Source organism: Mucilaginibacter calamicampi (genome assembly GCF_042676765.1).
GTDB classification, from domain to species: Bacteria; Bacteroidota; Bacteroidia; order Sphingobacteriales; family Sphingobacteriaceae; genus Mucilaginibacter; species Mucilaginibacter calamicampi.
On the sequence record NZ_JBHTHU010000001.1, the window covers coordinates 748,877 to 805,915 of the forward strand.

General features: G+C 43.4%; 61 protein-coding genes (2 of these 61 only partly in view). 47 read left to right on the forward strand and 14 right to left on the reverse strand.

The genetic code is table 11. The features are described 5' to 3' along the window. Together ACFQZS_RS03405 and ACFQZS_RS03410 are read right to left on the reverse strand one after the other, a co-directional pair. Nucleotides 1–483: the beginning of a tetratricopeptide repeat-containing sensor histidine kinase gene (locus ACFQZS_RS03405; RefSeq protein ID WP_377097304.1), read on the reverse strand. The gene continues 1,299 nt to the left of window position 1, outside the view; 483 of the gene's 1,782 nt are visible here — the first part of the coding sequence; the start codon lies at nt 481–483; the stop codon falls past the left edge of the window. Nucleotides 484–617: 134 nt separating this feature from the next. After that, complete coding sequence (locus ACFQZS_RS03410; protein ID WP_377097306.1) at nt 618–905, reverse strand: hypothetical protein; 288 nt, start codon at nt 903–905, stop codon at nt 618–620. Between the two features lie 238 nt (nt 906–1,143). Between ACFQZS_RS03410 and ACFQZS_RS03415 the strand changes: the two genes are divergently transcribed. Further along, a complete protein-coding gene (locus ACFQZS_RS03415; RefSeq protein ID WP_377097307.1) occupies nt 1,144–2,106 on the forward strand; it encodes a hypothetical protein in 963 nt (320 codons plus the stop codon). A gap of 176 nt (nt 2,107–2,282) precedes the next feature. After that, nucleotides 2,283–3,107 carry a DUF2779 domain-containing protein gene (locus ACFQZS_RS03420; protein ID WP_377097550.1) on the forward strand — a complete coding sequence of 275 codons (825 nt, stop codon included), beginning with the start codon at nt 2,283–2,285 and terminating at the stop codon, nt 3,105–3,107. Between the two features lie 314 nt (nt 3,108–3,421). Here ACFQZS_RS03420 and ACFQZS_RS03425 read toward each other — a convergent pair whose 3' ends face one another. Beyond that, the gene (locus ACFQZS_RS03425) at nt 3,422–3,898 is read right to left on the reverse strand and encodes a hypothetical protein (protein WP_377097309.1); all 477 of its coding nucleotides are present in this window, start codon (nt 3,896–3,898) and stop codon (nt 3,422–3,424) included. 342 nt (nt 3,899–4,240) lie between these two features. Between ACFQZS_RS03425 and ACFQZS_RS03430 the strand changes: the two genes are divergently transcribed. Beyond that, nucleotides 4,241–4,681 (forward strand): HNH endonuclease domain-containing protein, encoded by a 441-nt coding sequence (locus ACFQZS_RS03430; protein WP_377097311.1) that lies wholly within the window; start codon nt 4,241–4,243, stop codon nt 4,679–4,681. 230 nt (nt 4,682–4,911) lie between these two features. Here the strand turns inward: ACFQZS_RS03430 and ACFQZS_RS03435 are convergent, their stop codons facing one another. After that, nucleotides 4,912–6,435: a PAS domain S-box protein gene (locus tag ACFQZS_RS03435; RefSeq protein WP_377097313.1), complete on the reverse strand. Its 1,524-nt coding sequence runs from the start codon at nt 6,433–6,435 to the stop codon at nt 4,912–4,914. Between the two features lie 238 nt (nt 6,436–6,673). On the opposite strand from ACFQZS_RS03435, the gene ACFQZS_RS03440 reads away from it, so the two are divergent. The 4 genes from ACFQZS_RS03440 (at nt 6,674) to ACFQZS_RS03455 (ending at nt 9,745) form a co-directional block, all read left to right on the forward strand. Continuing rightward, on the forward strand, nt 6,674–6,862 hold the full coding sequence (locus tag ACFQZS_RS03440; RefSeq protein WP_377097315.1) for a hypothetical protein: 189 nt from the start codon (nt 6,674–6,676) through the stop codon (nt 6,860–6,862). A 182-nt stretch (nt 6,863–7,044) separates the two neighbouring features. Then, nucleotides 7,045–8,016 (forward strand): AraC family transcriptional regulator, encoded by a 972-nt coding sequence (locus ACFQZS_RS03445; RefSeq protein ID WP_377097317.1) that lies wholly within the window; start codon nt 7,045–7,047, stop codon nt 8,014–8,016. Between the two features lie 35 nt (nt 8,017–8,051). After that, on the forward strand, nt 8,052–9,236 hold the full coding sequence (locus tag ACFQZS_RS03450) for a DUF4932 domain-containing protein (protein WP_377097318.1): 1,185 nt from the start codon (nt 8,052–8,054) through the stop codon (nt 9,234–9,236). Nucleotides 9,237–9,475: 239 nt separating this feature from the next. Further along, nucleotides 9,476–9,745, forward strand: a complete 270-nt coding sequence (locus ACFQZS_RS03455; protein WP_377097319.1) for a hypothetical protein — start codon at nt 9,476–9,478, stop codon at nt 9,743–9,745. A gap of 228 nt (nt 9,746–9,973) precedes the next feature. Here the strand turns inward: ACFQZS_RS03455 and ACFQZS_RS03460 are convergent, their stop codons facing one another. Then, a complete protein-coding gene (locus ACFQZS_RS03460) occupies nt 9,974–11,074 on the reverse strand; it encodes a redoxin domain-containing protein (RefSeq protein WP_377097320.1) in 1,101 nt (366 codons plus the stop codon). 165 nt (nt 11,075–11,239) lie between these two features. Between ACFQZS_RS03460 and ACFQZS_RS03465 the strand changes: the two genes are divergently transcribed. The 3 genes from ACFQZS_RS03465 (at nt 11,240) to ACFQZS_RS03475 (ending at nt 13,223) form a co-directional block, all read left to right on the forward strand. Continuing rightward, nucleotides 11,240–12,310, forward strand: a complete 1,071-nt coding sequence (locus ACFQZS_RS03465) for a sensor histidine kinase (protein ID WP_377097322.1) — start codon at nt 11,240–11,242, stop codon at nt 12,308–12,310. After that, complete coding sequence (locus ACFQZS_RS03470) at nt 12,307–12,978, forward strand: LytR/AlgR family response regulator transcription factor (protein ID WP_377097324.1); 672 nt, start codon at nt 12,307–12,309, stop codon at nt 12,976–12,978. Before ACFQZS_RS03465 ends, ACFQZS_RS03470 begins: the two co-directional genes overlap by 4 nt. Nucleotides 12,979–13,097: 119 nt before the next feature. Then, entirely contained in the window at nt 13,098–13,223 is a 126-nt protein-coding gene (locus ACFQZS_RS03475; RefSeq protein WP_377097325.1) for a hypothetical protein, read from the forward strand. Nucleotides 13,224–13,632: 409 nt separating this feature from the next. On the opposite strand, the gene ACFQZS_RS03480 is transcribed toward ACFQZS_RS03475, so the two are convergent. After that, the gene (locus ACFQZS_RS03480; protein WP_377097327.1) at nt 13,633–14,544 is read right to left on the reverse strand and encodes a hypothetical protein; all 912 of its coding nucleotides are present in this window, start codon (nt 14,542–14,544) and stop codon (nt 13,633–13,635) included. A 328-nt stretch (nt 14,545–14,872) separates the two neighbouring features. Here ACFQZS_RS03480 and ACFQZS_RS03485 point away from each other — a divergent pair, with 328 nt between their 5' ends. The 18 genes from ACFQZS_RS03485 (at nt 14,873) to ACFQZS_RS03570 (ending at nt 32,411) form a co-directional block, all read left to right on the forward strand. Beyond that, on the forward strand, nt 14,873–15,031 hold the full coding sequence (locus tag ACFQZS_RS03485; RefSeq protein ID WP_377097329.1) for a hypothetical protein: 159 nt from the start codon (nt 14,873–14,875) through the stop codon (nt 15,029–15,031). Between the two features lie 72 nt (nt 15,032–15,103). Then, a complete protein-coding gene (locus tag ACFQZS_RS03490; RefSeq protein ID WP_377097331.1) occupies nt 15,104–16,759 on the forward strand; it encodes a tetratricopeptide repeat-containing sensor histidine kinase in 1,656 nt (551 codons plus the stop codon). 10 nt (nt 16,760–16,769) lie between these two features. Next, nucleotides 16,770–17,435 (forward strand): response regulator, encoded by a 666-nt coding sequence (locus ACFQZS_RS03495; RefSeq protein ID WP_377097333.1) that lies wholly within the window; start codon nt 16,770–16,772, stop codon nt 17,433–17,435. A 108-nt stretch (nt 17,436–17,543) separates the two neighbouring features. Next, nucleotides 17,544–17,807 (forward strand): hypothetical protein, encoded by a 264-nt coding sequence (locus tag ACFQZS_RS03500; protein ID WP_377097334.1) that lies wholly within the window; start codon nt 17,544–17,546, stop codon nt 17,805–17,807. Then, nucleotides 17,779–18,063, forward strand: coding sequence for a membrane protein insertion efficiency factor YidD (gene yidD / locus ACFQZS_RS03505; protein ID WP_377097336.1), 285 nt, complete (start codon nt 17,779–17,781; stop codon nt 18,061–18,063). The genes ACFQZS_RS03500 and yidD overlap by 29 nt, the downstream gene beginning before the upstream one ends. A gap of 276 nt (nt 18,064–18,339) precedes the next feature. After that, the gene (locus ACFQZS_RS03510) at nt 18,340–19,110 is read left to right on the forward strand and encodes a TerC family protein (protein ID WP_377097338.1); all 771 of its coding nucleotides are present in this window, start codon (nt 18,340–18,342) and stop codon (nt 19,108–19,110) included. 305 nt (nt 19,111–19,415) lie between these two features. Continuing rightward, nucleotides 19,416–20,594, forward strand: coding sequence for a hypothetical protein (locus ACFQZS_RS03515; protein ID WP_377097340.1), 1,179 nt, complete (start codon nt 19,416–19,418; stop codon nt 20,592–20,594). 5 nt (nt 20,595–20,599) lie between these two features. Continuing rightward, on the forward strand, nt 20,600–20,938 hold the full coding sequence (locus ACFQZS_RS03520) for a hypothetical protein (RefSeq protein WP_377097341.1): 339 nt from the start codon (nt 20,600–20,602) through the stop codon (nt 20,936–20,938). Nucleotides 20,939–20,949: 11 nt separating this feature from the next. After that, nucleotides 20,950–22,590: a hypothetical protein gene (locus tag ACFQZS_RS03525; protein ID WP_377097342.1), complete on the forward strand. Its 1,641-nt coding sequence runs from the start codon at nt 20,950–20,952 to the stop codon at nt 22,588–22,590. 14 nt (nt 22,591–22,604) lie between these two features. Beyond that, nucleotides 22,605–26,468, forward strand: coding sequence for a hypothetical protein (locus ACFQZS_RS03530; protein ID WP_377097344.1), 3,864 nt, complete (start codon nt 22,605–22,607; stop codon nt 26,466–26,468). Nucleotides 26,469–26,551: 83 nt separating this feature from the next. Continuing rightward, nucleotides 26,552–27,700, forward strand: a complete 1,149-nt coding sequence (locus ACFQZS_RS03535; RefSeq protein WP_377097346.1) for a hypothetical protein — start codon at nt 26,552–26,554, stop codon at nt 27,698–27,700. 13 nt (nt 27,701–27,713) lie between these two features. Then, a complete protein-coding gene (locus ACFQZS_RS03540; protein ID WP_377097348.1) occupies nt 27,714–28,280 on the forward strand; it encodes a TerD family protein in 567 nt (188 codons plus the stop codon). Nucleotides 28,281–28,294: 14 nt separating this feature from the next. After that, on the forward strand, nt 28,295–28,948 hold the full coding sequence (locus tag ACFQZS_RS03545) for a TerD family protein (protein ID WP_377097350.1): 654 nt from the start codon (nt 28,295–28,297) through the stop codon (nt 28,946–28,948). Nucleotides 28,949–28,959: 11 nt separating this feature from the next. Beyond that, nucleotides 28,960–29,574, forward strand: coding sequence for an OmpA family protein (locus tag ACFQZS_RS03550; RefSeq protein WP_377097352.1), 615 nt, complete (start codon nt 28,960–28,962; stop codon nt 29,572–29,574). A 25-nt stretch (nt 29,575–29,599) separates the two neighbouring features. Then, nucleotides 29,600–29,878, forward strand: a complete 279-nt coding sequence (locus ACFQZS_RS03555; RefSeq protein ID WP_377097354.1) for a DUF3892 domain-containing protein — start codon at nt 29,600–29,602, stop codon at nt 29,876–29,878. A 24-nt stretch (nt 29,879–29,902) separates the two neighbouring features. After that, entirely contained in the window at nt 29,903–30,973 is a 1,071-nt protein-coding gene (locus tag ACFQZS_RS03560) for a type I restriction endonuclease (RefSeq protein WP_377097356.1), read from the forward strand. A gap of 99 nt (nt 30,974–31,072) precedes the next feature. Continuing rightward, the gene (locus tag ACFQZS_RS03565) at nt 31,073–31,597 is read left to right on the forward strand and encodes a hypothetical protein (protein ID WP_377097358.1); all 525 of its coding nucleotides are present in this window, start codon (nt 31,073–31,075) and stop codon (nt 31,595–31,597) included. Between the two features lies 1 nt (nt 31,598). Beyond that, on the forward strand, nt 31,599–32,411 hold the full coding sequence (locus tag ACFQZS_RS03570) for a hypothetical protein (RefSeq protein WP_377097360.1): 813 nt from the start codon (nt 31,599–31,601) through the stop codon (nt 32,409–32,411). 114 nt (nt 32,412–32,525) lie between these two features. Here the strand turns inward: ACFQZS_RS03570 and ACFQZS_RS03575 are convergent, their stop codons facing one another. The 4 genes from ACFQZS_RS03575 to ACFQZS_RS03590 are packed head-to-tail and all read right to left on the reverse strand — an operon-like array spanning nt 32,526 to nt 34,945. Beyond that, on the reverse strand, nt 32,526–33,077 hold the full coding sequence (locus tag ACFQZS_RS03575; RefSeq protein ID WP_377097362.1) for a PIN domain-containing protein: 552 nt from the start codon (nt 33,075–33,077) through the stop codon (nt 32,526–32,528). Further along, nucleotides 33,064–33,405 (reverse strand): STAS-like domain-containing protein, encoded by a 342-nt coding sequence (locus ACFQZS_RS03580; protein WP_377097364.1) that lies wholly within the window; start codon nt 33,403–33,405, stop codon nt 33,064–33,066. The genes ACFQZS_RS03575 and ACFQZS_RS03580 overlap by 14 nt, the downstream gene beginning before the upstream one ends. Before the next feature lie 18 nt (nt 33,406–33,423). Then, nucleotides 33,424–34,314: a hypothetical protein gene (locus ACFQZS_RS03585; RefSeq protein WP_377097366.1), complete on the reverse strand. Its 891-nt coding sequence runs from the start codon at nt 34,312–34,314 to the stop codon at nt 33,424–33,426. Between the two features lie 40 nt (nt 34,315–34,354). Further along, nucleotides 34,355–34,945: an RNA polymerase sigma-70 factor gene (locus ACFQZS_RS03590; RefSeq protein WP_377097368.1), complete on the reverse strand. Its 591-nt coding sequence runs from the start codon at nt 34,943–34,945 to the stop codon at nt 34,355–34,357. Between the two features lie 387 nt (nt 34,946–35,332). Between ACFQZS_RS03590 and ACFQZS_RS03595 the strand changes: the two genes are divergently transcribed. The 12 genes from ACFQZS_RS03595 to ACFQZS_RS03650 all read left to right on the forward strand — a co-directional run bounded on the left by ACFQZS_RS03595 (nt 35,333) and on the right by ACFQZS_RS03650 (nt 45,532). Then, nucleotides 35,333–35,548: a helix-turn-helix domain-containing protein gene (locus tag ACFQZS_RS03595; RefSeq protein WP_377097370.1), complete on the forward strand. Its 216-nt coding sequence runs from the start codon at nt 35,333–35,335 to the stop codon at nt 35,546–35,548. Nucleotides 35,549–36,038: 490 nt separating this feature from the next. Beyond that, complete coding sequence (locus ACFQZS_RS03600; protein WP_377097372.1) at nt 36,039–36,236, forward strand: helix-turn-helix transcriptional regulator; 198 nt, start codon at nt 36,039–36,041, stop codon at nt 36,234–36,236. Nucleotides 36,237–36,256: 20 nt separating this feature from the next. Next, the gene (locus ACFQZS_RS03605) at nt 36,257–37,894 is read left to right on the forward strand and encodes a class I SAM-dependent DNA methyltransferase (protein WP_377097375.1); all 1,638 of its coding nucleotides are present in this window, start codon (nt 36,257–36,259) and stop codon (nt 37,892–37,894) included. Continuing rightward, nucleotides 37,875–39,341, forward strand: coding sequence for a restriction endonuclease subunit S (locus tag ACFQZS_RS03610; RefSeq protein WP_377097377.1), 1,467 nt, complete (start codon nt 37,875–37,877; stop codon nt 39,339–39,341). Before ACFQZS_RS03605 ends, ACFQZS_RS03610 begins: the two co-directional genes overlap by 20 nt. Next, on the forward strand, nt 39,338–41,038 hold the full coding sequence (locus tag ACFQZS_RS03615; RefSeq protein ID WP_377097379.1) for a restriction system-associated AAA family ATPase: 1,701 nt from the start codon (nt 39,338–39,340) through the stop codon (nt 41,036–41,038). The genes ACFQZS_RS03610 and ACFQZS_RS03615 overlap by 4 nt, the downstream gene beginning before the upstream one ends. Before the next feature lie 65 nt (nt 41,039–41,103). Then, nucleotides 41,104–42,072, forward strand: a complete 969-nt coding sequence (locus ACFQZS_RS03620; RefSeq protein WP_377097381.1) for a hypothetical protein — start codon at nt 41,104–41,106, stop codon at nt 42,070–42,072. 395 nt (nt 42,073–42,467) lie between these two features. After that, nucleotides 42,468–42,749, forward strand: coding sequence for an RNA polymerase sigma factor (locus ACFQZS_RS03625; RefSeq protein WP_377097383.1), 282 nt, complete (start codon nt 42,468–42,470; stop codon nt 42,747–42,749). A gap of 32 nt (nt 42,750–42,781) precedes the next feature. Continuing rightward, entirely contained in the window at nt 42,782–43,051 is a 270-nt protein-coding gene (locus ACFQZS_RS03630; RefSeq protein ID WP_377097385.1) for a sigma-70 family RNA polymerase sigma factor, read from the forward strand. Nucleotides 43,052–43,261: 210 nt separating this feature from the next. Beyond that, nucleotides 43,262–43,621, forward strand: a complete 360-nt coding sequence (locus ACFQZS_RS03635) for a helix-turn-helix domain-containing protein (protein WP_377097387.1) — start codon at nt 43,262–43,264, stop codon at nt 43,619–43,621. Beyond that, nucleotides 43,608–44,351, forward strand: coding sequence for an ImmA/IrrE family metallo-endopeptidase (locus ACFQZS_RS03640; protein WP_377097389.1), 744 nt, complete (start codon nt 43,608–43,610; stop codon nt 44,349–44,351). Before ACFQZS_RS03635 ends, ACFQZS_RS03640 begins: the two co-directional genes overlap by 14 nt. Then, complete coding sequence (locus ACFQZS_RS03645) at nt 44,344–44,883, forward strand: hypothetical protein (RefSeq protein WP_377097391.1); 540 nt, start codon at nt 44,344–44,346, stop codon at nt 44,881–44,883. The genes ACFQZS_RS03640 and ACFQZS_RS03645 overlap by 8 nt, the downstream gene beginning before the upstream one ends. A 181-nt stretch (nt 44,884–45,064) precedes the next feature. Next, complete coding sequence (locus ACFQZS_RS03650; protein WP_377097393.1) at nt 45,065–45,532, forward strand: RNA polymerase sigma-70 factor; 468 nt, start codon at nt 45,065–45,067, stop codon at nt 45,530–45,532. Here ACFQZS_RS03650 and ACFQZS_RS03655 read toward each other — a convergent pair. Together ACFQZS_RS03655 and ACFQZS_RS03660 are read right to left on the reverse strand one after the other, a co-directional pair. Then, entirely contained in the window at nt 45,491–46,687 is a 1,197-nt protein-coding gene (locus tag ACFQZS_RS03655) for an alpha/beta hydrolase-fold protein (protein ID WP_377097395.1), read from the reverse strand. The genes ACFQZS_RS03650 and ACFQZS_RS03655 overlap by 42 nt on opposite strands. 14 nt (nt 46,688–46,701) lie before the next feature. Beyond that, nucleotides 46,702–47,040: a hypothetical protein gene (locus ACFQZS_RS03660; protein ID WP_377097397.1), complete on the reverse strand. Its 339-nt coding sequence runs from the start codon at nt 47,038–47,040 to the stop codon at nt 46,702–46,704. 100 nt (nt 47,041–47,140) lie between these two features. On the opposite strand from ACFQZS_RS03660, the gene ACFQZS_RS03665 reads away from it, so the two are divergent. The 7 genes from ACFQZS_RS03665 to ACFQZS_RS03695 all read left to right on the forward strand — a co-directional run bounded on the left by ACFQZS_RS03665 (nt 47,141) and on the right by ACFQZS_RS03695 (nt 56,541). Then, entirely contained in the window at nt 47,141–47,683 is a 543-nt protein-coding gene (locus tag ACFQZS_RS03665) for an RNA polymerase sigma factor (RefSeq protein WP_377097399.1), read from the forward strand. Between the two features lie 4 nt (nt 47,684–47,687). Then, on the forward strand, nt 47,688–48,095 hold the full coding sequence (locus ACFQZS_RS03670) for a hypothetical protein (RefSeq protein ID WP_377097401.1): 408 nt from the start codon (nt 47,688–47,690) through the stop codon (nt 48,093–48,095). Between the two features lie 1,000 nt (nt 48,096–49,095). After that, nucleotides 49,096–49,230 (forward strand): DoxX family membrane protein, encoded by a 135-nt coding sequence (locus ACFQZS_RS03675; RefSeq protein WP_377097551.1) that lies wholly within the window; start codon nt 49,096–49,098, stop codon nt 49,228–49,230. A 274-nt stretch (nt 49,231–49,504) separates the two neighbouring features. Beyond that, a complete protein-coding gene (locus ACFQZS_RS03680) occupies nt 49,505–50,572 on the forward strand; it encodes a FecR family protein (RefSeq protein ID WP_377097402.1) in 1,068 nt (355 codons plus the stop codon). Between the two features lie 137 nt (nt 50,573–50,709). Continuing rightward, entirely contained in the window at nt 50,710–53,859 is a 3,150-nt protein-coding gene (locus tag ACFQZS_RS03685; protein ID WP_377097404.1) for a SusC/RagA family TonB-linked outer membrane protein, read from the forward strand. Nucleotides 53,860–53,870: 11 nt separating this feature from the next. After that, the gene (locus tag ACFQZS_RS03690; protein WP_377097406.1) at nt 53,871–55,232 is read left to right on the forward strand and encodes a RagB/SusD family nutrient uptake outer membrane protein; all 1,362 of its coding nucleotides are present in this window, start codon (nt 53,871–53,873) and stop codon (nt 55,230–55,232) included. Further along, nucleotides 55,219–56,541, forward strand: coding sequence for a TlpA family protein disulfide reductase (locus ACFQZS_RS03695; protein WP_377097408.1), 1,323 nt, complete (start codon nt 55,219–55,221; stop codon nt 56,539–56,541). The genes ACFQZS_RS03690 and ACFQZS_RS03695 overlap by 14 nt, the downstream gene beginning before the upstream one ends. 35 nt (nt 56,542–56,576) lie before the next feature. On the opposite strand, the gene ACFQZS_RS03700 is transcribed toward ACFQZS_RS03695, so the two are convergent. Continuing rightward, a complete protein-coding gene (locus ACFQZS_RS03700) occupies nt 56,577–56,852 on the reverse strand; it encodes a hypothetical protein (RefSeq protein WP_377097409.1) in 276 nt (91 codons plus the stop codon). A gap of 56 nt (nt 56,853–56,908) precedes the next feature. Further along, nucleotides 56,909–57,039: the end of a MauE/DoxX family redox-associated membrane protein gene (locus tag ACFQZS_RS03705; protein ID WP_377097411.1), read on the reverse strand. The gene runs 292 nt beyond the window's last position; 131 of the gene's 423 nt are visible here — the last part of the coding sequence; the start codon falls outside the window, past its right edge; it ends in the stop codon at nt 56,909–56,911.

Genomic DNA, 57,039 nt, shown 5'->3' on the forward strand with positions numbered 1-57,039 from the left:
CTGTTCATAAATAACACCCCTATTGTTGTAGCAGTCGGCTAATAGCGCCTGGTCTTTAATTGCTATTGCTATGTCCTGTGCTTTATCATAATAGGATAGGGCCTGTGTAAAATTTTTTTGTTCCTCGTAGAGGGCGCCTATATTTTTCAGGATCTTCCCGGTGCGTTGTTTGTCGCCGGTTATCTCCGTCATTTTTATAGCCAGCTGATAATTTTTTAATGCCTCAACACTTTCGCCCAACTGCGAATAAGCTTTGCCCAAACTATTATAGAGAACTATTTTGATAATGTTTTCTTTATTTTTTTGTGCTATGGAAAGGCGGTTTTGCAATACAGAAATAGCTTGCCGGTAATCGGCTTTTCTATACAGCGAATCAGATATTAGTATAGCCGGATCTTCTGTAAAAGAAAAAAAAGAAAAGCAAAAGAATAAAAACAGGTATAAGCATGATTTCTGCGGCAATGCATCATACGGTGTATTCATCAATTAAAATTGTATTGGTTTATAGCAGGGCGCTTGTGCAATATAGCAATTATAATGGCAAGGACCTGGGTAGGGTGAGACTTTTTTCGCGGCTTATTTTTGGCGGTGGGTGGGTGCTGATGGGTAGATCCTATTTACGGCGCTTGTAGATAAATTGTGTTATTCCAGTAGGCGTGTTTGCTATCAATGCGGATTGCCGGCGCATAGGGACTGTTGCGCTTCCATTGTTTGACCCGGTATTGCTTGGGTAAGTGCTTTCCGTTGCGGATTTTTTGATAGCCGCAGCGGTTAATGATGAGATCGTTTTGGAGGATGAGGGTATCATCGGCGATAGAGCACGGGCCTTCGGTGTGATTGATATAGGTGCGAGGGGTGGGCTGGCAGGCGGTGAAGAGCAAGAGTACAATGATGAGCTTTTTCATGTTGCAAAATTGGCCGGTAAAAAATGCTGTTCTCCACGCTGTAGCTACAGGGTGTGTTTTTTTGTTGTCGGGGCGAAGAGGCGCTGATATTTTGTGGCTTTCCTCTTGATATCATTCGTGCGCGGATATTTCACTTTCGGTCGAAATCAGTGGGTGCGTGAAGATTTACGGATTGGATTTGAATTGTTATCTGTTTATTTATTAATAACTTAGGTAAAACCAAATCAAACACAATTGTATGCCCTATCTCACCAAATCACGTTTTCAGACCGGCATGGAATGCCCAACGAAATTGTATTATCAAAGCAACGCCGAGAAATACACGAATACGAAAACAGAAGATCAATTCTTGGAAGCACTTGCGCTGGGCGGTTTTCAGGTAGGTGCTCTGGCCAGGGCTTACCATCCGGAGGGGGTATTGATTGCCGAAGAATCTAATGAAGGAGCGGTCAACAAGACAAATGAATTGTTGGCGCAGGAGAACTGCACTTTATTCGAAGCCGCCATTCTTGCCGGAGATTTTCTGGTTAAAATAGATATCCTGGTCAAAAAAGGCGACAATATTCAGCTGATCGAGGTCAAAGCGAAATCTTTTAATTCGGATGAGGATTCCTTCAGCACAAACAAGGGGCAGATCAGGTCAGCGTGGAAGCCTTACCTGACGGACGTCGCCTTTCAGGTAATGGTATTGCAAACGGCATTTCCGCAGTTCCATGTTTCCGCTTATCTGATGCTGGCGGATAAAACCAAAAAAGCGACGGTCGACGGACTAAACCAGCAATTTAAGATCAGTAAGACAGAAGGGCGGGTCACCATTGTACAAAAACATGCGTTGACACCGGATGATCTGGGTGACCGGGTTTTGATCAAGGTGCCGGTGAGTGCTGAAGTTGAAATTTTGCTCAATGAAGCATTTGAATTGGGCGGCACAGTTTACACGCTCAGCTCGTATGCGGAATCGTTAGCAACTGATTTAAAGAGCGGAAAGAAGCGTTTCACCAGTATCGGCAAGCATTGTCTGCAATGCGAGTTTCAAACGGACGGGGATCATTTATCCTCCGGCTTTATCGAATGTTGGAGCGGGCAGACAGGTCTGTCGGCCGAACAGTTGATGCAGCCTTTGCTTTTTGAGTTATGGAGAGGTAGCCTGGGTTCAAAGGACATTCTGACGCCGCTCTTTAACCGTAAGATTATTTTCTAAAAGATTTCCGGGAAGAAGATTTCGCCCCGAAACAGGCGAAAGCTTGCGCGGGCTTCTCTGCTGCGGAGCGGCGACTGCAGCAAATTCAATCATCCGCGTCGGGCTGCCTGGAACCGATTTATCACAAGGAATTTCTGACAGAAGCTTTTAATTCGTTTAAGTACCCGCTGCATTTCATTGATTTTGAAACGACAGCTTTGGCGATCCCGATGTTCGCGGGGCGAAGACCTTACGAGCAGGTCGCCTTTCAGTTTTCGCATCACCAAGTGGAAGCCAATGGAAGTATCAGCCATCAGGATCAGTGGCTGAACACATCTGTAGGAGCGTTCCCGAACTTTGACTTCGTCAGGGCTTTAAAGGCTGCTTTGGAAAAAGATGAAGGCACGATCTTTCGGTACCACAATCATGAAAATAATGTGCTGAATGATACTTATGCACAATTGTTGGAAAGCAATGAACCGGACAAAAATGAATTATGTGAATTCATTCGCTCGATTACGCATAGCAGTAGCGATGGGCACGTGGGCGTGCGTGATATGGTGGATCTTTACCAACTGGTGCTGGGTGGCTTTTACCACCCGCTGATGAAGGGTTCGAATTCGATCAAATCGGTTTTACCTGCTATTATAGCCTGTTCTGATTTTCTACAGGCTAAATATGTCGATGTTTGTTACGGTACTGAATTGATGCCGAGCCTCAATTTTGCGGCTCACGCCTGGCTTTTAAAGGATAAATCGGGCAACTGGATCAGTCCTTATAAAAGGTTGCCGCCTGTTTTCGGGGAATTAAGTCCGGAACAACTGGATGCGTTGTGTGTAGAGAATGGGGAGGAATTAAAGGATGGTGGGGCGGCGATGATGGCTTATGCGAAGATGCAATTTGTGGATATGGGGGATGAAGAGCGGGCTTTTTATTATAATGCTTTATTGAAGTATTGTGAATTGGATACGCTGGCGATGGTGATGATCTATGAGGGGTGGAAGGATCATTTGTTTGATTAGATGAGAGGGGTGGGTTAGTTTTTTTTGGCGGTGGGGTGGGCTCTGATGGGTGTAGTTTAGATAAGTGGGATTGGAACCGTNTCTGATGGGTGTAGTTTAGATAAGTGGGATTGGAACCGTGATCTGCTGCATCTCATGCAGAGGGCGTGCATTTTTTTTGCTAAATAGGCGTTCAGCTCATTTCCGGTTACCGGCGGTACGGAGTGTTTTTATTAAGCCTTTAGCGGGTCACGGTGTTTGGTCTGCACCTGTTGGTAGGTGGGGTATTTCCGTCGGAGGGTTAAGGAAAGCAGCAATAGGTATCCACCAAGTAATTAAAATCTCGTAACCGGATATTTCTTACTCCGGTACAATCCTACAGTTATTAACCCGATCCATAGCAAAAAGGATAGAAAGGTTATTTTTTGAACCGTTGGTAAATACATTTTAAGATCATCACCATAATATAAGATATTGTTTAACGCGATCAATATTACGTTGAAAATACCCATTGTAAAAAGCTTTCGCCATTTTAACATGTAAACGCCGATAAATGTGCCTATTACGGCTACCAACGCGAACGCTCCTGCAATATTTATAATACTGTCGTGTAGATCAGTAAAAATGAACATTCCGGTTAGCATTGATATTATCCCTGAAAGCTGCATCCCTCTCCTCCATTTTTTACGAAAACCCACTTGTCCGGGAAATACATACCAAAAAAAAGCCAAGGTTAAACAAAGCACAAACATCGCCACCATAGCAATGGGTCTTGCTGTATTAAGCTGGCCGTTCATTGCGTTTTCATTCAATAAATTGCACCAGTAGTTTTGCGTCCAGCTGAACCCTTTTTCATGTAAATTGAGTTGGTTACCCCCTGGATATAAAAATGTGGCAATTAAGTAAAGTGCTAAATAAACAAATATGCCGAACAACGGTATTAGCATCCAAACACTGTGTGTTTTTCTAATAGGGTGTAGCATACATTTTTGCTCCATGTGACGAAGATTAGATTTTTAGTCAAATATAGAAACAACAATGAGGCATCCTACTATCAAATTAGTTATTAAAATTCGTTAGTATTTCAGCGATCTTAATTGGATAATGATCTTTCGGGCATTCAAAGTCCTGTACGCTTTCGGTGACCGGTGTGGATGAAGTTCTTAAGTCCGATCACCGCGCGCGATCTTGCCGAATCGAAGGCTTTGTATCAATCCATTTTACAAACCGATGGTCAGGTGCGCTTTGTCAGGAGCGGCGACACGATCTCCCGCTACGATATTGACCACATTATTCCGTTCACGATCTGGAAGAACAATGACCTCTGGAACCTGCTTCCGGCGCGAACTGACTTGAATAACCGGAAACGGGATAAGATCCCTAGCCCGGCGCTTATTGACAGGCAGAGTGGCCTGATCACGCATTACTGGGAGCTGATCCATAGGCATAGCGGTCAGCGTTTCCGGAAGGAGATGCAATCGGCGCTGTTGGGTTATGATACGTCAGGTGATTGGCAGGCTGCGGCGATGCGAGCTTTAATGCGGAGCTGTGAGGAGCTGATCGGGACGAGGGGTTTTGAGGGTTGGGATAATTGATTGTTGGTGGATTTCTTTAAGGTAGGGTGAGATGTTTTCGTGGTTTGTTTTTGACGGGGAGGGGGACGCTGATGGGGACATCTTATTTACGGAATTTGTCCTGGTATTGTGCTGTCCTTTACGGATTTTTTGAAAGGCGGTGCGGTTGATGATGAGTTCTTTTTATGTAGGGGAGGAAGAGGTCGCTGGGAAAGCTATTCCTATAATCAGGAAAACAGAACGGGTCGCTATCAGTTACTTTCGATATCGCCGGTCTTTGAAGTAATTTCTCGAATAATCGCATCCAGCCGTTTCGCTTCAAGAGAAAACATCGGGATAAGCTCGTCTTTCGCCTCGTAACCTTGCTCGTAAAGTTCAGCCAGGCCAAGGATATTGGCAACGGGCACGCGCATCTGATGTGATTGCAGCCACGCGATCTCGCGGAGCTTATCATTCTGCTTTTCAATTTGCTCCACATGTTCGCGATGCTGGGTGATGTCCCTTAAAAAACAGGTTACACCGGTTGCTTCGTGCTGCTCGTTCAGTATCGGGTTAAAACTTAACTCCTCGAAACGCTTCCGCCCATCGATCTCACGTTCGCGAACGATCAAAAACGCCTCGCCCTGTAAAGCGCGACGGTAATTGGCCTGGTAAGGAAGCAATATCTCGTCGTCAAAGTCGGCGTTGGTTACGGTCTCCTGCGTTTTGCCGGTCAGTTGCTCCACCCGTTCCCAAAAAGCGCCGTTTCCTGCAATAATGTTCAGATCACGGTCAACCGACCAGATCAGGTCGCGCGTGTTATTGATGATCGCCCGCAGGCTCTGCCCATCCCTAAGGATCTTTTCCCGCATCAGTTTTTCTTCTGTAATATCGCGGAAATAAATGGCCAGGCCGTTTTTGATGGGATAGGCGCTTGCCGATACCCACATGCCGTTAAAGGTATTGAACTCCTCGAAATGTACACTCACCTGCTCGCGTAAGGCCCGGTCATACTCCCTGAAATAGCGGAGCTGCTTGCCATAAGGAAACAGGTCCCAAACGTTTTTACCCAGCAGCTGTGCGCGGTCGCGGTGCTGCACCTGTTCATATTTTTTATTGATATAGGTGAAGTTCCAGTCGTTGTCAACGGTATAAAACGCATCGGTCATACTTTCCAGCACATTCTCCAATTCGGCGGTCTTTTCGGCCAGCGCCGTTTCGGTCCGCACTTTAAGATCGACATCGATAACCGCGCTTTGTTTTACCGGAACTCCTTCAAATAGGGTATGATGCGAAAACACGCGGACATAAAAAGTCTCGCCGTTTTTTTTGCGGTGCAGCCAGCGGCCGGCATCGGCGTAGCTCTCCGGAACCTGACCCACGGCAGCCAAGAAAGCCGGCACTTCTTCGGGCGGGCGGATATCGGTGATCTTTAACTGTAAAAATTCTTCGCGGCTGTAACCATACTGGCAGGTAGCGGCAATATTGACGGCGAGAAAGCGAAAGTTCCGACTGTCGAAAATGATCATGGGGACCGGTATCTCGTCGAATAAGCGGCGGTATTCATCGCGGCTCTTACGCACCTCCCGGGCGTAACGCCTTATCTTTTGGTAAAGCAGCCAACCGCCCAACAACAAAATGGTAAAGTCCATCAGGTACCGGAAAAGATTTCTGTGCTCAGGCTCCAGCTCAAGGGACACCCGACCGATCAGCGGATGGGCAACGAACGCCCAGCCGGACGCAGCCGCCAGGATGATAAGCGGGACTTTAAAACTTGAAAGGCGATCGTTAAGCACTACCCTTTTACGTAGACTTACCCCTTTAAGTTGTAATTATTTATTAACTAATGCGCAACAAACTGTGGCCGATGACCAGCGGTAGCAACACTGACCCTTCAGGCTAAGAAATCAGTGCACAATACATATGGCCCGATCCATACATGGCACGCCGCTGACCTGATTTTTCAATGTTGCGGTATCCAAGGCTGCTGAACAGCGCTTTCAAACTTTTAAAACTGATCGGATAAGGCACCCAGTGATTGGATCGGTCCTTATCGTATTCAATAATGACAAAGCAGGGGTTACCGGCGAACACGGGTGGATCTTATTACGGTATTTGCAGATAAATGGTGTTGTTCCAACAGGTGTGTCTGCCATTGACGCGGATGACGGGCGCATCGATACCGTCGTGCTTCCATTGTTTGACCTGATATTGTTTGGGTAAGCGCTGTCCGTTGCGGATTTTTGAAAGCCGCTGCGGTTAATGATGAGATCGTTTTGGAGGATGAGGGTATCATCGGCGATGGAGTAGGGGCCTTCGGTGTGATTTCCATTCTCATGATTGCCTTTTTATGACGGAGAGAAGGCGCTGATAATATTCGGTAGGCATGCCGCGGAGTCAATCAGATGATAACGCACGAATTAAGCCACAAACGGATGTGGACAAATACGTTACTATATCAGCTTCCGGGGCAAAAGCTCGATGGGCGCAGGGAAGAGGACGAGTGTATTAGAAGTGCATCCGGAGACGCTGTTATTTGTATTTTTGCAAATGATCGTAATCTTTTCTTATTTTGGAATTCGCTTAGGCAGCATTTTGTGGGTTCATCATTTAAATACTTCAAGTACGATTTTTTTGACGGGATTGAAATGTTTGTTTCGGAGGATGAAACAGCTTATTTCCCTTTTCATCTGCACGATTATTTTTGTCTGTCATTGATCACCAGAGGAACCGAGTTGCTTCAGACCCAAAACGCTAAATATTATGCAACAGCGGGCATGCTAAGTATAACACAAGCTAATGAAGCACATCGCAACTGTTCTTTGAATGATTCAGGTTACAGTTATCAAACAATATACATTCATCCGGAACTTTTGCGCTATTATAATAATGGCAGCGAAGTTGGCGGTTTGCAAAGGGTGATAGAAGACAGGAAAATTGCTGATCTGTTTACCTTGCTTACCGACCAGCAACCGCATGCCTTTAAAATAGTGGAACAAATCATAAAAAAATTGCTGTTTTATCGCCGGGCATACGCCCAGCAAAAGGTGCATTCATTTGATCTTATGGATGAACTGATCGCATCAATTGGTCTCAACCGCTTGAGTTTAGATCAGATGGCTGATTATTTTTGTATGAGTAAGTATCATTTCATTCGGAGATTCAAAGAGGCCAATGGAATTACGCCACAGGTTTACGTTGCCTTGCAAAGGCTGCGAAACGCCAAGAAAATGTTATTGCAGGGAGAGGAAATAAAAACAGCAGCATTTTTAAATGGGTTTTATGATGCTACACACCTGAATGCGGCATTTAAAAGATACTTCGGCGTCGGTGCGCTGGCAATAAAAAATAGCAATATTATACATTCCGGTGAATAGTTTAAGCTATAGCTTTACCTGGTAATGTATTGCTCATGAAAAGACTCACCTTAATTATTTTGTTGTGGAGTGCCCAGCATTCCTTCGCGCAACACACGGTCCAATTGTCAAAAAAGGTTTCTGTGGCCATTAACACTAATCTGGAAACTTATTTTTTTGCGGAAAAGCTCGCCGTGGAGCATATGAACGATTTTGTATTTGATCACAAAGGCTGGGATTATGCGCATCAACCCATCGTTCATTATGCCTTCCTCCGATTTAAACCCTATATCAATACACCGGTCATTGTAAGGATAGCAGCACTGCTTAGGGAGGTAAAAAACGCCTATCAGGATAACTCACCTGTCATGAATTACCTGTTGAATCAAAAGGAATTTCCCGCCGAAGGACCGTTATATAAGGAACTTCCGATTGACCCGGCACACCCCTTCATAAAAGCGATACTGGCCGAACTCACAGATAGTTTGCGCAGCTTTTATCAAATGGCCAAGGTCGGCGCTTTTATTCAAGAGAATACATTTTTTTACCAAGGTGCATTAAGAGAAGTAGAGAAAGATATCGATGCAGCTTCGTTTCCTGCTTTGGAGAAATGGTACGGCAAGACCTTCCCCGCCTACCAAATTTATTTAGCACCAGGTATGCCCATTCCAAAAGGCGAAGACAATTACCGCGCATTTGCGCCGAGCATCATGTCCGCCAAAGGCGTTATACCTGCGATGGTCATGAGTTCGGATCAAATGTTACCGCTCGAAGCCAGTCTTTCTTCTTATAAGGGTTTTGGCTTCGACAACCCTGGCGTTACGCACTTTTTAACCAGACATGAAATGGGACACTCCTTTGTCAATCCTTTGATTGAAGCTTATACTGCACAGTTGAGATCTGACTCCGTATTGTTCACCCCGGAACTTAGGGAAATTCTTGCTCCACATTACATTCACGACTGGTATGTATGTGTAATAGAGCATATGGTTCGCCTGGGAGAGATACGCACAGCTATATCTATGACGAATTTGCAGGAAGCAGAACGTTTACGCCGGATGCATATCTATGACGAAAAATGTGTGCTGATTCCTTTGCTGGAAAACGAGATCAAGAAATATGACGAGAACAGGAGGCGTTACCCCAGTTTTGAAAGCTACCTGCCTGTCCTCATTGCTTATTTAAATTCGTTGACACCGGCTGTAATTAACGATCAGATTGAACGGTATGGTAAAAAATAGCTGTTTTTACAGTTTATTGTAATTCCCAGGCTCAATATATTCTTCTTTTCATTTCCGCTTACTAATCGATTGGCAGGTTTGGTACTACGCCTCCTATCTTTTTTACGGTATTTGCAGATAATTGGTATGTTCCAGTAGGCGTGTCTGCCATCTATGCGGATGACCGGCGCATCTGCACTATCCCGGTTTCATTGTTTGACCTGGTATTGTTTGGGTAAACGCTGACCGTAGCGGATTTTTTGAAAGCCGCAGCGGTTAATGATGAGTTCGTTGTGAAGGATCAGGGTATCATCGGCGATGAAGTAGCGGCATTCGGTGTGATTGATATAGGTACGAAGGGTTGGGGGACAGGCGGTAAGAGTATGACAATGGTTTTGTGTTTTATGGGCGTAGAGTGGGACGCTGAGGAACGAAAAGTATTTATATCATTAAGTCATCTGAAGTTACGGCGCGGTAGAATCTTAAACTTCCTCAGAAAGTTCGAACTAAAGCCGGACTTCCGAAAATAGGCTTTAGCTTAATATTATTTAGCCCACATAGTAACTACCCCTCTGTAGCCAGGTGTGTCTTTTTGTTTTTTGACCGGGAGGAAGGCGGTGTTAAATGCCGCAGATAGCGAGATAGGATTTGATATCGAGATAACACCATTTGCTGAATGCTTCGGCGCAGAAGATCGAACAGAGGGGGTTTCCGCTTTTGCAAAAAGCGGAAACCTGAGTTTAAATGCATATAGTGATTTAAGGAAATAACTCTTTTAACTTATCTTCCAGTGCTTTCCCTCTAACGTTCTTGGCAATAATTACACCATTCGTATTTATTAGATAATTGGTTGGATAAGCATTTACGCCATAAATCAATGCCGCTTTATTATTGTCACCCCGCAAGTCTGATACATTTTCCCACAGCAAACCATCTTTCTTAACAGCATCCAACCATGCTTTTTTACTATTGTCTGCCGAAACCCCTAATATGTTAAACCCTTTGGGCTGATATTGCTTGTAGAGTTCAACTAAATGCGGATTTTCCTCCCTGCATGGGCCGCACCAGGCTGCCCAAAAATCCAGCAGAATATATTTGCCCCTGATTTCTGATAGCTTTACTTTCTTGCCTAACGTATTCAGTTGCTCAAAATCCTGAAACTTATCGCCAACTTGTACATTTTTATTCAGGTGAATGTATTCGCTTATTTCTTTACCATAACTGGTTTTCTTCATAGCTGCATTCAAATTTTTATAAAGCGATTCGGTTTTTTCTTTACCCCAGGTAGCTGAGTAGACATTCAGCAGATGAGCAGCAAATAACGATTTGGGGTGCTGTTTAACATAATTGATATTAATTTGCTGTTCCTCATCGCGCAATGCAGACAGTTGTTTTAATAAACTTTCACGCTCTGTTGCAGCTGGGTTTTTTGATAGAATTTTATTAAGGCTGTCCTGCTTAAACAAAAGCTGTTCAGAAGCTGTTTCTAACTCATTATTCTCGTCTTGTGTGGAAGAGCCCTTAATTATAGCCTTTCTAAATTCGCCAGCTTTCAGCACCATGCTCATGGATTTATTCTCAACCCAAAATAAAACGTAGTTTTCGTATTTGGCGGTAAATAAGCATACCTGCCTGGCTGGCTCATTGATTTGGCCACTCATCGTAAATTTTCCATTTATAACTATGGTAGAATCAATGATCTTTTGAGGCTGGGTATTCGTCAGGTAAATTTTAGTGCTGTCTTTCAGTCCGGTAACTTGTCCGTTAATTGTAAATCCGGCTTTTTGTGCTGATGCATTAAGCTGAAAAAAAAACGCCAGTATTATGGCGACATTTAGGCTGGTTTTTATTGTTTTCATACACCAAAGCTAAAACGCTTCACGTTTTGAATTTTATGATTTAGACTGATTGCCGATTTAATTAGACAAAGCTGGTTTAAACTATTTTAGTCTAAAAAACAAGCTGTTTTGTCTAAAACTCTACATGTTAAAAAGCGCCTGCTACAAAATATATTACCTTGCAGTATGTTTGGTCTGATAAAGAATATCAAATGGAAATACTTTCGTATTGAGTTGTGTTTCTTTATTTTTTTGTCGTACATCATTTCGTTTATAAGTGATCTTGAATACAGTTATCATGTGGAGCACAATGTTGCCAACTTCACTAAACATTTTGAGTATCGTATAGCATTTGGCACATTTGAGATTGCAGCTTACAGCCTTTTCTATTGGGGATTTCTAAAACGTGCTGTATTTAATAAAAAAATAGTACACGTTATACTGGGTATGGCAGTTTTTCTCTTTTTGCAGCATTTAATGCAGTCATACCTCGCCAATTGGGTGGTGAGTAAAATGCCAATCTTTTCATCAGAGTTAAGAACTTATACTGCGAATGCACTGAAAAGCGCAAATATGTCATATTCCATTAATTATCCTTTGATGGTCGTAGCATTTCCGTTAATAGGCTTTACTTTTCTTATCCGTTCGTTACAGCAGGATGAACAAATGAGGGCACTAAAAGAGCAGCAGCTAATGTCGGAGCTTAATTATTTGAAAGCGCAATTGCACCCGCATTTTTTTTTTAACACGATGAATAATATTTATTCGCTGGCGTTAAAGCAATCAAAAGATACAGCACAGGTGGTAGCTAAATTGGCTGATATGATGCGGTATATTTTGTATGAGGCAGATCAAGCCAAAGTTTCTTTAAAAAAAGAAATAGATTTTTTGAGCAACTATGTGGAGGTCGAGCGGATAAGACATGAGCAAAATATCATACAATTTGATATACAAGGCATTAACGAAGTGGCAACGATAGAGCCGCTATTGTTGCTCCCGTTCATTGAAAATGCTTTTAAACATGGACTGGAACAAGAAACAGGAAAGGGCTTCGTGACCATAATACTTTGCGTAATGGAGGACGACATCACGCTGGAGGTTAGCAACAGTAAGGCGACGCTATTGAATCCATCCACCGGAATTGGATTGCAGAATGTTTCAAAGCGATTAGAGCTACTGTATCCCAACGGGCATGTTCTTCAAGTAGACGAAAGAGCAGAGACTTATAATGTTACCCTAACGCTTCAACTGACATGATACGATGTATAATTGTTGATGATGAGCCCTTGGCGCAGGAAGTGATTGAAAATTACATCTGCCGTTTTGCGGATTTGGAATGCGCAGGGATTTGTAAAAATGCTTTAGATGCGTTCACTTTACTGCATCAGGAGCAAATTGATCTGATGTTTCTGGATATTAAGATGCCGGGCATCAATGGACTTGATTTTTTTCGCTCTTTAAAGAATCCTCCGGCAGTAATTTTCACAACAGCATTTGCCAGCCACGCTGTTGAAGGTTTTGAACTGGACGCTGTAGATTATCTGTTAAAGCCAATAACGTTTGAGCGATTTCAAAAAAGCATCAATAAGTTTTTAAAGATTCAGACCATTGAACAGCAGCAAAGCAGAAACTACTGTTATTTTAAGATATCCGGCAGGTTGGTAAAGATGTTGTACGCTGATATATTATATGCGCATTCGGTGAAAGACTATATCCAGCTTTGCACTCCTAATAAAAACTACCTTACGCACATGACGATGAAATATCTCTGCGACTTACTGCCGGCAGATACTTTTATCCGTGTGCATAGGTCTTACCTCGTTAATAAAAATCATATCAACACTGTAGAAACGTCGGCAATAAAAATTGGGGGGGACGCTATACCTGTTGGAAATAATTACAAGAGTAATTTGGATGACCTATAAATTGTGTTATTCCAGTAGGCGTGTCTGCCATCTATGCGGATAACCGGCGCATCGGGACTATTGCGCCTCCATTGTTTGACCTGATATTGTTTGGGTAAGCGCTGTCCTTTGCGGATTTTTTGAAAGCCGCTGCGGTTAATGATGAGTTCGTTTTGGATAATGAGGGTATCATCGGCGATGGAATAGGGGCCTTCGGTGTGATTGATGTAGATGCGAGGGGCTGGCTGGCAGGCGGTGAAGAATAAGCATAAGACCATGAGTTTTTTCATCCTGCAAAATTGGGCCGAGCGAAGTTTGTTTTCTCCACCTTAGAGCTACAGGGGTGTTTTTTTTGCGGCGAGAAAGGCGCTGGTTTTTTGTATCCTATTCTTTTTTCGCCACAAACCAGGAAGCCACAAATGCTGTAAACGTCCCGAAGAGCCCGACACCGGCGGTCATCAGTACCGTCGTCGTCATTTTTTACAGACACCACAGGTCTTGCCATTTTTTGCGCAATGTTTACAGTATTTGCAATTCTTACAGGCTTTACAAGGATTCGCGCCGACGCATGTCGCAGAAGCTGGTTTTTTAGCAGGTTTTGGTTCTGAAGCAGTGGCGAGTGTTATGACAGCCAGCAAAAGTAGAAAGGGTAGTTTTTTCATGATAAGTTGGGTGTTAATTATAAATCCATTTAGGAGACAGATACTTATCCCACATATACCGGCTAAGGGGTCTTAACCTTCTTTCAATATGCACAGGGTGGAAGCCGCTGTCGGTATACAGCTCCAGGCCTTTGCCTGTTTTAAAATACCACACTTTCCCGATCGAATTCGGACTGACGGTGTCGTTTTCTCTGATCAGTTTAAAATGATTGACCTTTAAGGTGTCTAAAGCCAGCACCAGCCTTCCGCTGGATTTTTGATTGCAGGGAATAGGTTCGTAGTGATCTTCCGACCAGTACATACAGGCTCCGCTTAGTTGGGACGTAAGGGAATGAGCGGCCGTGGGTTGGTTAATTGTCCATAGTATATAGGTTCCTCCTATAACTATGACCAAAGCGATGACCAGGATCATGACGCTTCCAACTCTCTTTTTATTAGCGGTTTTCGGTACTTGTGTGACCGAATTCTCCGGTCTGTCTGTTGTCGCAATCAACGGTAATGCTTTGGCTTGATCAGGGACTTCCTTTGGTTCTTCCCTTTTGATTTCAGCACGTTTTTGTACTGATATTGACTCTGGCGGACGAAATTGATAAGGCCGCGGTTCATAATCGATCAGCCAGGCCAAAAGCTCCACGTTTTTATCTTCAGTGCTATCTGTTTTTCCTTTTAAATAACTAACCAGCGGCCTGAACTTGTCCGCGTCGAATTTCCTGATAAGCTGCATGTAATCAACCTCACTGCTTTTAGGGCCAAAAAATGCCTTTAATGTTTTTTCATCCTTCTTTAAAAACCGGTCGTGAAGCACGGCCAGGCATTCATCCCTTAGTTTGCCTGGTGTTGGGTGCAACAGAATAAGAGAGAGTTCATTTGCCTCTCTTTTTTTGTGATAGGTCAGCAGCACTTGTGCTTGATAATCAGGGAACATTCTTCAAAAAATAAAAGTAAAGCTAAAGGAATTTTTGGAATCTGCAAGGTGTAACCGGAATCTTTCCGGAACGATCGGAATTACCGGAATCGCTTGCAAATAAGCGGTTTAGTCCGCTATACATTTGCTTTCGAAATCAGTTAACGGGTTTCACAAAGGCAAAGAAAGCGGAGGCTGCTATCCGGCTTGGGAAGCGGCGACGCTGCTTCCGCGATCGATGCCATTCCTTCCCAAAAAATGTAAGAAGCGCTTCTTACGCGATTTGCAGAGCTGCTGCCCGGGCGGTCCGGGTAGCCTGCAGTTTAGTAATTCTTAATTTTTTGAAATCATGTTTTATCTGTTTTTTGCATTATTTATGGCATTTGCATCGCCATCCCATCATACTAAAAAGAATTGCCAGGATACTACCGTAACGACACAAGGTGATACCGGGAGCGACGACGGTGATGATACCGGCGGTGACGGCGGGCACACGCCACCGGATTAACAATAAAATTGTTGATGGTAAGGCAGGTTTATCCTGCCTTACTTTTTGCTATCTTTATGCCAAAACCTGGGCTTGAACAAGTTATTATATTTTTTACTGATAGCGATCAACGTGTTGTGTTCCTGTCGCAAGAAAGAGACACCTCCCGTCATTACTAAAGATCCCGATTATATAAAAGCGAAATCATTCCTTCACCGGCAAAATGATTCTGCGTTTTATTATTTTAACCGGGTTGTGAACAGGGTAATGGACAGCCTGCAGGTGGCCAATGCCTACAATTATATGGCCACGATGCAATCCGATGTCGGCGATTATTATGGCAGCCAGGAAAGTCTGTCAGCCTCCCTGAAATTTTTAAACGCTGAAAATGTAAAGCACCGCCGAAGCCTTGCATCCAATTACAACGAACTCGGTTTGACCAGTATTAACCTTCGGAATTATGATGCGGCCGTTGGTTTCTTTGACAAGGCGATCTTTTTTACCGCTGACAGTAATTTCAAATTAATTTATTTAAATAATAAAGCGCTGGCTTATCAGAAGCAAAAGGATTATGCGAGAGCGCTGGAAATTTACCATGCTATCATCAGGAAAACGACCGATAAGGAGACCTTTGCCAGGATATTGACCAATATGGCCACCACGAAATGGCTGAACGATCTGTCCTATAATGCGGCTCCGGAATTGTTAAGTGCATTGGAAATCCGCCGGCAGGAACAAGACCGCTGGGGCCAGAATTCGAGTTATGCCCATCTGTCGGATTATTACACCACCATCAGGCCGGATTCCGCTTATTACTTCGCATTGAAAATGTTCGATGTGGCGCATGGGCTTGGTAGTCCCGACGACCGGCTGGAGGCCCTGGAGAAACTGATCAGGGTAGGACCGTTACAGGAAACCAGGCAGTTTTTCAAGACCTATCATCAGTTAAGCGATAGTTTGCTTACTGCACGGAATGCTGCCAAAAATCAGTTTGCATTTATCCGCTATGAAGTGGAGAAGAACAAGGCAGATAACCTGACGTTACAACAGGATAATACGGAAAAAAAATATCAACTCTTAAAGCAACAGGTATTGCTCTATTTCGCATTGATCGTTATTATCATCGGAGCGTTTTGGTATTGGAAAAGGAAAAAGCGGCTGGAACAGGAAAAACAAGAGGCTATACGGGAAAGCCGGTTAAGAACATCAAAAAAAGTGCATGATGTGGTTGCCAACGGACTGTATAGGATCATGTCCGAGCTTGATCACGACAGTGACCTGAATAAAACAGCATTAGCCGATAAGATCGAAGACCTTTATGAAAAATCGCGCGATATCTCTTATGAGAAAGTGCCATTTTCCGCCGGTCTTTTTCATGACAGCGTAACAGAATTGATTTCCTCATTTGCCAATGACAGCATCAAGGTTGTACTTGTTGGTAATGACGTAGCTTTATGGGAAAAGATGAGTCCGACAGCACTATTCGATGTCGAGCACATTTTACAGGAATTGATGGTCAACATGAGGAAACACAGCCGGGCGACCAGGGTGGCTATCCGCTTCGAACGGCAGGATGATAAAATCATTATTTATTATACCGACAATGGCGTTGGTATGAAAGACGGAGTTTCCTATAAAAATGGCCTGACGAATACGGGAAACCGTATTAATAGTTTGCAGGGGACAATTACATTTGACACCAATATACAGCAGGGGCTAAAAATTCACCTAACCTTTCCTGTTGCTTAAATGGATAAAGATGTTCAAAAGCGTACTTATAGCTGAAGATCACGAAAGCGCCAGCATTTCGGTGCGAAAAACCCTGGCGGATCTTGGCGTAGCCCATGCCGATTATGTTTATTATTGCGACCAGGCTTTACAGCGTATCCGCAAAAACGCGCAGAGCCATCAACCCATCGAATTGCTGATCACGGACCTGTATTTTGAAGAGGATCATAACCAGCAGCAGATCAACGGTGGGGTGCAACTGATTAAAACAGCTAAACAGGCACAGCCCAATCTGAAAGTGCTGGTTTTTTCCGCGGAGCCTAAGGCAGCCGTGATCGATATGCTTTTTAATGAACTGGGCATCAACGGTTATGTACGTAAAGCGAGGCACGACGCGCAGGAACTCAAACTGGCCATCGAAAATATTTATCGAAATAGACAGCATTTTCCCGCGCACCTGAGACAGGCCGTCAAACAAAAGAATGCTTACCAGTTCACAGATTTTGATATCACCATTATTTCCCTTTTATCTAATGGTATGCTCCAGAAGGATATCCCTTCCTATCTGCAAAAGAACAATATTAAACCCTCTGGTTTAAGCAGCCTGGAGAAACGCCTTAACCACATTAAGGAAACACTGGAATTCTCCAAGAATGAGCAACTCGTGGCCTTTTGCAAGGACATGGGTATCATTTAAATTCCCTTATAAAAAAGTTTCTTGCTTTACGGTTTCCCGTAAATATCCCTCCTTGCGGTACAATACTTTTGAATGGTAATCAATTAAACTATTTAAACCACAATCGCAATGGAATATAAAGTAGTACCCTTCGTGGCAACACTGGACCAAAAAAAAGAGACCAGCAGCACCGTTGCCCTTCAATTGGAAAATTTGATCAAACAGTACACCGATAAAGGCTGGATGTATATCCGACTGGAAAGTGTTTCGACCTACGTACAACCTGACGCAGGCTGTTTCGGAATAGGCGCGAAACCGGGAGGTATGACAGCTTATCAAATGGTGGTTTTTAGTAAGAACGGCCATGAAACAGGCGCTGCTGCTGCTCATTAGATTTTATTGGCGGATTGTGCCGGCAGGTGAAAGAAGGCCATGTATTTTCCGGACCAGTTGCTCTCTGCATGTTTTCCAGGTGACACAGGCGGAGGGGTGGTTAAATGGAATAAGGGCGTTCAGCTTTCGCCTCCGGAATTGCAGGGCTGGCTTTGAGATTTTTCATCATCCGGTCAACGATAGTAAGCAAATGATATTGCCTAACGGACAGTTAATCGGGGCAGAAGATATCGCTGAAAGATTTTTGGAGAATTGATGATGAAGGCAGCCGTGCTATTACCGTTTTTATTCGCTAGCATGAGTTGCAAGGATACGACCGTGTATGTCTGTGACAGCTCTAACGCCAAAAAGTATCATTACAGCGCAACCTGCCGCGGTTTGAGCAATTGTACCTACCGCGTAGTTAAAAAAACCATGAAGGAAGCAAAAAAGCAAGGAAGGACATTGTGCAGATGGGAAGATTAAATCAACAAAGGAATTTTATGCCATTTAGAATTACATGTATTAAAATATAACTCTGAACCTTATCACAATGGATATTTTACACACGCTTTTAGGAGACGACATTCAGGCTGGTCTGCTCATTATTCTTAACCTCATCGTAATCGAAAGCCTACTTTCGGTAGACAATGCCGCCGTATTGGCGACCATGGTGATGGACCTGCCAAAGGAACAACGGAGCCGCGCCTTGAAATATGGTATCATCGGAGCGTACGTAATGCGGGGTATTTGCCTGTTGTGTGCAGCCTGGTTAGTGCAAATATGGTGGCTGAAGCCCTTGGGAGGACTTTATCTGCTGTACCTGGCTTTCGATTATTTCAAAGGGAAAGGGGCTGTCGGTGATGATGAAGGAGAAACGGTCAATAAAGAAAAAAGTTGGTTATACAGAGCGACGGTGGGTTCGATCGGGACATTCTGGGCGACAGTCGCCCTTGTGGAGGTCATGGACCTGGCATTTTCCATTGATAACGTTTTTGCCGCGGTCGCATTTACCGACCATATCTATCTGATCTATATCGGGGTTTTTATCGGAATTCTTGCGATGCGTTTCGTAGCGCAGGCATTCGTCAGGTTGATCGAACGTTTCCCTTTTCTGGAAACTGTTGCCTTCCTCGTGATCGCGGTATTGGGTTTAAAGCTTTTCGCTTCACTATACGCGCACTTCTATCCTGCATCCGCAATGACCACCATCCTTAATAGTCACAAGGCCGACATTTTTGTATCAGTCTTTACCGTAACCGTTTTCGTGCTACCGGTGCTGAGTTCACTTCTTTTCAATTTTCCTAAACGCAAACTTGTATGAATAAAATTTACGCTTTTATCTTAATTTGCCTCATTACCTCTTGCAACGGTGACGGCGATGATCCCTTAGCCGGTGTCGATCTATACGGCCCAACAATGCCGGCAAACCTGACGGCGTACAATGACCTGAAGACCCATTCGGGTCATATGAAGCCAGGTGCCCCTGCTATGTATGTTGATTTTTCAGCAGGGATGTACACCGCCTTCGGAGCGCCTATCATTAAAGACTTGATGTCACAATGCTTCAATACCGTGTTGGCGCGCAAATTTTCGGTCTTTAGATTGGCAGAAGGACAAGTCCAACCCTTGCAAGTCAGTAATGGCACGGAACTGGGTCAGATCGTCAATGATCCGCAAAATTATCGTGATGTTCGGGCACCGATACAAGCCGCGGTGGAAAAGATCGTGGCAGAAAAAAGCGATGCCTTGCTGATCACTGACTTCGAGGAATGGCAGAACAATGCCGAAGTTACCGGCACCGCCTATCTGAAGATTGCGTTCTCCAAATGGTTAAACGATAGTAACTCCATTTCATTTTTTATTGCAGACTATAAGGAGGGAAAAGTAGACAAGCATGTTTACTTCACTGTTTTTACTTATGGAAGGTCAATCGGTACCAGTCTGATAGACAAACTCCGGCCGAAATTAGTGACGCTGCCAAAGCTTGATATGGCCACCGACGCTTATTTGCTGAGCACCGACTACCCAGGTGCGAAAACGGGAGGCCTCTTCCGTGATACGAATGGTAAAGATGAGCAAAGTCAAAATGTGCTTGACCTTCGCCCCGAGTACCTTAACGGACTTGAACAGCATAAACCATTTGAATACTATCCGCTGGGATTGAACTGGGCGACCATAGATGAAACCAGAAAAGACTATGTGCAGCAAGGACAGTTCCATGACCTTTTCCGGAAATTATATATCGATCTGAGTAATACAGACAGTTACCGCTACGACAAACTGGAAGTAAAAGCCTATGATATTACGCACGATTTTGAGCACTATGCCAGGTCAAAGGAAGTGAAAAAGCACAAACCCGCCATTGTTAAAGGTGCGAATGGTGAAGACAAGATTTCCGACAAGGAAACGGATCTTATTTCATTGACCTGTTATAACGCGGATGGGTCTGTAAAACCCCCGTTTCAATACGAAGCGACCGAACCAAAATCGTTGGATGACGCTTTCGTCCTTAATCAGAACTTGTTGACCAATACCACCCGTACCGACTCTAAAAAGGGAGAAATAGGCATTGCATTCTCACAACAATTCGCGCCGGATAAGGTATCAGGCAGTCTGACCAAAATCGTCCTTACCCTCCGCGAAGCATCGGTCAATACGGCTAACCCGGTACTGGATAAATTCAGGTGGATCAATAAAAACGGGGTACCTAATACCGGCCTTTATGACTCTATAAAAAGCACCCTCGAGGAAGTGAAACCCCGGGACAAAACGATATACACTTACTATATAAAAACTACTGAATAAACACCATGGAATCAATTACCGCTTACGTTATTTCGGCTATCACGGCGCTGGTACTCTTAATTGTCGCTACCATAATCGCCACTGTTATCAATTACGAAGGCGGCAGCCGCCCAAAAGACGCGTCAAAAAGGCGCCGCTGGTTTTGGACCATAGCTGCCTTGAATCCCGCCGTTATTTTTTTGCTGGGTTATTATGTTTTTAAGCCCACGGCCAATATCATGGTCGTCAACCGCTACGTCCATGCCCTGAGCATCGGCACAGCAGTAGGGTTCGTGCTATACATCCTGCTGGGGTTCGTATTGAGTAAAATTTATAAAAATGGCAAAGTAGGCCATTGGTTTTAACCACTAAAATGATGGATAAATTATTTGTAATCGCCGTTGGCGGTACAGGCATGCGCTGCTTGGAATCGTTTGTGCATCTCTGTGCCATCGGCATGTTCGACAGCCGGGAGATCGAGGTGCTAACCCTCGACACCGACCAGACCAATGGGAACAAAGGAAAGGTGGAAGAATTGATCCGTTTATATAACCGGGTCAAATCCTCGGACACCAATGAAGGGGGCACACCGAATGTCAACACCTTTTTCTCTACCAAACTGAATCTGTACCGGTTTTTTACCAATTATTCTGGCAAAGGCAGGGAGAACTATAAAAACCTTTCCAAACTGTCCACCGGGTCAGCAGAGCAGCAGCGCGACAATAAATTGCTTTCAGATCTGTTCCTGGATACCCGGTCCGTACAGGAATTTAATCTCGCCCATGGTTACCGCTCGCAAACGCATTTGGGCTCCTTACTCATGTATCATGGCATTGCCGAAGCAGCCAAAAATATCGCCAAAGGCGTGTACGTATTGCCACAGGAAAAGGAATTGGAACAGTTTATCGCTAAACTGGAAAAGGCCGGAGAACATGCCAGGGTATTTGTATTCGGGTCGGTGTTTGGCGGTACCGGTGCGTCCGCAATACCGGTCATCCCCAAAGCATTACAGGATTTTGTCCGGATTCGTTCGGCGGGAGCTTCCAGTATCGATCTGAGCCGCACGAAATTTGCCGCCACTTTGCTGACCGAGTACTTTACCTTCAGAAAACCGGATGACAAACAGCGTTCGACCAAAGAAGACAGTGTGATCGCTGATGCCTCATTTTTTCCGCTGAACAGCCAGGCGGCGCTGCAGTTCTATCAAAGCGACCCGACGGTCCAATGTTCTTATAAACTGTTGTACCACATTGGCTGGCCGGTTGAAGGTAAGCGGGCCGATGAGGGCCAGGACAACGGCAAAACCATAACCGGGGGCGCAGAGCAGAAGAACGGTTGTCATATTACCGAATTAATTTCAGCCTGTGCCGCATTCGACTTTTTTACCCGCAGTTCACACCTGGACAGTGCACGGGCGGAATATCTTTATAAGGCAGTGGCGTTTAGCAATAACGCGTTCAGCTTTACTGCAGATGATTTTGTCGGCAACCTGGACCGGGCAGGCGAGGTATTCGCCAACAAACTGGGCGCATTTTTCTCGCTGGCCCATATCTCGCTTACCGCCAATGGTGGTGCCCGCGGCGAAGCCGGTATCAAAGCGTTCATCAACTTGCTGCAAAAGCAGAAGATAGATCAGTATGAAGCCATTAATGAAACCGAGTGCGCTGACATTAACGATTACTTTAAGCACTTCGCGTATAGCTTCGATAAGGATAAATTTATACCTGGCTGGATCTACCAGATCCGCAATTCCATCGCGCCGGGGAGTTTTATTTTCAACAACAAAGCCTTCCCGGATAATCTGGCCGAACTCAGCAAGCTCGACGTCGGTACGATATTTTCTGATGATAAATACCACTGGCCAAAAAGCCTGATCAGCAGCCGCTACGATATTTTTGTGAAAAAGCTGATCGATTCCGGCCCTTCCGAACAGCAAAAAGTGAATACTACCAAAGAAAAATTTCTCGCGCATCTCTATAACGCCATTTCCAATTCCCAGGGTTTCCACCTCAACTAAACGAACCACCAGCCATGCCCAACCAAATCAAAGCATTAGTTATCAAAGTCAAACCGGCCACGGAACCCCAGGGTGTCGCATTCGCCTGGGATAAACTGCCACAGCTGGAAGTTTTCACCAGGAGTATCCTTATCCCGGAGATCGCCGTAGATCAGCAGGGTAACTCAGCGGTCAATATCGGTTCCATTGTGTCCGGTATGCCAACCGTCTTTGCCCGTGCAGGTCTATTTGACAACGCTTTGATTAATGTACAAAGCAAGGATACGGACGTTTCCGGGCTGCTTTTATTTTACCGTTCCCTGATCAGCGAGTGGAAAGGACTAATCAGCTGCCTGGCATTAAATTATAAAGACATAGGTGTTCAGCGAATTCAGCTGGCCTATTCAGATGGGTTACTGACCGGCGAAACCGATAATATTTATGAACCCAAGGGCGCATTCGGCAATGCTTTATTTGAACGAAAACCGCTATGGTGCGACCAATCATTAGCGAACAATGCGGAGAAGATCCCGTTTATTGACGTCATCTCCTATAAAGGCCAGGTGCTGGGCGGTACCTCGCCGGAATGTTTGCTGTTTACCTCGGTTTCATACCAGCTCGCCGAACGATTGCCTTTTGTGAATGTCAGTAATGGCAGACTGACCGATCCATTGCGGTCCGAGCTCAAACCAGAGGAGCTGTTCAAGATCTATGGTTACGCGAAACATATCCTGGAAAATATCGAGGGATTCAGGAACCAGTTCAGTGGCCTGCCCGAAGCGATCCGCCCCGGCTACAGCGCTGTTGCTGCGGTGATCAGTGAATGGATGGATGAGATGGTCGCGTACCAGCGGGCTAAGAATTTCGCTAAACTGGAACAGCAAACCCCGCCCGAAGTCGGCGCATTGTTCCTAGAACCGTATGGGAAATTGTTTAATTATTCTACTATCTTATATGGCTCCGAAGGGGTGATCTCATCTGATGCTACTTCCGATTCGAGTATTGCATTCGATCCAAAAGATTTGCTGTTGCCGGAAGCCACCGAGATCGTTCAGTTTGACTTTGGGCGCTCCGGGCTTTCGACTAGGTACTATCTTCAGGACAAGCCCTTCTTACTGCTCGCTGCAGAAACCAAAGGCCAACCGAATAACTTTGCCTACTTTTCTCTTCCGCTCACGCCGCTGGCACTGAATGTCTTCGGGGCGAACCTCGACTCGCTCGCCGGGCTGACAGATGCCGCCAACGTCAAATCAAGGCTCACCGCTATTTATGACCCCGGCCAGCAGGACGGTGAAAAACTGATCGTCCAGCTTAAGCTGATCACCGATAATGGCAATGAGATCATCAAACAAGTGGTCTACAATGTGACCCGCGATACGATCATGGGCCGGGATATCCTGATCTGGCCGAATTTTATTTCCAAACAATGGGGAAGATATTTTTTATACTCGGAAATTCCGCATAATGATGCCAAGTTTCAGGCGACGCCGTTTATCGGCAATGTGAATGACGACTTTTTCAGGATAGCCCTGGATGAGAATGGTGCCCCCATATACCTTGCCGCTAAAGGACGGGTAACGAATCTGGAGCATTACCCCGGAATTTCCACCAGTTTGCATCTGTCTTCGAATAATGCGGTGGCTGACAATAAATATAAATACGAGATCTACGAAAGTAACCAGCCTTTTAAGGGTGTTAAATTCTCCCATGCGGGCGTGGATTGCGGTTTCGGGATCATTCGCTATACAGGTGCGGTTAGCAGCCGGACATTGCCGGTAAATATGCTCAGTTCAATAAGGAATCTATCGCCGGCATTTCTTGGCGTTGATTTCGGCAGTACCAACACTTCGGTCGCCTACTGGTCGGAAAATGCCGGCAAGGTCTCCGACCAGTTAAAGCTGACGAATAAGCGGGTGTCGTTGCTGGGCGATGATAATAAGAACAATGATGAACGACCGGCCGTGGAAGACGAGATATTTTTCTTTCAGAATGATGAGATCATTACCAATTCCATTAAATCGGTCCTGACACTCCACGATACGCGCAGGGTAGTAAATGAAACGGGTGTGCAGCAGGATTCCTTGTTGTCCCAGCCGGTCAAAGGCGGCTTCCCTTGTTTTGAAAAGAACCTGCCTATTGATACAGCTGAAGATAACCGTTATTTCCTGAGTTATAACCGGGTCGGTACGGCGGAACTGGTTTATAATATGAAGTGGTCCACAAGGGCGTTGGATAAGAGTTATAAGACGGCTTATTTGAGTTCCCTGCTTTTGCATGTCTACGCCCAGCTGTTCATCGAAAATCATGAACCCCATACTTTAAAATGGTCTTATCCCTCTTCGATGGGCAAGACGATGCTGAATGAATATCGAGCGATCTGGGATTCACTGATCAGTATGAATCCTTTGAATAGTTCCGTTAAACTCAAGACCCACCGTCCGTCAGACCTATCCGATATTGGGAATACCGATGGCTCCGCCTGGGGCGCACCCGAAGTTACGCCGTCTGCCTGGGGTAGCTCCCGGGAAGAAACGGCCTGGTCGACCCCGGTAACGCCTCAACCGGTATCGGGCTGGGATCAACCTGGTGCGACCAAAACGGACGAGATCGATATTCCGACAGACGCGGGGCCAATTCAATTTGATTTTGAGGCCTTACAGGACAACGAGTCGCTTTCGGAGGCTTGCGCAGTGGCCAATTATATGCTCCGGCCGAACGACGGTTATGCGGTCAGTCAGGGAGAATTGCTGTTATGCTTTGACATAGGGGGTAGTACGACCGATATCACGGTAATATCTGATCTTGGGAAAGGCAAAGCCATGATCAAACAGAATTCAATTCGTTTTGCGGCCGAGCGGCTTGCGCAAGCGACGAAAAGTTCACCTAATTTTAAAAAGGTGTTACTGAAAATGTGCGAGCAAAAGCGGATCTATATACAAGGGCTGAATAAAGGGGACGATAAGTTTTCATCCAATACGGCGCCCTATTATTTTGAACAGGTGGTGGACCGCCTTGCGGCTGCAGATTTTGAAAGTTTTTACCGGCTGATCGCTGCGGAATGTAAGGAAATGATGAGTGTCAATCTGTACATTACCGGTCTGATCATGTTCTATGCGGGCCAGTTGGTACACAAGCTCAGGGCCGAGATCGTCCGTTCTGTGGATGCTACGCCCCTGGTCAAGGATACGCCGCCGAGGATCAGGATCGCGTTTGCCGGAAAGGGCGCGCGCATATTTGACTGGTTCAGTGCGGTGGATGATAAGGCGGCGAATGATTATTACACCCAGATGTTTTTACGCGGGATCGGAGGCGAAGCAGTAGCCCGGGAGACGATTGTTCCGGTTTCGCTCCATCCTTTGAAGATCATCGATATCAATTCTCAAAAGGATAAGGATAACTCCGATGTCAAATATGAGGTGTCTAAAGGGCTGGCGATCCCTACCAGCCAGACCCGCATACTGGTCCCAAGGAATAAACAGGCCATTGAGATTCTGGGAGAGGAAAATTTCTGCATTGTCCGGTCCGGCGGAAAAGTGGAATACCTGGCTTCTACCAACTCGATCATACCGGAGATGGTGGAACACATCGGCTCACACTTCCTGTACCGGGTAGAACCAGGCAGACAGCCCTGCCCCCGGTTTATGGACTTTGCTGACCTGTTCTACAAAGTGAGCTCTTCCATGTTTGGTCTCCGTATGACCCCGGCCGATTTCATGACCGGATTCCAGGATATGAATATCGAGAATTATATCAAGGCGGAACCGGAGTTCGTGGAAGCCCGGAAGAGGAAAACGATAGAACAGAAAAAGTTTGATTATGTAGCCCCGATCATCATCCTGGAGGGTATGAAGTTTTTTGAGAAACACTTGTTGCAAGGCATAAAAACAAACGGAGGATGAATTATTGTGTCGTAGTGAAAGTCTCCAGGCGATCGGTCGCCTTTTGGTACCAAAGTGATGGCAAGCGGTACAGCCCGCTCCTGATGAAGGGTAATCATGTGGTCCCGCTTTACTTTCACGTCGAAAACAACCAGTTTGATTTTGGGGCCGGTGCGCGGGATCGTTTCTTTCAACATGACCCCCATGCCTATGGCGATTATTTTGAGCTGATCAAGGATCCAAGCCAACATTTTACGCTGCACAATAGTGCCAAAAGGGTGAAGCAATTACTGTATTACGGAATTGAGCAGTTTTTATCTCATTTCCTGAATACGGTACTTTATAAAAGCGATGCCATTGAGTCGTACCGGGCTGCTTTTCCGTTGAAATTTATTTTTGAACCTGATATTGCCGAGCCCGAACGTAACCTCGTCGCCGGGTTATTCACAGAGGCGGGTTACCGGGCAGTATCGGTGCTGAGTTATAGCAATTTGTTGCTGGAACACCTGCGCCACGATAATTTTATAGGGAAGAAGTACGCGGTATTGATGTTAACCGGCTTAGCGGATAATTTGTACCTGGACCTTTACGAAAAAGGGGCTGAAACGCCCGTTGCGGCCAGCATGATTCCGCACAAGGGCGCTGACCCGCGGATCAATATTCTGGCCGGGATGATCGTCGGTTATATACAGGAACAAAACTCCTATCTGAGTTTGGATACAGAGCGGGAGATCGCCGGATTACTGCCTCAATGTGCGGCGCTGTTGGCGGAGAATAAAAGGATCGTCACCGGTGAGGCTGAACTGAGCAACGGTAGCAAATTCTGGTTTCGGATCAATTTAAAAAGCGTAGAGGATAGTTTGCAGTATTATTCCGGAGACCTTATCGTTTCAACGGCAATAGATGAGCTCCTACAAAGTTTGGGCATAAGAACGGATGAATTGATCGTATTGCTTTGTAGTGAGCAGATTATGACGTCGTATTTCACAGATCGCCTGCTGAAACCTTATCCGAATGTAAAGAACGTCACAACTGTTCATATCGATGGGGCCATGCAGCTTATTTTCAGCAAAGTGCCGCCGACAGCGCCAGCACCGGCGCGGCCACTGTTTCCGCCGAAGCTACCACCATTGCCCGACCCTAAACAGGCCATCAAGCAGCCGCCACCGATGCCGGCAGCTAAAAATCCGACCAGTGAAAAGCCCAGAACGGTCATTCCGCCGCCACTGCCGCCAATTAGGAAAAAAACTTAATTATTAAATGATTATGGCTATACAATTACAAAAAAAAGTACCCGTATCACTGGATAAAGTGGATGGCGGCCCCAAAAACATTATTGCTGGTTTAGGTTGGGATCCGGAGGTGGTCAATGGTCATCCGGTCGATCTGGACCTCTCCCTGTTCATGATGGGTGCGAATGGAAAACTGTTGACGGACGAATATTTCGTTTTTTATAATAATCCGGCGAGTCCTGACGGCTCGGTATTTTATCCGGGTGACAGCCGTGCCGGCGATGGAGACGGCGATGATGAGATCATTACGATAGACCTGCAAAAAATGAATGAACAGGTCGAGTTTTTATATATCGCCGTGACGATCGATCAAGCAGAAGAAAGAGGACATCATTTCGGGCACGTTAAAAACGCTTATATCGGTATCCGGAATGCAGGTAATAACAGCGTGATGTGCACGTACCAGCTGAACGAAAATTTTGCGCAGGAGGACTCGCTGATCATCGCGACCATCACGCGGAATGGCGGGGTATGGGACCTCGAAGCGGTCGGACAGGCGTTTGCAGGTGGACTCGGCACTTTAGTGGAATTATATCAATAAAAAATCATCAAAATATGGCAAGTTTTAACTTAAACAAAGGTGAGCGATTTTCGCTCTCCAAAGCGGCACCGGGTTTATCTCTGGTCAAGATCGGTATGGGCTGGGACCCGAATGACCAGCCTGGCGGACCCGAGTTCGATCTGGATGTTTCCGCATTCGCGATCGGTTCTGATTTTAAAATTCCTTCAGATTCCTATTTCGTTTTTTACGGACAGGTCAGAATGGGAAATTGTATCAAAGACGCGGTCGAGAAGGACCTTGACCGGCCGATAACACAGGATGGCGCTATCATTGGTGCTATTGATGATCCGGATGGCCGCCGCAGCGACGGTGACGACGATGAGGATATGCTGATCGATCTGAACAAAGTAAACCCTAAGGTGGAGCAGATCATCATTTGCTGCACCATTTGCAAGTATCCCAACGACAATAAAAAGGACAGGCGGACACTGGATTTGAATTTCGGGCAGGTGGAGGATTGTTATATCCGGATCGTTGACCAGAATACCGGTGCGGAGATCATGCGCTACGACCTGAAAGACCAATACACCAATGAAGACGCGGTAGAATTCGGCAGACTGTTCAGGGTAGGCAATAGCTGGGAGTTTGAAGCGATGGGGCGTGCCCATACCGGCAGCTTGCAAACTTTAGTAGATATGTACACCTAAACCTTACGATTATGTCATTCAATCTTAACAAAAATGAAGGGTCTGCGGACGCTTCAAAAAAATCGACTTTCGACCTGTCGAAAAGTGATCAGGAAATACTGGCACAACCGGCGAAAAGCCACATGGGCTGGTATACCCTCATCGCCTTAATGGTGATCGGCGCGTTGATTTGGTATTTTACCAGACCGGAGGGCGTGGTTAGCGAGCCGAGAAAAGTTGTAACTGAAAATACAACGGTTGCCGATACAACCCAACCGGTGACGGTAGCTTCGCCTCAGGCAATAGCTAGTAATGTTTCTTCCGATGCGCCTGTTTTGGCCGCTTCCTTTAATGCAGGATCGGTAGCTCCGCAGATAGAAGAAGATCTGCTCGCTATCACCAAAAGTAAGGTTAAAGCAGGGCTCAAGATCTATGTACAGGGTTATGCCAGCAGCGAAGGGCCTTATAGTGTCAATCAAAACATATCCCAGGCAAGGGCCGACGCTTACAAATCATTTCTCGTTAAAAATGGGATTCCCGCGGACAGCATTATCGCAGTAGGTAAAGGAATAGCAAGCCCGATCGCTGCGAATGATTCTGAAGCAGGCCGGGCAAAAAACAGAAGAGTAGAAGTTTTATTTCACTAGTTTATAACGAACAATAAACATCATTATGAAAGTAAAAATTTCATGTATTAACAAAAATAACCGTCAAAGTGCGCATGAACGCATAGCGTATGTTGGTGGCTATCACAATGGCTCGCGATGGAAGTTGTCGTTAGCTGATGCCATCACCGGCATCGAAAAAGGAGAATACGCTTTTTATACAGAGGTAAATGGCCATGTCAGAAACGTAATTGTCGCTACCAGAAACGGCGTTAAATACTTAAAAACGGAAGCGGATAATGATACTCCGGACAATTTACTTAGTCTGGCGGAATGTCCGGCTTAATGATATATTATAACAAAAGTCATTATGGATTTCAAAGACCAAATACTACAGTTAGCGGCGCGTGTAGAAAAGCTGTTACCACAACTTCAGACCGAGGAAGCGACCAAAAATGCGCTCATTATGCCTTTCATCCAGGTATTGGGCTACGATGTGTTCAATCCCTTCGAAGTGAACCCGGAATTTATCGCGGATATCGGTATCAAGAAAGGCGAGAAAGTGGATTATGCGATCATGAAAGAGGGGGAGCCCACGATCCTGATCGAGTGTAAGCATCATCTGGAAAAACTGGACCCGCATAATTCCCAGCTGTTTCGGTATTTTCATACGACCAAAGCGAAGTTTGGTTTGCTGACGAATGGTTTGAATTATCGGTTTTATACAGACCTGGAGGAGAAGAATAAGATGGATAGTACGCCATTCTTTGAGTTCAATATTACGGAGATCAAGGAAACGGAAATGGTGGAGCTGAAGAAGTTTCATAAGTCGTATTTTGATGTGGAAAGTATTACCAATACGGCCAGCGAACTCAAATATCTGAATGAGCTGAAAACTTTGCTGAATAAGGAGATGGTGACGCCGTCCGATAATTTTGTTTCGTTTTTTACTAAACAAATCTATTCGGGTGTCTTAACGGCCAGGGTGAAGGAACAGTTCGGGCCGATCATTAAGCGTTCTTTTAATTTACTGATCAGTGATGCGATCAATGAGCGGCTGAAGTCGGCGCTGAACCAGGAGAAGCAGCTGGAGGTGACGGAGGCGGGTAAGCTGGAAGAAAAGGCGGAGCCGGTTTCGAATATTGTGACAACGGCAGAGGAATTGGAGGGATTCTATATTGTGAAGTCGTTGTTGAGGCAGCATGTGGATGCGAAGCGGATCACTTTCCGGGATGCGCAGTCTTATTTCGCGATTTTACTGGATGATAATAACCGGAAGACGATCTGTCGTTTGTATTTGGGGTCGGCTAAGGAGTATTTTGTGGTTTTGGATGAGGCGAAGAAGGAGGTGAAGTATGAGATTCAGTCGCTGGATGGGATTTATAAATACGCTGATGAGTTGTTGGCGGCGATTGGGAGATTGGAGAAGGTGAAGGCTTAATGGATGGGTTATACGTGTGTGTACCTGTGCAGGTTAGGATGATGTCAAAGAATTCATTTACATTTGAAAATATAAACCTTTGTTTTTCAGTAATATCTCATGGCTTTATTCTATCGATTGTTCCTGGCATTTAATTCAACTTTCCTGATCATCATCGTGTATTTGATCAAGGAAAGCTACAAATTGAACATTTTGGCTTCTTTTTCGAGATACTATTCTTGGGTACTGTTTCTGTTGCTTCCGGTTATCTTAACTGCTATTAGTTTTTGGGTGGCGAAGTTATTGGCGACAGATGCTATTAACGATTCATCAGTTCGCGAAATTGAACTTGCAAACAACTCTTTTTTGCCGACGTATTTAGGCTATTTTTTCGTTTCCTTAGGTATCGAAGACGTTCCTACGTTAGTCGTTGTATTCTTAATCATTTATGTATTTACATTTCTTTCTCAAAGCCTTTATTTTAATCCAATTTTTTTACTCTTCGGATATCAGTTTTATTTCATCAAAACAGCAAGTAACATAAAAGTTTTTTTGATCACACGAAAGGCCCTGAAAAAACCTGGCGATGACGGCTTTGACAATCTGAAACGTATTAACGATTACACTTTTATTGATATGGAATAATATGAACTATCTATTAGCGAAAGTAAAAAGAAAGCAAAACCTGTTCAGGTTACTTTCCACGGATGATGATATCTACAGTCTACCTGAAACTTTGGATAACGGTGTTGTGTACAACCCGGAGACCTTACTTGAAGAAGAAGAATGGTATAAATATGAGAACTTTTCGACCTCAGTGTATACGATGGCGTTTTTAGCTGACAATTTTGATTCAGTGAACTTCAATCAAATCTCGGACGCTGATACCAAGAAAATCTCATTTATATGTTCGGTTCAAGACGAACTATATTTTTTCCAAAACATCAGTACCAACATGCTTATTCGGAAGAAATGGTTTTCCCTGGATGAACTTTCTATTGAAGTTGATAAGCCCATCATTACGATCAATAAGGAGGCGGATGCTATCTATGATAAAGCTACCGATATTTTATATTTCAGAAAATTGTCTGCGGCGAATGCAATTTTTCGAGGGATGGATTTGCTGTATAGAGAAGCCACTGAGGCCGAAACCCAAACCTTCTTAGAGAGCGATTTTTTGGAGATGAGAAATGGCTTTGATGCTGAGGCCGTCAAGATTCCGAATCGTAAAAGGATTGCAATGGTGATGGATACATTGAGCCGTTATGACGCTACTCAGAAAGCAAACATTTTTGAATATATCCAGGAATACTGCAATGTACCGTTCACCGCTGATAAGTTTGAAATTGAAACAGAAGATGAACTTAAGCTGGTGCTATATGGCATAGAGCAGCGCTTTTATACAACTTTGTTGGGTAACGAGAAAAGAATAGCGAATTCAATTATAACACTTTCATAGGGTAGGTTGCGGAAAATCGATCTTTGGGAGGTAACGTTGATTAGTTATTTTAGCGATGGGCACGAGTTGGGGAGGTGGATCTATGATTTGTTTGATCAGGAGGGTGGTGGGAGTTTATAGAAAAGATATTGCTTTCGTTTTTCTATACGGGCTATCTAAAATATCACGGTCACGTGTAACAATCATCCAGTCTTTTCGATTTGCTAGTTCTATAAAGTAAGCATCATTATAATCACAATAGTTTGTATTTTCTAAAATTGTTTTCATATCAATTTGTTGAAAATCGTCTGGAAATCTGTCACAGAATTTAATCGCGTTGTTGGTTGCAGATGTTAAAATCTTAATGTCTTCTTTATAAGTTTCACTGGGGCGATAATCTTTTTTTAAGGAGATATCAGGTTTTTGGTTGCTATTTTTATACTTGAAGTCTTCAAAAAAATCTTTTAAAATCTTGTTTTGAAATTCAGAAATTACTAACGATGTGATGTAGAATGATGATCCAATGGTTTTCGCCGACTGCAGAAACCTAGTTACCGACTGTTGTAACTTTTCATTATAGTTCCCTATAGGAGCAAATGCATAAAGCAAGATACTATTATCTATAAAAATGTGACTATTGGATTTAGGTTCAAAATCCTTGTAATGAATAACTTCAGTTATCGCCATACAAATCGTTCATTCGCTGATCAAAAGCTTTTTGATCACTAAAGTATTCTTTAGCACGATCTATAACTTTCTTTAATAAAGCTCTATCTTCAACAGGTAGATTGACAATTTTTAAATGTTCGTTTAGTTCATCGGGTCCAAAAGCATGGTATAGTTGTCCAATTGCAACATTTAAAAAAGCAGAACTCATTACTTCAACGTCCCGGAAATCAAGTTTTATATCTTGTTTGCCAGAAAGGGCCTTATGTATTTCAGTAAATAAAACTCCACCCGCATCTGTACTTAGAGCTGTATTACTTCCAAGGATATCTTTAACTATCAAAATCATGATTTTAATGCAAATTTATTAAAAAATATTGTTCCAATCGTTTTCTTCTGACTGTAAAATGTAAAAATTAGGGTCTGTAAGTAACAACTCAATTGTAACTATTGTTCCCGGAAAATCTAATGCGAGCAAATCTTCAGTAATAATTCCATCATGAATCTCAACTAGGCCATTAGATGATAGTATCTGTAGTTTTCCCTTATTTAATTTGATCAACGATTGAACTAACTTCAAACCAAGTCCACCCGGTATCGCCGATGTCTTGGTAGTATTGCCTTCGGTAAGAGCCCATTTGATTGCCTCTGGCCCCGAAAAGTTTTGATTCAAATGATTGTTGACGTTTGCTTTTATTGTTTTTCCTAAGTCAGCTAAAGTTAGTGTTAATTTTGGGACTTTGCGTAAATTGAATTGCCCACAACAATATACATGTTCGCATCCTCCATGAGTGTGTGCATTTAAACAGATCTCAAATATATTTCGAATGATCTCTTTTTGAACAAGGTCACTCATGCGAATCATATTTTCCTTTCCGAATAGTTCTTTTCTAAAAAATCTATTAGCAATCACTTCGTCTGACATTTTGAACCGAGCGTACGGCAGGCTGGTTGCAAATGTTTTAGGTATTTCTACCGCTGTCGAATACCTACCCAAAAATCCGTTTCTACTAAAAGCCCCCCTCAAGTTTCCCTTTAGCTCTTGAAAATGAATTCTATTATTTCTATCCTTTAATGATTCAATTATATTTCCTAATACTGCGCACAGGTTTCCTTCAAAAAATTTACATTTTGTGAAGTTAAAAATGATGTCGTTATTGATACTTAAAAACGAAGTTGCACATATATATGCCAAAAATTCATAGCCAGATGAATTACTAGTGACTTCTTCCGGTACTGCGTATTCAAATGCTTGCAATTAGTCTTGAATTTAAAGCGTTCAAATTACCGAATAAAGTTTACTGTACAAACAACTTAATCATAATAACCAAATGAATCACCACCCCCAACTTCGTCCTCAATACCCTCAACGCATTATTTACCTGCTTGGAAACGTTATTCTCCGAAACGTTCAATTTTTCAGCGATCTCTTTATAAGTTAAGTTTTCTTTCCGGCTCATTTCAAATATGAGCCGCATTTTGGGTGGGAGTGCCTGTATTTCTTTTTCTATATAGGTTTTGAGTTGGTTTTCTCTCAGGCGGTGGTCGGTAGGAGGGCTGCTGTGGGTGTTTAAATAGGCTTTCAGTGACTCCAAGTGTTTGGTTTTGACTTGTTCGTGGGCGAAGAGGTCGAAGATTTTATTTCTTACGGCTGTGTAGAGGTAGCCGGCGAGGTTGGATTGGGGAAGGTTAGTTTCGCGGTTGAACCATAGGGTGGTGAACACGTCTTGTATGATGTCTTTGGTTTGTTCTTCGTCCTGGAGTTTTTTGTAGGCGTGGGTATAAAGGAGGTAGAAGTAGCGGTGGTAGATTTCGTTATAGGCGGAGTGATCAGACTCGCTGAGGAGGTTGAGGAGATCATTGTCGCTTGCTTTTTGAAGAGGTGCCATTCTGCCGAACCATTTCTTAACGCATAAATCGCAGAGTCGAAAAATGGAAACAACAAAGGCGTGGAACCCACTTACCGCTTTAGAGGCCGTAGGAGGCCAGGAAACGAATAAGCAGGCCCACGCCTTATAGCGTGGGCACCTGCACTTACTCTCCCGTTTCCTTTTGAAATTCCTACGTTTCTAAAGCGAGACTCTAAGTGCGAGTACCTCTAAAATTTTGAAGTATTCGCAAAGTTATTTTATAAACATCAAACCAAACCTTGTTTGAATATTTGTATATACTTTCTAAACAAGTGTAAAGAAAATCTATCTAAAATCAAAATAATTGTTTCGTTTATCTAAACAGGTGTACTTTAAATCTTAATACTCGTAAAGAATTAAAGTTTAATGACAGAGCTGGGTCTATTTTTAACAAAGCGATCGGTAAATAAGGCTGAAATAGCTAGACGCACCGGCATAAGTAAAGCGAGAATTACCCAACTCTCTAATAATACAAAAACCAAGTTAACCGCAGAGGAACTTTTTAAAATAGCGTTGTCGATAAGTATCAAACCATGTGATCTATTGATGGAAGTTTGTGGCAACATAAAACTTGCCGAGTAATACCCTTAATCTTTCTTGCAAAAACGTAATAAATAAGTAACGGAATAATTTTTTGACTTCCACAAATAGCGAAGTAAACTTCTATCTCGTATCAGAAAACCATACGCTGTTCAATGATAAGGAAAAAGATACTAGAAGACTTAGAATCTTTTACTACAGCCATAATCTTAGATGGTCTTTTTATTTCATTTTTTTTTCAGATCTGGTAGAATTAACAACTTAACAGTCCGACCGAATCTTGAAGAATATCAATGAAATGGATGGCATTCGTTGAGAATGTTCAGTTATCATTTCTTGATTGTATAAATGCATAAAGCGAGAATTCTATTATGTCGAAGTTTTTTCGATAATTGAAGGCAACACCCACAAATTTGCATCTAGCTCATTCTTGAAAATAAATCTGGTAAATCAACAATAAACCTGCCTTTACAATTGTTTACGTCGCTATTAAAAACTAAATTAGCACGGTATGCGTATTAAATAGCATAATATGAAAATAAATCGTATCAAAATTGTATTAGCAGAACACTCAAAAACGAGTAAATGGTTGGCTAAAGAACTGGGCAAAAGCGAAAGTACAGTTTCCAGATGGTGTACAAACGAAATACAGCCGTCGGTAGAAACACTAGCGCAAATCGCAAGAGTGCTGCAAATTGATATCAAGGTACTATTGAATTCCACACTATAATATAAAAAGATTAACAGGATATGTTATCACAAGAAATAAGAAATAAAGTACAACTACTTTGGGACAGGCTTTGGGCGGGGGGATTATCAAACCCTATTACAGCGATTGATAATATATCTTACCTCATCTTTATGAAACGTTTAGAAAAATTTCATCCTGATGTTATAGAAGAGTATAAATGGAGCAGTTATAACCATTTGGAAGGGCCTGAATTAAAATCTAAAGTGGATGAGGTTTTCAATTTTATTCAAAATGATTTATCGAAAGAAGATGAACCATTTGCGATTGAAATGAAAAATGCAAGGTTTGGAATAAATACCCCCTCTCTATTGGAAGAATCAGTAAAAATAATTGAAGATATCTTTTCTTTGGTAGAACATGAGGAAAATAGGCATCAGCATTTCCAAGATATATTAGGGGATGTATATGAGTATCTGTTACGTGCTACCAATGAGGCGGGAAAGAATGGACAATTCAGAACGCCAAGACATATCATTCAAATGATGAGTGAGCTAGTTGCACCGGATATTGATAGTGAGGATAGCAAAATCTGTGATGTAACAAGTGGCAGCTCGGGCTTTCTTGTTGGTGCTTATCAATATATTCTTAAAGAAAATAGTAGAGATATTATACTTGACGAGGAAAATCAACTTGAAAAAGGACTTGACGGAGAAAAATTGACGGCAAAAAAGAAAAAGCAAATAAAAGAGAATACATTTTATGGCTTTGATATCGATGCCACAATGGTAAGAATTGGAATGATGAATATGATGATGCACGGCATAGATAAACCTCATATCATCAATTTAAATACTATCTCTGATGAATATGAGGAGAATTTTTATAAGCTGAACCAAAAGCAATTTACGCCCGAACAGATTTTAAATGGAGAAGACTCTAAATACCGGGAGAAAATATTTCCGACCCTAGGAAAGGACGAATTTTCATACATCCTCGCTAATCCACCTTTTGCTGCCAAAGTTAATAGTAAATCGATAAGTAAAAATCTTAATCGTATTTATGAAATAAAAGAGGCGAAAATCCAGTCATTGCAAACCGAACTTTTATTCTTAGAACGTATAGTATATATGCTTAAAAAAAACGGACGTGCTGCTGTAATAATCCCTGAAGGGGTTCTGTTCAATTCTGGAAAAGCTTATAAATCAGCTCGAGAAATATTACTAAAGGACTGCGATTTAGAGGCTGTCGTGTCTTTACCAAGTGGAGTTTTTAACCCTTATACAGCGGTGAAAACATCCATTCTGCTATTTACAAAAAAACAATTTGACTCTAGTACCTATCATACCAAAAAAGTTTGGTTTTACGGGATGGATTCTGACGGTTATACGTTGGACAATAGCCGAAAAAAAATAAAAAATGATTTTCCTCTCCCGGAAACCGTTAAGCAATACAAGACTAAAGACGCGAAAAGTAATTCGCAGAAGGATCGTAAGCAAAAGCATTTTTACGTGCCTGTAAGTGAGATTGAGGAAAATGGATTCGAACTAAATTACAATCTGTATAAAGAGTTCGTTTTCGAGGAACAAGATTACGAGCCTCCTCATAAGTTGATAGAAAAACTTATGGAATTGGAGAATGAGATTAACGAAGGAATTAATACACTAAACAAGTCATTTAATGAAGGTAGCGTTAAATAAGATTTTAACACCAATTTCCGGAGATTGGGGTAGCGATGACCTAGAAGGTAATGGGGTTAATGTGATTCGTACCGCAAATTTTAGGAATGATGGCAAAATAGATTATAGTAATATAGTTAAAAGATTATTCCAAAAAAAAATTATTGATGAAAATGGCCGTGAAAGGTATGTATTAGATTCGGAAAAAATTGAAGAGAAAAAGCTAATAAGCAATGATATAATCATTGAGAAGTCAGGAGGAGGGCCTGAAACTCCAGTCGGCCGTGTTGTCTATTTCGAGAATCCTGGAAAGGAGATCTTTATGGCGAATAACTTTACACAGGTTCTTAGAGCCAACTCTGAAAAGGTAATTCCGAAATATCTATTTTATTATTTAAGATATCTTTATTTAAAGGGCTTAGGATATAAATACCAAAATCAAACAACCGGGTTAGCTAACTTAAAATTAGAGAAATATTTAAAGGAAGAGATTCTCCTGCCTGACTTTGACAAACAAAACATCGTAGTCACACAGTTGAACATTATTCAAAATAATATTGACCTTCGAAAATCAAGTGTTGAAATTCTATCAAATCTAATACACTCGGCGTATTCTCGAATGTTTGGTGACCCTGTCAGTAATCAAAAAGGGTTTAAAAAACTAACGCTAAATCAAATTAAAGATCCTAAGAGAGAAATAACGAGAGGGATGGAAAACCCTGGACAAAATATAGATGATGGACATCCATATTTAACTACGAGTAATATCAAGGATGGAGAAATAAAAGTTAAAACAGTAAATTTCACCAGTGAAGAAATTTACAAGAAATTCAAGCGGAGTGTATGCCAAACCGGAGATGTTGTAATTAGCATTCGTGCCAGCATAGGCCAAGCCGCAATTATAACTAATCAATATAATAATTACAATATCACGAGAGGATTGGCTGTAATTCCATTAAATAAGAATACTGTAAAACCATCATACTTAAGCTGCACAATTCAAAGTAGAGGTTTTCAATTCCTAGTACAGGGGAATGTAAAGGGAACCACCTTCATCCAGCTCAATTTAGATAAACTTAAGGCTATCAAAATTCCTGTACCGGAAATTCAACTACAGGAAAAATTTGAATCATTTTACGACTTGGTTTATGAATTACGCTTGAGTATGGAGCGATCTCTAGTGATATTACAGCGTTTATTTCATGTAATTCTTCAGAATGCTTTTAAGCCGGATGTTGAAATAGATGAAGAACCTATTTTTAAGGATTTAATCAAGAAGTTTACTGCGCAGGATTTGAGAGGTAACAAGCAAAGATTACAGTACTTAATAAATCTTTTTGAACAGCAAAACTTTGATGAGTTTAAGGACTTTACGGAGACAAGAAAAATATTATTTGAATTAATGGAAGACGAAGAGATTATTCAAATTATTAGTAGCAACAATAATGTGAAATTACAGGTAAAATGAAATTAGTCCGGCTAACAATACTAGAGAAATTCCGAAGCCTTGATGAAATAAAGACAAATCAAGGTAGGGAAAATTTTACCGTTATTTTTAGGGATGATCAACCCAATGAAGAATGGGAAAACTTTCATCCTTATTGTTTTGCAGGACTGAACGGGAGTGGAAAGTCAAACGTCTTAGAGGCCCTATCAAATATTTTCTATCATTTGGAGTGTTGTACATTGGCTCAGGAGACTTCAGAATTTCTGAAAAATGATTTCAAAAAAGAATTATCCGCTCCTGTTGCTTATGAATTAGAATATTATATAATTCCTCGCGAAGCAGAAAAAGAGATTGAAAACTATCATAACGTAACTATTAGGAAAGAGAAGAATGCCGGGCCTCAAATAAAAATAAGGGCATTAGACCAATCTAATGAGCCTGAATTTATAGATATATCAGGTTCAATCCGAAGTTATTTACCGGAATTGGTAATCGGATATTCTTCGGGAGAAAATGAAATATTAAGCCTACCATTCATAAAATCCAGACTGTTACAGTTGGATGAATATATTTATCACTTACGGAATAGAGCGAAGCTTGTCTTAGATTACAAGTTGGAGGAAAAGCCCGAGAGTAGCCTAGTGTATATGGACTATCACATGAGTCAGGCGATCCTTTTGGCTAACTTCCTTTTACAAAATGAAGATACAATCGAACCTATCAAAGAGCAATTGAGCATCGAAAAGCTACACAGCTTCCGTTTGGTAATAAATAATAAGCTGTTATACTATGCTGATGAAGATCCAGAATTAGGGTATCTGTTACCGTTAGTTGAAGAAACGTTAGATAAACTGCGTAAATGTGCTACTGTTAAATTTACTCAATCAAGTGATCATCACAATGGGTATGAATACGAGGTACTTGATTTCTATTTTGATGAAAATAAGAGAACCAAAGAAAGTGCTCTAAAAACAGTATTTAAGGAACATTTCAAGTCCCCACTACAGTTGTTCAAAGCTTTTCAGGTTCTTACTTTACTCAATTTACGGGTGGTTGATCAAGAGTTAAAGAAAGAAGTATACAATTCTGATAGTTTGTATGCAATGTATAAAATACCTTCTTTTAAAGAGCAAGAGCATATTTTCCATTTCAATTTGTTTCGCTTAAAAAAGAAAAACTCGGATGATAAAATGCTTCTTAAGGCATTTTCCGATGGTGAACATCAATTTTTACATACTATGGGAATTTGCATGTTATTGGGTGATAAAAGTACACTAATGCTATTAGATGAACCCGAAACACATTTTAATCCTGAGTGGCGTTCGGAATTTATAAGTTTATTAAAAGATTGCTTAAATAAGAGTGGTACAAATCATCTAATGCGAGATATTTTAATCACTTCGCATTCACCATTTATTATTTCGGATTGCTTTCCGGATAGGGTAATTGTTTTTGATAAAGGAAGTCAACCGCGAAATGCACAAGATTTAGATATAGACACCTTCGGGACATCGGTTAACATTTTAACTAATAAAATTTTTAAGCGTAAAAACACCATTGGGGAATACTCACTTAAAAAGCTAAATGCATATAGGGAAAGATTTTTAAAAACTGATGATGTGGATGGTTTAATTGAGGAGTTAAACACTGAGTTGGGGGATTCAATAGAAAAAGTTCTATTAATAAAGGAAATGACAGACATTATTAATAAAAGATGATAAGGCCGTACAAACATATCAAATCTAAGTTTCACGAGATTCAATCCTTTACTAATTATTTATTCTTGGAAGTTATTTTTCGCGCACCTTATCTTGAGGAAGCCATTTTTGATTTATCATTAGTCATTCCTAAATACCAGCGATTAATAGATGAAGTTAACCATGAGTATTTACTCAATCCCGTTGCTGAATGTTTCAGTATTTGTAAAACTCTGTCTAGGTGGCAATTAAAAGCATTAAAGAGGGGCGTACATCAGAATAATAAAATTAGGCTATTGTGCAACGGTGATTGGCTTCCGTTGGAATATGCAGATATTGATTTAATAAGTGAAGAATTAAGCAAACAAATCAAAATATTTTTTGACAAACTATACGATGAGGCTGTAACCAAAGCAGTATTTTATCATAAATATGGAAAAATCGAAGATTATTATAAGGATCTGGTAGGCAAATCCCGGACCTGCAGATGCTGCGGAATAAACAAAGTGTTAATTAAATTTCACTCTAAAAGAAGTGCATTAGACCATTATTTACCAAGGAAGCATTTCCCTTTTACATCTATAAACACAAACAATTTGTTACCGATTTGTGATACATGCAATAGCAAATACAAATTAGGGGAAAATACCATTTTTGAAATTATAAAGCACAATAACAGAATCGTTTCTAAAACGCGAAAACGAGCTTTTTTCCCATTTAGTAGAATTACTCCTTATCCAAGAATTGATGTTGAAATTACACTAGGCAAAGCTCTTTCTGAAAACATGGAGCCAAGGGATATGAATATTAACTTGACTTGTGCCGGATACGAAGAGCATGTTGACTCTTGGAATCGACTTTTTGGTATAAAGGAAAATTATCTTGCCGAGTGTTGCTCTGACGAGATGTATATGTATTATGAGGAACAGTACGTAGCCGATTTGAATTTTGGAAAGACCCATGATGAATATATAGGAGCTTTGGAACGGAATAGATTGGGAGATATGAATTTCTTACGGTCAGCGTTTTTAAATGGCGTAAATAATTACGTTTAACACACAACAATATTTACTTAAGTAGCCTTGCAATGTTTTGAATTTCGTTTGATTTCTATCAAGCAAGCCATTTTTCGGCCGGATTGAAATGGTGTGCCCGAGTACTTTCCAAGAGCAAGCGCCTTTCTGCTTTATGGCGCTTTTAAAAAAGAAACATTTAATGGTGCCAAAAAACCACATTTTCTGCAAAGTCTATTTAATAATCCACAATTCAACTATGGCACGAAAGGCATTATGAGTGATACTATAAAGATTAGATAACTATTTATTATCAATCGCATGGTGGGGAGGTTTGGGTGGCTGATGTGGGCATTTCTGCTAAGGCTATTCCACTATGGGAAGACTGTATTGAGTTTGGTTTCATGGGTCTGAGGCTTCATTTAAGATGTTAGCTGATGGCCGGTCTCAAGGAGTTTTCTGATGTAGAGTTGCTGGATCTGTTGAGGGATTCGGATCATGCGGCTTATGGGGAGATTTTTCACAGGTATTTTTATTTGATGTTTACGCATGCGTATAAGAGGCTGGGGGAGGAGGAGCAGGCGAAGGATGTGGTGAAGGTGGTGTTTGCGGCTTTGTGGTTTGGCAGGGAGGGTAATTTGCCGGTGTCGAATCTGGCGGGTTATTTGTATACGGGGGTAAGGACAGGATCTTTGATCTGTTTGCCAGGGAGCAGGTGAGGGGGAGGTACCTGGATTCGCTGAAGGGTTATTTGGATGCGCATGCGGAGGTGCCGGCGGATCATTTGATCAGGGAGAAGCAGCTGAGGGCGCATATTGAGCAGGAGATCCAAGCGCTGCCGCCGAAGATGCGGCGTATTTTTGAGATGAGCCGGAAGGAGCAATTGTCGCACCGGGAGATCGCGGAGGCTTTGTCTGTTTCAGAAAACAATGTTTCCAAACAGGTGAACAACGCGCTTCGGATCTTGAGGACTAAGCTGAACTTAATTGCCAGTTTGTATTTTTTGTTTAATCAGTGGTAAGCCGACGGCATTTTGTATAAAATTCCGCCGTATCATTATCATGCAAGTCATCCGTTACCAAAGCTGGTTGTATCCGGAATGAAAGGATTAGCGTCGTTATTCTAATAATAATTGAATTGCAGCAGTTTAGGATAATTATTTGGCTAAATATTTGTTACATTAATTTGTATATACAAAATAATTCGGATATTTGTAACAAACCAAATAACTATGGCAATCAATGCAACTAACGCTATTGGAATCAACATTAGGAAATTCCGGGAGCGAAGAGGTCTTACCCAGGATGACCTGGCCACCTATTTGAAGGTAAAGCGGCCGGTGATTAGTTATTGGGAGACCGGCGAGCGGGATTGTAATTTTGATTTTGAACAACTCGAAAAATTGGCCAAAATTTTTAATGTTGACCTCGCCGATCTTTTGGAGGAAAATGAAGGCGCGCAGCAATTGAACTATGCGTTTGCTTTCCGGTCAGACGGCTTTACCGAAACGGATCTTGAAAGTATCGCTGATTTTCAACAGATCGTAAAGAACTATAATAAAATGAAGCATTTAGCAAATGAGCAAAGTTGATACGATCAATATCGAAATACAGCAGAAAGCAATCAGATTCAGAATAGATCATGGGTTCAGTAATACTGAGCCCATTCGTTTAAAAAGCCTATTGCTCAAATGTAATGTACTGACCGTTTTCAGGCAACTTTCCGGCGCTTTTTCTGGCATGGCCATTAAGTTGGGAAACGATCGGTTTATGATGGTGAATCACGATCATCCTCTAGGGAAACAGCACTTTACGATCGCGCATGAGCTGTATCACCTTTTTATTCAGGAGAATTTCACTTCTCAATCCTGTATCACAGGACGTTTTGATAAGAAAGATATCGAAGAATATAAAGCGGACCTTTTCGCTGCCAATTTTTTGCTGCCAGAAGAGGGGCTGAAGATCAACATACCTCCCACTGAGTATGTCAACTGCGATACCATTCGTATAGAAACAGTACTCCGCCTGGAACAATACTACAGCGTGTCCCGCAGAGCTCTGTTACAACGCCTAAAATTACTCGGCATCATAACGAAGCTGAAGTATAATGAATACGAAGCGGACGTCAAGCGTTCTGCTGCGGCGTTTGGTTACGAACCTGACCTGTATAATGCGGGTAATAACAATTTGGTACTCGGTGACTACGGTGTACTGGCGCATCAGTTATTTCAAAATGAGCGCATATCTGAATCTCATTATTTAGAACTGATGCATACCATCGGTTTTAATCCCTCGGAATCAGCCAGTAATGGACATGAGTAACAAAGTTGTCAAGATTCTGGTGGACGCTGATGTCCTTATCCACTTTGTTAAGGGAGGGCGGCCCGGTATGCTTCCCCAGTTATTCCCCAAAAGACTCGTCTTGTTGAATCGGGTACATGAAGAGCTGAACAGGCAAAATGACGTGGGCAATGTGGTAGCAAATTATATAGCATTTAAAGCTATCGAGGTTGTGGATTTTCCAACAAAAGACTTAAACGTTATCCGTGAATATGCGCAGTTGATAAAAACCAAAGGTAAGGGGGAGTCCGCTTGTCTCGCCTTTTGCCGCCATCACCCACACATCATCGCCTCCAGCAACCTGCGGGATATAAACGAATATTGTACGCAGCATCAGTTGGCTTACCTCACAACCATGGATATCCTTTGTATAGCCCTTATTCGTGGCGAGATGAGTGAGTCGGAATGTGACGAATTTATCGCCAACGTGCGCAAAGCTGGAAGCAAACTCCCGCACCTAACCATAACGCAGTACCGTAATCAGCATTTTGATCATCTGAAGTCTCATTATTAACGGATTTAGGTTCGGTTTTTCGTATGATCGTCGGTTTAACCGTGGATACTTTACTGGTTACGCTGAACTTTGCCTTAGATGATGGCCATCTTATCAGTCGATATTTAGCACAGTCACTAATGAAAACAATTAGGTGTTTCATACGGCTTATGGGGAGATTTTTCACAGGAATTTTTATTTGATGTTTACGCATGCGTATAAGCGGCTGGGGGAGGAGGAGCAGGCGAAGGATGTGGTGCAGGAGGTGTTTGTAGCGTTGTGGTTGAACAGGGAGGATAATTTGCCGGTGTCTAATCTGGCGGGGTATTTGTATACGGGGGTAAGGAACAGGATTTTTGATTTGTTTGCGAGGGAGCAGGTGAGGGGGAGGTACCTGGATTCGCTGAAGGGTTTTTTGGATACGCATGCGGAGGTGCCGGCGGATCATTTGATCAGGGAGAAGCAGCTGAAGGCGCATATAGAGAAGGAAATTCAGGCGCTGCCGCCGAAGATGAGGCGGATCTTTGAGATGAGCAGGAAGGAGCAATTATCGCACCGGGAGATCGCGGAGGCTTTGTCTGTTTCAGAAAATAATGTTTCCAAACAGGTGAACAACGCGCTCCGTATCTTACGGACGAAACTGGGTGCTCGTTTCACTATTCAATCTTAAAATTCGATCTGCATATTTTGCCAGATTTGATTTTGATTGTGCGTCCTTGAGATATTTTATAGCACCTTTTACATCTCCTTTTTTTTCTAATATGTCAGCCATCGTCGCATAGGAGTCATCGTCGTTAGGATATAGTTTAATTAATTTATTGGCTAAAATACTCGCTTTTTCTAGTTCACCTTTAACAAAATAAAAGTTTTCAAATTGAGAATAGGCATTATAAGGAAGAGCAATTTCAGTTCCATACATTTTTTTAATATTATCCAGCTGCTTTTGCATGGCAACGATAGGATCGATTTTCTCATACATTAATACGTCCATCGCCAGGGTTTCTGAAAAGTGCCAGTCTTGAAAAACAAAAATCAATCCCGAGGGAATACTAATTAAAGGTGTAGTCATATGATTAAATCCCTTTAAATAGTCAAAATGCCAATTTTTTGAATTTGGTTTATACTTAACGAATAAACTATCTGCTGTTAAGGCACCCAATTTGAAACCACTATCCTGAAAGCCTTCGTCTCCTGTGGAAAAATAGTACTTTTGCTTTGCAAAGACGCTATCTGGTCTGGTTGATAGGTAATAATTTAACTTAGTAACCACCTTGGATCTAAACCATTTTTCCTTCTCCTCGTAATTCAATGCCCCGCTTACACTTATCACGGACTTAAACGTTTCCGGATAAGTTAACATAGCATTAGTTGCAAATTGGCCGCCTAAAGAATGACCGATTAGTGTGTAATATCCATTTAAAAAATAATTATTACTTAAATAATTGATAAGATCGTTTTTGATAAAATTCAAAAATTGTAAAGAGGACGTTTCATATCTTTCAAAGTTTAGCTCTTTGCTCCTATCATTTTGCACTATTCCTACAAAAATAGCCTCGGGTATATCGTTTGTCCATGTTAGCCTATCAATTGCAGATGAGGTATAGTCATAAAGGGTTTGGTCTTGTGCGTCAAATAACACAATCAAGGGGTAACGTTTATTAACTTTACCATAATCCTTTGGAAATTGAATGAAAATGGAACGGTTAACGTCTTCGTTAACAGAATGTACACTAACAGTAATTTTGCTATTTAATTTAACTTGCTGAGCCAATAAAGTTCCAACAATAAACATCAGCACCGTAGTAAATAAATATCTTTTTTTCATTTCAATTTTTCTAATTAATCATTTCTCTTGGATTCGAGCAGATAGTAAATAAACAAGCCCACTGCTACAGAAATTGCTTCTACTCCATAAGGTAAGGGCGAGTTTAAGCTGTAAGGAATAATTTGTAAAATCATTAACCCTATCCCTCCAAAAAATAGAATAAGTGCCCACTTAAACGCTCGCAGTTTTGAGTCGCCATTTAACTGATTTAACAATTTTATTGATTCTAAATCAACCAAGCCCAACTTGATCATTCTTGATTTGAGCCGAAAACCGAGTATGCCGTTGATAATGATTGCTGCCGCAGAAAAAGCGGCTACAAACATAATAGCGACACTTGAATTACTGTCCATAATGTAGTTGTTTTAATTTGGTGGGTTAGACAAGAGTTGTTTAACATATGTTGCAATTATTTTTTGCAACATAAAAGCTGTGTATCTTGTCTAACGTTTAATGAATACCGAAGAAAGCCTTATTAATAGAGTAATTAGAGGTGATCTATTTGCATTTAAACAGCTTATAGGGCAGCATGAAAAGCTTGTTACACACATGATAGCACGAATTATAGACAACGACGAAGACGTTAAGGATATAAGTCAAGAGGTATTCATCAAAGTATTTAAAAACCTTGCTAAATTTAATTTCAATGCAAAACTGTCTACATGGATTGCGCAGATAGCTTACCGTACTGCCATAAACCATGCTAATAAATTTTTACGGCAAAATTTCGTAATCGGTGACGAAATTGAACACGAACTAATTAATTATGAAACACCTGAACATATTTTAAACGCAAAAACCGAAAGTGAATTTTTACAATATCATATTGAAAAATTACCTTTAGCATACCGAACAGTCATAACATTATACCATTTAAACGAATTTACATATCGTGAGATAGAAGAAATAACCGGAATGCCGGAAGGAACAGTGAAAAATTACTTATTTCGGGCACGTCAATTACTGAAGCAACGATTGGAAAAGTATTATAAATAGGGAGATGAAAGAATTAAACGATGAGAATTTACAAACGATGATAGAAGAAAATGGCAACCTTGAACAAACTACAGATGTTCAACTTTACAAAAGCATTTTCCTTGAATTGGCAAAGCAACCAAAACTAAAGGTTGACGATCTTTCTTCGAGTGTAATAGAAATTCTAATATATAGAGAAGAATGGAAAAACTTTTTAAAATCGATTATTATTATCAGCACTATAATTATTATGAGTGGTCTTGCATTAATTATTGTGATTGGTAATGTGGAATACCAAATTGCAAAAGAGATCATGATTTATTTAGACTCATATAAATGGACATTGCTATTTATCATAGTAATGATTTTTCTTTTAGAAGCCATAGATAAAAAGTTTGTTATTAACTACTTTAAGCACAATAAAGCGATTTAAGTGGAAGTTGAATGGCTATGAATGCTAATATTAAACGCGTTTCAACCTTCTGTTTATGATCCCTTAATCTACGCCTCTTTAAAATAAAATTTTATTTGTAAAATTATAAATACCCTGAATAATTGAACGTAATTTTTTAAGTCTGCAAAATCCAACCCACATCCGTGTAACGTTCATGCAGCAAAGTGCGGTCATTAACCAAATGGCAAGGAAACTGTTTTCCGCAGATTACAGGGAGTTAAAATTAGACGACCAGTTTAAGAACCAGCTTCAAAAGCGGATAAACAATCAACTTGATAAAAATTGATGCTGATAAGCGTGACCTATGGAAATTAATCTCCACAATTTAGCTCGTCTGGTATCTGCATCGGTATTTATAACGGCTTTCCTGGTGTTGAGTTTTTGCCCCCTTAGAGAGCAATTCAAAACCTTTTGAAAGGCCCAACAAAAACGGAACAACACGCTAGCGGACGGCAGGCAGCCTTAATGGTTTGTCAGGGTATTATAGATAATTCAGCAGCGAAATTCACGCCACCAAAGCCAAAGCCAGGAATCAGCATCCCCGTGTTCACCGCTGTTATTGTATCGCTTTTTTATACCAGCTATCTATTTTCTGTTTTGAAAAGCTTCTTGTCTTTCAGCGGAAGTTTTCGGTTGCATATCTCAATTCCGTCCCTGCCTATTTTAAGAACCGTATTCTGCTGATTTGAGATTATTATTATTTTACTTATCTGATCAAAGTCTATTATAGGCGTTGACGGCTCAAAATAGTAGAGATAATACAATCAAATTATTAATACAGACATGTTCAATCACATTTTTTCAATATCAAAAAAAATTATGGGCAATGGGCACCATTGTTTTTAAGGCTGATTATAGGTTTCGGTTTTATGGCTCACGGATGGGCTAAGCTTAGCAAGGGAACTCCGGCAGGCTTCGGAAGCTACTAACCCATTTAAATGTTCCTTTCCCTCATCTTACTTCCTGGGTTGCATCCTTGGTGGAAGTGCTGGGTGGCCTGGCAATTTTTGTCGGATTTTTCGTAAGTATTACAGCGCTGCCGCTAATTTGCACGATGCTCGTTGCCATGTTTACTATCCAGTCCATTACGGCTTTAGTTCCGTTAAAACGATAGGTTTAACGCCACAAGGGCCTTTATTTGGGCCTCCCGGATATGAAATTAACCTATTGTACATTGCAGGTTTAATTTCCCTTATTTTAAATGGGGCGGGAGTTTTTTTGATTGACGCCCTCCGGGTAAATAAGACTAGGCCTTAAAGAAGAATAAATAGCGCCATATTATACTGACTTCTACTGTCCGAAACGGGCGGTAGTATTTCATAAAAACAATGTCTGTAAATTGTTTTTTTTCTTCCTATTTAGTTGGGTTAGCCGTCTTGTTCTTAAATATGGAAAAGGACGAGCTTATTGGGCTGTTTAAAAAATACCGGGAGGGTCGTTGTTCGGAGGAGGAGCGGGCTTTGCTGGAGGCTTGGTATTTGGAGTATAATGACAAGGATGTGTTGGAGATGTCGCCGCGTAGGGTGGAGGCGGTGGGGAGACAGGTGTTCAGGGAGCTGCCGGGTAATCATTTTAGTTTTTTGCGGTTGGGCTTGGGCTTGACGGCTGCATCGGTGGTGATCGGAGTTTTGGTGACGGTGGCGGTGCATTTCTGGGTGCCGGAACCGCGTGCAGCTAAGGTAGCGGATATTGTGCCCGGGTCTAATAAGGCAGTGTTGACGCTTTCGGATGGGAAGCGGATCGTTTTGGATGAGGTGGGAAATGGTCGGCTTACGGGGAATATCGTGAAGTCGGAAGGGCGTTTGATGTATGATGGAGTTGGGGGGAGTGGAAATAATGTGATTTCGGTGCCGAGGGGCGGGGAATGGCAGGTGGTGTTGCCGGATGGGTCTAAAGTGTGGCTGAATTCGGCTTCGGAACTGGTGTACCCCGCTTCGTTCGCGGGGCAGGGGGAACGGGTGGTCGAGCTGAAGGGGGAGGCGTATTTTGAGGCGGCTAAGGATGCGGCGCATCCTTTTTTGGTCAAGACGGGCAGGCAGGTGGTGAGGGTGTTGGGGACGCATTTTAATGTGGAAGCGTATGACGGCGTGGTCAGGACGGTATTGGAGGAAGGGAAGGTGCAGGTTACGGCTGCGGGTACGGAGAAGATTTTGGTGCCGGGACAGGAGGCGGTGTTGTCGGCTGAGCGTTTATCTGTAGATGCTGCGGATGTGGAAGAAGCATTGGCCTGGAAAAATGGTTATTTTAGGTTTAATGATGAGGACATAAAAAGTATCATGCGCAGGCTTTCACGCTGGTATGATATTGAGGTAATATATGAGACTAATACCCCTGCAGGGGGCCTGAACGGGCGGATCTCCCGCTATAAGAGCATCACCCAGGTGCTCAGGGCCCTCGAAGCCACCCAAAGTGTTCACTTTAAGGTCGAAGGAAGGAGGGTCACGGTATTGAAATAAGATAAGATCATAAGTTAATTCAAAAGCCAGGTATCCGTTTCCGGAACCTGGCCTTTTGCCTGTAATAATTAAATTATTGAACGCGGAGCGCTGCCCATCTCGACAATGTAGGCGCTACGCTTAAACAAGCGTGACAAATGTACAAATTTTACCTTTTCTTGCTGCTGGGCCTGTTAAGTGCGTCGGCTTTTGCCCAGCAGGTCAGTTTATCCGAGCGTAATTCCCCTCTAAGCAAGGTTTTTGATAATATCAGCCGGCAGACCGGCTATGATTTCCTGATCGCGACAGAAAATTTAAAACTGGCCCGTCCGGTAACGATCCATGTCAGCAATGAAGAATTGCGGGGGGTACTCGATAAAATATTTGCCGAACAGCCCCTGCGTTTCGTCCTGCAGGAAAAAATGGTAGTGGTCTCAAAAAAACAACTGGCGCCGCGTGTCCCTGCCCGGGGCACGGTCAGGGATACTACAGGAACGCCCCTCGGCGGAGCCGCTATCAAGGTTATCGGTACGTCGCGGGGTACCCTCGCTGACAGCAATGGCGATTTTATGATTGACGCAGACTTGGGCGACGATCTGGAAGTTTCGTTTATTGGATATGAAACGGTTTTACGACCGGTTGGCTCCGCTGCAATCAGGATCGTATTGCAGGAAACCAATTCGCGACTGAATGAGATTCAGGTGATCGGTTACGGGGCCACGACGAAACGCCTGAACACCGGCAGCTTATCGGCGGTTAAGGCCGCGGATATTGAAAAGCAGCCGGTGACGAATGTATTGTCGGCCTTATCCGGCAGGATGGCGGGTGTTTTTGTGCAGACGACTAACGGGCTGCCGGGCGGCAATGTCAATATCCAGGTTCGGGGCAGGGGATCGCTTACAGCGGGAACGCAGCCTTTGTTTATTATCGACGGAGTACCCTTTGAATCTAACCCGGCTAATTACAGCGTTTTATCCAGTAGCCCGGTCAGTGGGATCATCAGTCCTTTGAACAGCATCAACCCGGCAGATATCGAGGAGATGACGGTGCTGAAAGATGCGGATGCTACCGCGATCTACGGGAGCCGGGGCGCGAATGGGGTGGTACTGCTCACAACGAAAAGGGGCAAGGCAGGGACGGACCGCACGGACTTGTCCTATACGCAGGGGATCAGCAGGATCGCCAATCTCCCTAAACTTTTATCGCTTCCCGATTACCTGGCCATACGCAGGGAAGCATTCGCCAATGATAATGTTGCACCGACCGCGGCCAACGCGCCTGACCTGCTCGTCTGGGACCAGAACAATGGCTCCGACTGGGCCAGGTATCTTTTCGGGAATACGGCAGGGTACAGGGACCTGCAGGCCCGCTTTTCCGGCGGCTCGGCGGCAACGGTCTATACGGTTTCCGCCAACTATCACGGGGAAAATAACATCATAACGGATCTGTCCCGGTATACCAGGGGAGGACTGCAGGCCAGTCTCCGGCATGTGTCCGCTAACGGCAGGCTGGAGGTACAGTTCTCCAATGTCCTGACGCTGGACAATAACAAAAGCCCGAATGTGCAGAATTCCAGCAGCGGGATCTACCTGGCGCCCAACTTCCGGATGATCGATGCCAACGGGGCCTATACGCTGAACTCGGGTAATCCGCTGCGGGACCTCAATTCGACTGTTAAGTCGAATACCGGCAATGTCATCAGTAATCTTGTGTTGAACTTTAGGGTTAATACGGATATTCAGCTGAAGGTTTCGGCGGGCTACAATCAGACCGGGCAGGAGCAAACCCAGCTTTTTCCTTTGCGTTCTGTTCAGTCCGGCAGTAATTATGCCCAGTTCGGGCAGAACAGCAACCGCTCTTTTATCGTGGAACCACAGCTCAACTACAGTAAACGGATAGATGCCGGCCTTTTCTCGGTATTGATAGGTGGTACCTACCAGGACCGCAGCAGTAAAAATCAGTTCATAAAGGGTTCGAACTACAGCAACGAGACGCTGATGGAAAACATCGCCTCAGCGACGACCATCGACAGCCGCCTGAATAACCGTACCGATTATAAATATTTGTCCGCCTTCGCCCGGCTGACCTACAATCTAAAGGAGCGATACATCCTGAATATCACCGCGCGCCGGGACGGTTCCTCCCGTTTCGGGCCCGGGAACCGCTTCGGAAATTTCGGTTCGGTTGGCGCGGCCTGGCTATTCTCCGAAGAAAGCTGGGTAAGATCACACCTGCCGCTGCTCAGTTTCGGTAAGCTGCGCGCCAGCTATGGGACCACCGGCAATGACCAGATCACGGATTACCAGTATCTGTCGACGTACAGCAGCCCTTCATTGGTCTACCAGGGCATATCCGTACTCCGGCCTTCCCGGATCGATAACAGTGATTTTCACTGGGAGACGACCCGCAAACTGGAGCTGGCCCTGGAACTGGGCTTCCTGAAGGACCGTATCCTTTTGAATACGAACTACTATATTAACCGCAGCGGCGACCAGCTCGTCAACTACGCCTTGCCTTCCACGACCGGCTTTATCGCCTATCAGGCCAATTTACCTGCTGTGATACAGAATACCGGCCTGGAGCTGGAGTTGGCCACGGTGAATATAAAAGCAAAGGATTTTCGCTGGACCAGTGCCTTTAACCTGACCATACCGAGGAACAAACTGCTCAGCTTTCAAAACTTTGAAACCTCTTCATACGCCGAAAATTATGAGCTCGGTTATGACATTAGCCGCGTCAGGGGCTACCGTTTCCTCGGTGTTGACCCACATACCGGGGCTGGTTTATACGCGGATAAGGACGGTCGGCCTAGTACCACGCCTTACATGAATTATACGATCGGGAAGACCAGCCCGGATCTGTACGGCGGTTTCAGCAATACTTTAACATGGCGCGCGCTGACACTGGACATCTTCTTCCAGTTCGCCAAACAGATGGCCTACGGCGGCCTGCGTAGTTCACCCGGGCAGACGCTCAATAATTATGCTTTTATGGTGACCCGCTGGCAAAAGCCGGGCGACATTACGAGTGTACCGAAACCTGGCACAGTGGCGAACACATTTTACCTGAACTCATCGGCCAATTATTTCAACAGTTCCTATATCCGGCTGAAAAATATATCGCTTGCGTATGAGCTGCGGCCGGCCTGGACACAAAAGCTGCGGCTTTACCTGCGGGCGGAGAACATACTGACCTTCTGGAACAGGAACGCGGCAATGCTGGACCCGGAATCGGGTGGTTATGTTGTGTCGCAACCTAATCTGCCCCCGGTGAGATCACTGGTGGCCGGATTGCAGTTAACCTTTTAATCTTTTGGATCATGAAAAACTTTATAATACTGCTTTTGATCACTTGTATGCTGCTGAACGTGGCCTGCAAACGCATGCTGGATGTACCGACGCCGCAGAACCAGCTGACGACAGATAAGGTATTTTCGGACTCGGTCAGCGTGAAATCCGCTTTGTTCAGCGTTTACGCCGGGCTGGAGAACCAGCAATACCCGCTCTCCAACCGCTACCTGTCCGCTTATACGGACGAGAGTATGATCTCCGGTGTGGATCAGAGTTGGAACCAGAGCCGGCTGAGCGCCGGGGAGGTCGCCAATACAGGCAACTGGAGCAATCTTTATACTGCTGTATACCAGTGCAATATGATACTGGAACAATTAGGCCCCGGAAATATTTTACCGGAAAGCTTCAAAAGGCAGGTGCGCGCGGAGGCGAAATTCCTGCGGGGCTATTGTTACTTTTACCTGATCAATCTTTACGGCAGCGTTCCCCTCATTACCGTAACGGATGTGAACCTGAGCAGCAAGGCCGTTCAAAGCGATTCCGCCGCGGTTTACGCGCAGGTGCTCACCGACCTGAACAGCGCGCATGAGGAGCTCTCGGTGGCTTACCCAGGTACGGGGCGGATCAGGGCGAACAAAGCCTGTGCCGCTGCGCTGCTGGCTCGGGTGTTTTTATACCAGCGCAACTGGGCCGGTGCCGAAAATAGGGCAACGGAGGTGTTGAATACCGGTATGTATACACCGCTCGACAATATTACCGGTGCTTTTAAAGCGACCGGTAAAGAGGGTATTCTTCAGCTGGGCTCCCAGAACGGTTGCACGACCGAGGCGGGAACGGTGATCCCTTCCTTCGCTACTGTTGCGGCAGGGTACTATTTAACGGATAACTTTTACGCTTCTTTCGCTCCCGGGGACCTGCGCAAAAGCAACTGGATCGGTACATCGGCTACCACAGTATCCGGCCTGACAACCACTTACCGTTATCCTTACAAATATAAGAACAGGGTGGCCAATACAACGGCTCCGGAAAACCTGATGATCCTGCGCGCCGCTGAACAATACCTGATCAGGGCGGAGGCAAGGGCCTCGCTCGGCAAACTGAACGGGGCAGGAAGCGCGGCGGAGGACCTGAATGTCGTGCGGCAGCGGGCGGGTTTGCCTGCCGTGCAGTTCATTGCACAGCATGATGCTTTGGAAAGCATAGCCGATGAGCGGAAACATGAACTGTTTTTTGAAAACTGCGACCGTTTCCTGGATATGAAACGGACCGGGCGGCTCCAAACTATAATGACGGCTGCCAAAGCCACCTGGCAGCCGACCGGCGCAAGACTACCTATCCCTTTAACCGACATCACCAGAAACCCTAATCTGATTCAAAATGCAGGCTATTAAAAAACTTTTATTGATGGTATGGGCAATCCCGGTATTTGCCGGTGCCCAGGAAATTCGGCCTCTAAAGATCAACGATAAGTTGCCTGAGGTGGCGATTGCCGGAGGAAAGATCATGCCGGGCGAACTCTACCGGAACGGTTTGCTGATCATAAACTTCTGGGCGACCTGGTGCGCGCCATGCCAGGTGGAAATGGAGAAAATGGCCAGGTCAATAGACAGTTATAACGACCAGGTACAAATGCTCTGCGTAGCTTATGAAAGCGAAGAGGTAATAGCGGCCTATTTAAAAAAGCATCCCGAACTGACCCATCCCAAGTTAAAGTTCATCGCGGATGATAAATACTTTCAAAAACTCTTCTTTCACCAGGCGCTGCCCCATAACGTATGGATCGATTCCAAAGGTATGGTTAAGGCCATCACCGGCGGGGACGACCTTAATTCGAAAAATATCAAGGCTTTCCTGGAAAACCCGGAAAACACCATGTATGTTAAAGCGGAAGTCCCCTTCGACTATTTAAAACCGATGCATATCCCGGATTCCCTGCTGGAATTCCGATCCATCTTCAGTAGAAGAATTCCCGGCGTAGAGCTCAGCGGGACCGTAGTCAGCAGCAGCAAATTCGGGCGACCGCATGCGAAGCGCTTTTTTGGTTTTAATACCCGGATTGTCCATCTGTTCTGGAAGGCCTATCAAATGCCGGGGCTGGATGACAATCCCTATTTGCTGGAGGTGAGGACAAGGGACAGGTCCCGGTTTTACTGGCCTGGGGCGGGTATCGATCCGGACAAATACAAAGGTATTTCGAATGAGGAATGGGACAGAACGCATGGTTTCTCCTATGAACTGACAACCCCTGAACCGGTGGCCGACAGCTTATTTTTCAAACATGTGATCAGTGACCTGGAACTGAACCTGAAGATCAGGTCCTTCACCGAAATGCAGGAACGCCGGATCTGCGAAGTTACCTGTACGAAAGACGCGCCGGTACTGCAGCCCATGCCCGCGCCGGACGATAAATATTACCTGGGGGTGGTAAAGGATCAATTGGTCATCAAAAATATATCCCTCGATCGTTTACTGGACTGGATTGCCGACAGGACCTATAAAAGAAACGTATCGCCGCGAAACGAGCCCTACGTGAATACTGTAAAAGCATCCAATCTGATCACAGCATCCATTCCGCTGGGCGACAATGAAATGCTTTACACGGACCAGGTGCACCTGGAAAAATGCCTCGGTAGGCAACTCGGTCTGTCGTTTCAGTTAAAAACGGGGCTATATCCCGTAGTCATTCTCTCTGATCTTTAATTAAGGGAGGCGGATCCGTCCCCCTCCCTTAATCATTAGTTCAATTGGATCGTAACAGGATCCAGTACCTCGTTAGGATCTACGCCGTCGGCGCAGGTGGCGCCGCCACCTGAACAGCCAAAATTGGCTTTTGCTTCTCCGATCGTCGCGTTGGGCAGCGATGCATTCGGATGGCTGGGTGCATTGCTGTTGCTGGTCCAGTTATACCGGTCCTCGTCCGCTTTTGGCGTCGCCTGAACTTTGGTTGCGATTGCGCCTGAAATACCTGCCAGTAAGGCCACACCCAAAAGGACTGTTTTAAACTTTTTCATAATTTTAAAAATTGTAGATTAATAATTCCGTTCGTTCCAGGCAACGGTCTACCTGCTTATCCGCGCGAGAAGTTCTTGATCATTATGATGGCGGCAATTGCGATGCCAATGAATAAAAGGTTGAACAACAGGTGCTGGCCCCAGCCCATTTTGGAAATAATGCCGCCGCAGGTGCAGGGGAGGTGGC

What these genes read in the sequence shown, in the direction of transcription:
- ACFQZS_RS03410 (WP_377097306.1), bottom strand. Translation starts at nt 905, where the DNA reads ATGAAAAAGCTCATCATTGTACTCTTGCTCTTCACCGCCTGCCAGCCC.
- ACFQZS_RS03415 (WP_377097307.1), top strand. Translation starts at nt 1,144, where the DNA reads ATGCCCTATCTCACCAAATCACGTTTTCAGACCGGCATGGAATGCCCA.
- ACFQZS_RS03430 (WP_377097311.1), top strand. Translation starts at nt 4,241, where the DNA reads ATGAAGTTCTTAAGTCCGATCACCGCGCGCGATCTTGCCGAATCGAAG.
- ACFQZS_RS03445 (WP_377097317.1), top strand. Translation starts at nt 7,045, where the DNA reads ATGATAACGCACGAATTAAGCCACAAACGGATGTGGACAAATACGTTA.
- ACFQZS_RS03450 (WP_377097318.1), top strand. Translation starts at nt 8,052, where the DNA reads ATGAAAAGACTCACCTTAATTATTTTGTTGTGGAGTGCCCAGCATTCC.
- ACFQZS_RS03460 (WP_377097320.1), bottom strand. Translation starts at nt 11,074, where the DNA reads ATGAAAACAATAAAAACCAGCCTAAATGTCGCCATAATACTGGCGTTT.
- ACFQZS_RS03465 (WP_377097322.1), top strand. Translation starts at nt 11,240, where the DNA reads ATGTTTGGTCTGATAAAGAATATCAAATGGAAATACTTTCGTATTGAG.
- ACFQZS_RS03470 (WP_377097324.1), top strand. Translation starts at nt 12,307, where the DNA reads ATGATACGATGTATAATTGTTGATGATGAGCCCTTGGCGCAGGAAGTG.
- ACFQZS_RS03480 (WP_377097327.1), bottom strand. Translation starts at nt 14,544, where the DNA reads ATGTTCCCTGATTATCAAGCACAAGTGCTGCTGACCTATCACAAAAAA.
- ACFQZS_RS03485 (WP_377097329.1), top strand. Translation starts at nt 14,873, where the DNA reads ATGTTTTATCTGTTTTTTGCATTATTTATGGCATTTGCATCGCCATCC.
- ACFQZS_RS03495 (WP_377097333.1), top strand. Translation starts at nt 16,770, where the DNA reads ATGTTCAAAAGCGTACTTATAGCTGAAGATCACGAAAGCGCCAGCATT.
- ACFQZS_RS03500 (WP_377097334.1), top strand. Translation starts at nt 17,544, where the DNA reads ATGGAATATAAAGTAGTACCCTTCGTGGCAACACTGGACCAAAAAAAA.
- yidD (WP_377097336.1), top strand. Translation starts at nt 17,779, where the DNA reads ATGAAACAGGCGCTGCTGCTGCTCATTAGATTTTATTGGCGGATTGTG.
- ACFQZS_RS03510 (WP_377097338.1), top strand. Translation starts at nt 18,340, where the DNA reads ATGGATATTTTACACACGCTTTTAGGAGACGACATTCAGGCTGGTCTG.
- ACFQZS_RS03520 (WP_377097341.1), top strand. Translation starts at nt 20,600, where the DNA reads ATGGAATCAATTACCGCTTACGTTATTTCGGCTATCACGGCGCTGGTA.
- ACFQZS_RS03525 (WP_377097342.1), top strand. Translation starts at nt 20,950, where the DNA reads ATGGATAAATTATTTGTAATCGCCGTTGGCGGTACAGGCATGCGCTGC.
- ACFQZS_RS03530 (WP_377097344.1), top strand. Translation starts at nt 22,605, where the DNA reads ATGCCCAACCAAATCAAAGCATTAGTTATCAAAGTCAAACCGGCCACG.
- ACFQZS_RS03535 (WP_377097346.1), top strand. Translation starts at nt 26,552, where the DNA reads ATGAAGGGTAATCATGTGGTCCCGCTTTACTTTCACGTCGAAAACAAC.
- ACFQZS_RS03540 (WP_377097348.1), top strand. Translation starts at nt 27,714, where the DNA reads ATGGCTATACAATTACAAAAAAAAGTACCCGTATCACTGGATAAAGTG.
- ACFQZS_RS03545 (WP_377097350.1), top strand. Translation starts at nt 28,295, where the DNA reads ATGGCAAGTTTTAACTTAAACAAAGGTGAGCGATTTTCGCTCTCCAAA.
- ACFQZS_RS03550 (WP_377097352.1), top strand. Translation starts at nt 28,960, where the DNA reads ATGTCATTCAATCTTAACAAAAATGAAGGGTCTGCGGACGCTTCAAAA.
- ACFQZS_RS03555 (WP_377097354.1), top strand. Translation starts at nt 29,600, where the DNA reads ATGAAAGTAAAAATTTCATGTATTAACAAAAATAACCGTCAAAGTGCG.
- ACFQZS_RS03560 (WP_377097356.1), top strand. Translation starts at nt 29,903, where the DNA reads ATGGATTTCAAAGACCAAATACTACAGTTAGCGGCGCGTGTAGAAAAG.
- ACFQZS_RS03565 (WP_377097358.1), top strand. Translation starts at nt 31,073, where the DNA reads ATGGCTTTATTCTATCGATTGTTCCTGGCATTTAATTCAACTTTCCTG.
- ACFQZS_RS03570 (WP_377097360.1), top strand. Translation starts at nt 31,599, where the DNA reads ATGAACTATCTATTAGCGAAAGTAAAAAGAAAGCAAAACCTGTTCAGG.
- ACFQZS_RS03575 (WP_377097362.1), bottom strand. Translation starts at nt 33,077, where the DNA reads ATGGCGATAACTGAAGTTATTCATTACAAGGATTTTGAACCTAAATCC.
- ACFQZS_RS03580 (WP_377097364.1), bottom strand. Translation starts at nt 33,405, where the DNA reads ATGATTTTGATAGTTAAAGATATCCTTGGAAGTAATACAGCTCTAAGT.
- ACFQZS_RS03590 (WP_377097368.1), bottom strand. Translation starts at nt 34,945, where the DNA reads ATGGCACCTCTTCAAAAAGCAAGCGACAATGATCTCCTCAACCTCCTC.
- ACFQZS_RS03595 (WP_377097370.1), top strand. Translation starts at nt 35,333, where the DNA reads ATGACAGAGCTGGGTCTATTTTTAACAAAGCGATCGGTAAATAAGGCT.
- ACFQZS_RS03600 (WP_377097372.1), top strand. Translation starts at nt 36,039, where the DNA reads ATGAAAATAAATCGTATCAAAATTGTATTAGCAGAACACTCAAAAACG.
- ACFQZS_RS03605 (WP_377097375.1), top strand. Translation starts at nt 36,257, where the DNA reads ATGTTATCACAAGAAATAAGAAATAAAGTACAACTACTTTGGGACAGG.
- ACFQZS_RS03610 (WP_377097377.1), top strand. Translation starts at nt 37,875, where the DNA reads ATGAAGGTAGCGTTAAATAAGATTTTAACACCAATTTCCGGAGATTGG.
- ACFQZS_RS03615 (WP_377097379.1), top strand. Translation starts at nt 39,338, where the DNA reads ATGAAATTAGTCCGGCTAACAATACTAGAGAAATTCCGAAGCCTTGAT.
- ACFQZS_RS03625 (WP_377097383.1), top strand. Translation starts at nt 42,468, where the DNA reads ATGGCCGGTCTCAAGGAGTTTTCTGATGTAGAGTTGCTGGATCTGTTG.
- ACFQZS_RS03635 (WP_377097387.1), top strand. Translation starts at nt 43,262, where the DNA reads ATGGCAATCAATGCAACTAACGCTATTGGAATCAACATTAGGAAATTC.
- ACFQZS_RS03640 (WP_377097389.1), top strand. Translation starts at nt 43,608, where the DNA reads ATGAGCAAAGTTGATACGATCAATATCGAAATACAGCAGAAAGCAATC.
- ACFQZS_RS03645 (WP_377097391.1), top strand. Translation starts at nt 44,344, where the DNA reads ATGAGTAACAAAGTTGTCAAGATTCTGGTGGACGCTGATGTCCTTATC.
- ACFQZS_RS03650 (WP_377097393.1), top strand. Translation starts at nt 45,065, where the DNA reads ATGTTTACGCATGCGTATAAGCGGCTGGGGGAGGAGGAGCAGGCGAAG.
- ACFQZS_RS03655 (WP_377097395.1), bottom strand. Translation starts at nt 46,687, where the DNA reads ATGAAAAAAAGATATTTATTTACTACGGTGCTGATGTTTATTGTTGGA.
- ACFQZS_RS03660 (WP_377097397.1), bottom strand. Translation starts at nt 47,040, where the DNA reads ATGGACAGTAATTCAAGTGTCGCTATTATGTTTGTAGCCGCTTTTTCT.
- ACFQZS_RS03665 (WP_377097399.1), top strand. Translation starts at nt 47,141, where the DNA reads ATGAATACCGAAGAAAGCCTTATTAATAGAGTAATTAGAGGTGATCTA.
- ACFQZS_RS03670 (WP_377097401.1), top strand. Translation starts at nt 47,688, where the DNA reads ATGAAAGAATTAAACGATGAGAATTTACAAACGATGATAGAAGAAAAT.
- ACFQZS_RS03680 (WP_377097402.1), top strand. Translation starts at nt 49,505, where the DNA reads ATGGAAAAGGACGAGCTTATTGGGCTGTTTAAAAAATACCGGGAGGGT.
- ACFQZS_RS03685 (WP_377097404.1), top strand. Translation starts at nt 50,710, where the DNA reads ATGTACAAATTTTACCTTTTCTTGCTGCTGGGCCTGTTAAGTGCGTCG.
- ACFQZS_RS03690 (WP_377097406.1), top strand. Translation starts at nt 53,871, where the DNA reads ATGAAAAACTTTATAATACTGCTTTTGATCACTTGTATGCTGCTGAAC.
- ACFQZS_RS03695 (WP_377097408.1), top strand. Translation starts at nt 55,219, where the DNA reads ATGCAGGCTATTAAAAAACTTTTATTGATGGTATGGGCAATCCCGGTA.
- ACFQZS_RS03700 (WP_377097409.1), bottom strand. Translation starts at nt 56,852, where the DNA reads ATGAAAAAGTTTAAAACAGTCCTTTTGGGTGTGGCCTTACTGGCAGGT.